The organism is Streptomyces sp. NPDC008092 (assembly GCF_042957285.1).
Lineage (GTDB): Bacteria > Actinomycetota > Actinomycetes > Streptomycetales > Streptomycetaceae > Streptomyces.
On record NZ_JBIBHY010000001.1, the window covers coordinates 386,101 to 443,771 of the forward strand.

Genomic DNA, 57,671 nt, shown 5'->3' on the forward strand with positions numbered 1-57,671 from the left:
GTACAGCAGGCCGCCAGGGGCCAGGACGCGGCTCAGTTCGGCGACAAGCGCCCGCTGGGCATCGCTGTCAGGGATGCACGTCAGGACGGCGAACAGCAGGACGACATCGAAGGCCGCCGGGGCACAGTCCAGGTCCGGCGGAGACTCCAGGACGCGGAAACGCAGGTCGGGCCTCAACTCACGGCCCCGCTCGACCAGCGTCGGAGACAGGTCCACGCCGGACACATCGGAGAAACCGTGATCGCTCAACTCCGCCATGACACGGCCGTATCCGCAGCCGTAGTCCAGAACCCGGGCGTTCGCACCCACCCCTGCCAGCCGGCGGAGATTCACCGGATGGGTGAAGGTCTTCGTCGCGCCGACGCCGTCCCAGTACGCGATCTGACTGCCGGGATCCTCCATACGAGAGCAGCATACGGCCCTCGCCGAAGCCGCCCCCGACACAGGCCCTCGGCAGTGGGCTGCCCAGAGCCGGTCCCTGCGCTCGACGATGAAGTACAGGCTGGACGGGAACAATTCAGTTCCGTCGATTCAGCAGTTCTTTCGCGCGGTGGGCGAAGAGGTGGGCTTCGCGTTCGGTGGACAGCGCCAGGGCTCGCTCGGCGGTGGCCCGGACGATGACGGCGGGTTCACCGCGGGCCTCTAGCACCCGCGCCCGGAGCAGGAGCAGCAGGCCCTCGGCGTAGCGCTGGCCGTGGGTGTCGAGGGCCGAGTCGGCCCGGTCGAGGGCTGCGGCGGCTTCGTCCAACTCGCCGGCCATCAGCCACATTTCGCCGAGGAGGCCGTACCAGGTGGCGAGGCCGGAGCGTGGCGGGTCGGCCAGCGCCGCGGTGATCAGTCGTTGCGCCTCCGCCGCGGCGCCGGCCGGGTCCTGGCCGGTCACGGCGTGCGCCCAGCACAGCGCCAGCCGCTGGTAGCTGCCGAGGAAGACGAACGAGAACTCGGGGTCCAGGGCGCTCCCTCGCTCGGCCGTGCGCCGTGCCTGCGCGGCGTCGCCGGCCAGCGCCGCGGCCGTGCAGGCGAACGCGGCCCAGACGGTGATCACGTAGGGGTCGTCGTCGGCGGTGGTCTCGATCGTGTCGAACAGCGCCTGTGCGGTGGGGAGGTCGCCGTGCAGCGCGGTCATCAGCGCGAGCATGGCGGGCCCGAGCAGCCGCAGGTCGCGCCGGAGCGGGTCCTCCCGGCCCTGCGTCAGGGCGTCGAGCATGGTCGAACTGGTCTGGCTCAGGTACCGGTACGCCTCGCCGATGTTGCCGACGTCCCACTGGTGGATGCCCCACGCGTACTGGCCGTACGTGCGGACGACCGGGTCGGCGGATGCCTCGCCCTGTTCCAGCAGCCGCCGTGCCAGTCGTCCGGCGCGGTCGAGCTGGATGCCCTGGGAGTGGGCGGCCCAGCGGGAGAAGAGGAAGTCGGCGGCCTCCCGCTCCCGGCCCAGGCCACGTGCCACATACTCGGCCCGCTCCAGCAGTTCGAGCGCCGAACCGACGTACCCCGCCCGCATCCCGTCCACCGCGGTGAAGAGCGAGAGGGCGGACAGTTCCAGCTCCGCCAGGCCCGCAGCGCGCGCCACCTGCGCGGCGGACTGCAGCTGTCGTGCGGCGGCATCGAGTGCTGACTTTCCCGCCGCGCAGCGGCCCGCGCGTATCAGTGCGGTGGCGGTGCGGGCCGGGTCCGCGAGCGGGCCGGCGGCCCACAGGTGATGGGCGAGGCGCTCGTCGTCCGTGGCCGTGTGGTGCTCCAGCGCGTCCGCGACGAGCAGGTGCAGCCGGATCGCCCGAGGTGGCGATGTGGCTTCGGCGACGGACTCGCGGACCAGGTCGTGTGCGAAGCGGAACGAATGCGGGTCTCCGGGGGAGGGTTCGAGGAGGCCGAGTTCCTGCAGGGGTTCAAGGCGGTCGAGGCAGGTCGCCATGTCGAGTCCGGCGGCGCGCGCGAGCAGCGCGAGGTCGACGTCCCGGCCGATCAGCGCGGCGATCCGCAACAGGTGTCCGGTGTCGGTGTCCAGTCCGGCCATCCGGTCGCGAACGACGTCCCGGACGGTGGCGGGCACTCCGGTGCGTGCGGTGGCGGCCTCGGTGAGGACGCTGCGGTCGGCGAGGAGGCGGGACAGTTCCCGGACGAAGAAGGGGTTGCCCGCGGTGCGGGCGTGGATGTCGCGGGTGGCGCCGGTTCCGGGGTCCTGGCCGGTCTCCTGGCGGACGAGTTCGGCCACTTCGGCCGGGCCGAGCGGGTCGAGCCGGATCCGGCGGTGGCGGGGCAGCCGGCTCGCCGCGGCGAGCAGCCGTTCCAGCTCCGTGCCGGGTGCGGGCGCACGGTCGCGGAGCGCCCCGATCACGGCCGTGCCAGGCGGCAGGTGAGCCGTCAGGTGGCCGAACAGGTCGAGTGAGGCGGCGTCGGCCCACTGGAGGTCGTCGACGACGAGCACCACCGGCCGGCCCGCCGACACCCGGCCCAGGAGCGCGACGGTCTGCTCGAACAGGCGGAACCGGGTGCCGCTGTCCGGCAGTACCGGCGTGGTGGGAACGCGCCCCTGCGGCCCCAGGAGGCGGCCGAGTTCGCCGACGTGCCACTCCCGGCGCGCTGTGGCGGGCAGACTGCCGAGGATCGCGCCGACGGCCTGCACCCAGGGCCACATCGAGGGCGTGCCGTCTCCCTCCATACAGCGGCCCCAGACGACGAGTGCGCCGCTCCGGTGGGCCTCGGCGTCGGCCTCCTCAAGCAGGCGGGTCTTGCCCACCCCGGGTTCTCCCTCGACCAGGACGAACCCGGTGCCTGCGGCCAGCGCCGACGCCACGGCCTGCCGCAGCACCGCGAGCTCCTGGCCCCGGCCCACCAGGCAGCCGCCGGGCGGGGTTTCGCCGGCAGCGGCCGGCGGCCGTTCGTACGGCGGTTCCTCGGCCGGTGCCGGTGCCGGTGTCGGTGCCGGTGTCGGTGTCTGTTCCAGTACGCGCTGTTGTGCGGTCACCAGCGCCGGGCCGGGATCGATGCCCAACTCCTCGGCCAGCTGGGCGCGAACGGTCCGGAACACCGCCAGCGCCTCCGCCTGTCGGCCGGCGGTGGCCAGGGCGGTGACGAGACTCGCCTGCACTGTTTCGTGCAGCGGCGCCATCCGGGCGGCGAGATACAGCGAGGGGAGTACGCGCCCGGGCTGACCCAGCGACACCGCGAGTTCGGCCGCCGCGACGCAGGCGTCGAGGAATTCGCCGTCCAGAGCGGTGAACACTGCCATCGCGGTCGATCCGTGGGCGATTCCGTCACCGGCCGGACCGTGCCAGAGCTTCAGCGCCTGCACGTAGGAGTCGAGTGCGCCATGCGGCTGCCGCTCCGTGACGCCGGTTCTGGCTGTCCGGACCAGTTCCCGGAAGGTGACGACGTCGAGCATGCCGGGGGCGGCGGCGAAGAGGTACCCGTTGCCGCGGCGCTGCAGATACGTGCCGGTTCCGCGTGGGGGCAGGGCGGGTTCCAGCAACCGCCGTAGCGCACCGACGTACTTCTGGAGGATGTTGACGGCCGAGGCCGGGACGTCCTCGGCCCAGATCAGGTCGACCAGCTCGCTCATGCTGACCGGCTTGCCCGCCCCGGCGAGCAGCACCGCCAGCAGACACGCCTGCTGCGGAGGCCCCGCATCCAGTTCGACACCGTCCCGCCAGATCCGCAACGGACCGAGAATCTGCAGACGCACAGGCGCGCCGGGGGCAACCATGCCTGTTCCTACTCCTCCTCATGCCCGCCGGTCGAACGCGACCGGCCGCCGGGCCACGTGCTCCAGGATGTAGTCGGCGGCCTACGGCCATCCCTGTCAAGAGGAGAGCGATTCTCGCGGGACGGACGCCTACCTCTCTCCCGCCTTCAGGCGCTGGGCCGCCGTGTCGCCGCGCCGGCCGACCGGTACGACGCCCGTCGCGGCGCCGAGGCCGTACGCGGGCATGTCGACGTACACCGATTCGTAGGAGCCCGCCGGGACGATGAACGTCTCGTGCCAGATGCCCACATGGCCCTTCCCGGCGCGTGCTCGTCGGTTGAACGCCGCCCAGGCGGGCCGGTGCACCTTGTCCTGCTGGTGGGCGTAGGCGAGGAGCCGTTCCTTGTCGGACCAGTACTGGACGACGTAGAAGTCCCGGAGGCCGCCGTAGAGCACCTTGTAGCCGAGGAGCCCGCTGCCCTTTTCCTGTGACAGCTCGCGCAGCATGCGCGGCATCGACATGAATGCCGGCAGCCAGCTGGAGAATGCCCGCAGCCGGTTGATCCGTAGCCCGATGTGGAAGACTACGACGTCACCTTCGGCGGCGGCGGTGTTGCGGCCCGGAACCATTTTCTCGGACATGATCCTCCTCTGGTCCTCGTTGCGACGGTTCAGGTCATGGACGGACGAGTGATCGGGACTTTGAGCGAATGGCCCAGAAGTGGCTCAGCAGCCCGATGCCCCAGCCCAGAATCGACCACAAGGGCCAGAAGAAGTGGTGGGGTGTGAAAATCGCCCACACCACCACCTGGGCCACATTGGCGATGACGTACCAGAAGAGATGGATCAGCAGGCCCCGCCTCATGGCCTTTTCGCTCTTGTGCATTTTCCCTCCCACGGATCATCGGATCATCGGATCGATGCGCTTGCGGTGACCGGCGGTGCTATCGCGGGAGCGTCTGTTCCTGCACGGCCGTCTCGATGAGGGCCACCGTCGCGCCCGGCCGGGAGACGAACACCATGTGCGAGGCACCCTCGACCACCTGGGTCTTCGCGCCGGAGCGCTCGGCCATGAACTCCTGTGCCGCCGGTGGGATGATCCTGTCGGCGCCGCTGATCAGGTTGTAGTTCGGGATCGTGTGCCACGCCTGCGGACCGGCGGCCGGCTCGCCCAGAGCGGCGCCGGTGGCCGGACGTTGCGTGATCGAGTAGAGGGCGGCTTCCTCCGCGGACACGTCGGCCGCGAAATGGGGGTGGAAGACCTTGGGTTCGATGTAGAGGTCCACCTGCCCGTCGGGCAGCGGCACGGGCTTCAGGGACTCGCCCACCGTGCTGCCCGGGAACCGCTCGACCAGTGCCTGCGCGCTCTCGCCCGTCTCCGGCACGAACGCCGCCAGATAGACCAGCGCCTTCACGTTCGCGTTTCCCGCGGCGGCGGTGGAGATGACCGCACCGCCGTACGAGTGCCCGACCAGCACGATCGGTCCCTCGATGCTGTCCAGCAGTGCCCTGACGTTGGCCGCGTCAAAGGTGAGCCCTCGCAGTGGATTCGGCGCGGCGACCACCGGATGACCGTCGGCGACAAGCCGCTTGGCGACGGCGTTGAAGCCGCTGCTGTCGGCGAAGGCTCCGTGCACGAGCACGATCGTCGGATTCCCGCTCACCATGGACCAGCCTCTCCTTGGGACGACGGTCGGCACCGGAGGTGCGACCGCGGTGACCGTGGCGGGTGTGCGGATGAATTCAGCGAAGAACGACACGGCTCCGCACCCTCACGCCCGGCGCAAAGCTATGAGGCCGCACTGGACGGGAATTGAATGAGTCCGGGACCTGGTTCCGGATGGCCTCCACTGATCATTCAGTCGCCGTCAAGCCGCTTCGGCCAGTCTGAGCCCGCGGGGGACGGATGACTGGGGGTGGCAGATGGTGTCGGACGAGGAAGCCGACGTGGTGGTGATCGGCTCGGGTATGGGCGGTCTCGCGGCGGCGCGCACGATCGCGCAGTTCGGCGGGAAGCGCGTTCTCGTCCTCGAACAGCACTACACGCTCGGCGGGATGACGCACGAGTTCTCCCGCGCCGGGCGGTACCGATTCGGCACCGGGCTGCATTACATGAGCGCGAACGCCGGCCCGTTCCTCGGGTTCATGACGGACGGGCGGGCGCAGCTCTCGCCGCTGCCGGACGAGTACGACGCACTGCACTTCCCGGAGTTCGACTTCGCCGTACCCAGCACGAAGGAACGGTTCCGTGCACGCCTGAAGGAACGGTTCCCCGCCGAGGCCGACGCCATCGACGGCTTCTTCCGCACCACTCGCCGGGCCATGGCCGGGCTCGCCGCGCGCAATGTCGTCGCATCGTTTCCCGCCGGGCTGCGAAGAACGGGTGCGCCCGTCGTCGAGCGGCTGTTCCCGTCGACGTTCCGGTCGTTGCGGGACCAGGTCGCCCGCAGTTTCCGCGATCCGCGGCTGCGGGCCGTTCTGGCCGCGCGGTGGGGGCTGTACGGCACTCAGCCGGCATCGAGCGCGTTCGGCTATCACGCGGCGGTCCCGCTGACCTTCTTCATGGAAGGAACCGCACATCCCGTGGGCGGCCCGCAGGAGCTCAACCGGGTCGTTCTGGAGATCCTGCGCCGGTACGACGTGGTGCTGCGCTCCCGGCAGCGGGTTCACGAGGTCGTCGTCGAGGGCGGCAAGGTGGCCGGTGTCGACGTCGAGGACACCGCCACCGGCCGCCGTTACCGGGTGCGGACGGACACCGTCGTCTCGGCGGCCGGAGTGCGCAACACGTACGCCCTGATCGGGAAGAGCCACGAACTGGCCGATCTGCCCGAGGAACGGTCGGCGGTCATGCTGTTCCTCGGACTGGACCGGTCGCCGGCCGAGTTCGGGCTGCGCGGCGAGAACCACTGGTTCATGCCGGATCTCGACGACCACGAGGGCGTTCGACGGCTGCCCGGGGAAGGCACGCTGTACGTGTCGTTCGCGTCGCTCAACAACCCGGCCGCCCGGTTCCACACGGTGGAGCTGCTGGAACTCGTCGATCCGAAGGTGGTCGACGAGTGGCGCGGGACGCCCGGGAACGAACGGCCGGAAAGCTACCGGAAGTTCAAGGACGAGCTGACCGGACGGCTGATCGCCCGCCTGGAGGAACGCTGGCCCGGCTTCCGGGAGACGATCGCGTTCGCCGAACTGGCGACGCCGCTGTCGTTCGAGACCTATCAGCACAGCGTGCGGGGATCCTTCTACGGACTCGCGGCGACTCCCGAGCGGCTGCGCTCGGCGCGGGCGGGCTGCCGTACTCCGGTCAAGGGCCTCTTCGTGGCCGGGCAGGACGCCTGGGGGTCCGGCGTGGTGGGCGCGCTGGCGGGCGGGCTGATGGCGGCGAACGCCGTCCTGAAACCACGGCAGCTCGGGACGATGTGGCAGGCCATCCGTTCCGGCGGGACGACCCGGGATCCGGCCACGCCCTGGGAGGGCTATCTGCGGGTGGCCGGCATCGAGGTGCTGACCCCGACGGTCCGGAGGATTCGCTTCGAACCCCTGGCCGGGGACACGATGCCGTTCTCGTTCGCCGCCGGGCAGTACGTGAAGGTCGACCTGCCCGTCGCCGTCGAGCCGATCGAACGGTCGTACTCGATCTGCAGCAGTCCCGGGGAGAGCGGCTTCGTCGAGATCGCCGTGAAGCACGAGCCGGACGGGCTGGGCTCGGGTTTCCTGCACGAGGAACTGGAGCCCGGGCTGGCATTGCGGGTGAGCGGCCCGCACGGCGGGTTCACCTGGGAGCCGGGCTCCGGGGAAGGCGCGGCGGACACGCTCCTGCTCATCGCCGGGGGCGTCGGGATCACCCCGCTGATGAGTGTCCTGCTCGCGGCCGCCGACGCCGGTCACACGGGGCGGATCGTCCTGCTGGCGAGCTACCGGACCGCGGACGAGGTGGTGTTCGGGCCGGAGATCGAGGCGCTGCGGTCCCGGCTGCCGGGGCTGGCGGTGTCGGTCTTCGCGACCGACCGGACAGGGCGGATCGGCCGCGAGGAGTTGCTGCCGCATGCCGGCCCGACGACCCGGGTGCACCTGTGCGGGCCGGCGCCCATGATGCAGGACCTGATCGGCTGCCTGACGGAACTGGGGGTGCCGCGAGAGGCCGTCCGCACCGAGGCGTTCGTGTCGGGCCGGAGCAGGGAGACCCGCCGGGAGAAGGCGCACGCCATCGCCGTCGCCGCCGCGGCGGCGGGGGTCACCGAGTTCGTGATCGGCACGGTGGGCGGCGCCCCGGCGTTCCCGTGCAGCCCCGGGCAGTCGGTCCTCGACGCCGCCAACGCCGTCGGTGTCGCCCTGCCCCAGTCGTGCGGCGAAGGCGCGTGCGGTACCTGTCGGGTGCGGGTGCTCTCCGGCGCCCACGAGACCGACGACCGGGGGATGTTCTCCGCCGACGAGCTGGCGGCGGGCTGGCGGCTGGCCTGCCAGACACTGCCCACCGAGGACCTGGTGATCGGTCAGTAGGACGGGCCGGCCGCGGTCGGCGTCCACGCCGTCCCGTCGACGGCACGACGGACGACGGCTGCTGCTTCCGGCCTGTCCGGTGCGGTGGCACTCGGCGCGTCGCCCGGCTGAAGAACCTGCAGCGCGACGTCGGTCGTCGCGGGCCATGGACGGCAGCGCGGGCGACCCGGTACTGGGAATGGAAAAGGAATGGCCTCCTCCGGCGCGTCCCTGCGTCTGCAGGTTCTCGGTCCGTTGCGGGTCTGGCGGGACGGTGTGGAACTGGACGCCGGTCCTCCGCAGCAGGCCCATCTGCTCGCCGTGCTCCTCGCCCGCGCGGGCGAGCCGGTCAGCATCAGCGAGTTGGTCGACCTGATCTGGGCCGAGGAGGTCCCGGCCTCGGCGGTCAACATTCTCCAGAAGTACGTCGGCGCGCTGCGGCGGCTGCTGGAGCCGGCGTTGCCCGCGCGTGAACCCGGCTCGTACCTGCAGCGTCGTGGCAGCGCGTACCTGTTCGCGGCCGCCCCCGGGACACTGGACGTCGTCAGGTTCCGTGAGCTGGTCGACGCGGCCGAGGACGCCATCGCGGAGCAGCGGCCCGTCGCGGCACTCGACGGCTACCTGGAAGCGGTGGGGCTCTGGCAGGGCTCGGCCGGCGACGGGGTCGCCTACGGCCCGACCGGTATGGCGATCTTCGCCGGGCTGGACGACGAGTTCCACCACGCCTGCGTGGCGGCGGCCGAGCTGGCGACAGGGCTCGGCCGGCCCGAGCAGGTGCTCCCGTCCTTGCACATGGCCGCCCGGATGGCGCCGTTGCACGAGAGAGTGCAGGCGAGTCTCATCGCCGCCCTGGCCGCCGCCGGCCGGCCGGCCGAGGCGCTGTCGGTGTTCCGGACCGTCCGCGCCCGGCTGGCCGAGGAACTGGGCGTCGACCCCGGCCCGGCCCTGGTGGCCGCTCACCTGCGTGTGCTGGAACGGGCACCGGCCGAGGAAAGGCCCTGTGAACCGTCGGCGGCACCCGTCACCGGGGCGCCGACCGCCGACGGCCCGGTCGGCCGGGACGACGAACTGGCCGTGGTGCGGCAAGCGGTGGAATCGGCACTCGCCCGGTCGACAGGGCTCGTGCTCGTCGAAGGAGAACCCGGAGTCGGCAAGACCCGCCTCCTTGAGGAGGCCGGCGCCGAGGCGAGCCGGCGTGGCGCGCTCGTCGTCTGGGGCCGTTGCCTGCCGGGGGACGGCACGCCGTCGATGTGGCCGTGGGCGCAGATCGTCGGCGCGCTCCTGGACGACGTGCCGGCCGCGGCCCGGGGCCACTGGCAGGCCGGCGAACTCGGTCGGCTCGTGACACCGCGCGGCAACGGCCACCCGCCGTCGGCCCTGCCCGACAGCGGCGTCCGGTTCCGCTTCTTCGAGCAGGCTGTCGCGCTCGTCCGTCAGGCGTCCGCGCGGCGACCTGCGGTGCTTGTCGTCGACGACCTCCAGTGGGCCGATGCCGCCTCGCTGGAGCTGCTCGGTCATCTGATGACCCGGCTGCCGGGCGGCACCGCCGTGATCGGGGCGCTCCGCGACCGTGCGCCCGCGCCGGGCCCGGAACTGGGGCGGATGCTCGCCGCGGCGAGCCGGCTGCCCGGTCATCGCCGGATCCCGCTCGGCCCGCTCGGCCCGGTCGAGGTGGCCGAACTCGTCCGCCGTGAGACGGGGCAGGACCCGGGCCCGGGTGCCACCCGCCTCATCCACTCCCGCACCGCGGGCAACCCCTTCTTCGTCCGCGAGCTGTCCCGGTTGCTCGCCGACGGCCATGTCCTCACGGAGGCCGCCGCGGCCCGGACCGCGGTACCGGCCACGGTCCGGGATGTCGTCCGGGACCGGACGGCCGGACTGGGAGCCGACGCCGGAGACCTGTTGCAGACGGCCGCGCTCATCGGCCGTACCGTCGACCTCGCTCTCCTCGCCCGCATCGCCGGCCTGGACCACCAGACGTGTCTGGACCGCCTGGAGCCGTGCGAAGGGCTCGGCCTGCTCCGGCCCACACCCGGGGACCCCTACTCGTTCGGCTTCCCGCACGACCTGGTCCGCGAATCGGTGGCCGAGGACATACCGCCCCCGCGCGCGGCCCGGCTGCACCTGCTGATCGCCGGCGCCCTGGAGCACAGGGCCGCGGACACCGAGCTGGTCGCCGAGCGCCTCGCCCACCACCTGTGGTCCGCCGGCCCCCTCGCGGATCCGGCCCGAACGGCGACCGCGCTCGTCCGCGCCGGCCGCTGCGCGGCGGCCAAACTGGCTCTGGAAGCAGCCGCGCGTCAGCTTCACTCGGCCGCGCAGGTGGCACGGACAGCGGGCCTGGCGGAGCTGGAGCTGGCCGCCCTGTCACTGTTCACCGCGGTGGACGGCATGCGGGCGGGATACGTGGGTTCAGCGGTCGACCAGCTGGAGCGGGCCGAACATCTCTCCCGCGCACTCGACCGGGAACGGGAGGCCGCCGACTTCCTCTACTCCCGCTGGGCCGCGTACGCCCAAGGCATGAGACTGGACCGCGCCGGCCGACTGGCCCGCCGGCTGCTGGAGCAGGGCGAGACGTCCGACGACCCGGTCGTGCGCGTCTACGGCTGGTACGCCTGGGGCATCCACCAGTGGGGTCTCGGCAACATCGGCGAGGCGTTCCGCTACCTGAGCCGGACCGACTGGACCCCGTCGGCCGACCCGGCCCGTCAGGGGGAAGACCCGCTCCGGCGCGATCTGCGGCTGATCGGGGGCGGGATGCTCGCGATGACGACCGCGCTGCACGGCGACACCGACGCGGCGCTGGCCCTGCTCGACACGATGGAGGCCGCCGCAGGAGACGACCCCTACGCGATCACGGTCTGGGCGACCTACTCCGCACGGGTCGCCGCGTTGATCGGCGACCCCGTGCGGGCACTGCGCGCGGCCGAGCGCGGGATCGCCGTGGACCCCGCGTTCTCGTTCGGCTTCCTCGGCAGCTACCAACGGCTGGCCCGGTGCTGGGCGCGTGCCGTGACCGGCGAGGACCCGGCCGGCGCGGCCGCGGAGGCGCAGGACCTGATCGTCGCGTCGCTCTCCGACCCGCCACGCTCGGGCCTGGCCACCTGGTACGGGCTCCTCGGCGAGATGTGGCTGGCGGCGGGAAAGCTGGACGAGGCCGACGCGGTGCTCGACCGGGCGGAGTCGGCCATCGCGACGTACGGCCAGCGCTACGCCGAAAGCCTGCTGCTCCTGCTCCGGGCACGGGTGCTGCGAGCACGCGGCGAGCCGGCCGCCGCTGCCCGGACCGTTGCCGAGCGGGCGCACGCGCTGTCCGTCGAGCGCGAGGCCCACCTGTTCGCCCGCCGCGCCGGGGAACTGCTGGCCGAGCTTGCGGACAACACAGCCCGCTGACATCCGCGTTCCCGACGTCCACACCTCTGCGCCCGGACCCCGAGCGATGTGCACCGACGATCCGCAATGCTGCGGTCGTCGGCAGGCACCTCGTGGCCGTCACGACGGGGCAGTCGACCGATCCTGACCGGGGACCGGCACGTCGAAGCAGTTCAGCACCATCGCGATGAGGCAGTAGCTGCCGACGAGGAAGACGAGTTCGCCGACCCCGTCGTGGCCCAGCAGCTGTGTGGCCCGGTCGTATGTCGAGTCCGGCAGTATGCGCCCGGCGGTCAGCGCCATCGCGACGTCGTGGGCGACGGCCTGTTCGTCACTCAGCCCGGAGGGCCGCCCGCCCGCCGCCAAGGTCGCGATCTGTGCTGCCGGAAGGCCGACCTGATCCGCCGTCTGCTCGTGTGCGTACAGCAGGTACCGGGCGCCGTAGGCGCCGCCGACGGTGAGGATCGCCACCTCGCGAACGACGGGATCGAGGCGGGCCTCGGCCGCGACCGCCCGCTGCAGAAACAGAGCCGGAACCCCGAACGTGGGGAAGTGCAGCATCGCCGCGAACGGCCCGACGAGCGCGCCGTCGTCGTCGAGGATGACGACGCGGTCCTGCTCCTCGGTGACGAGGCCGGCGATGCCGTCATGCACCTCGCGGAGTCGAGGGTCGAGCTCATCGGGTGGGATGGGTCGAATACGCATAGGACGCTTCTCCTCAGAGTCCGTCGGTGTACTGGCCGTCGATGAGTACGAAGGCGACCCGGCAGTTCGCGGCCGACCGGTTTGCCCATGCGTGGTTGGTGCCGCGCTGAATCACGATGTCCCCGGGGCGGACGACGGTCTCGTCGTCGTCGAGGACCAGCGTGAGTTCGCCCTCGACGACGATCCCGTAGTCGATCGTCTGCGTGCGGTGCATCAACGGATGCGGGGCGTCGGCAGCGGCCCGCGCGGCGTCGGCGCCGCCCATCTCGCCGAACTTCTCGGCCGCCTCGGCCCCCGTCAGGTTCCGGATCCGGTCGTCCTCCGGAGGGAAGTCGATCACCCGGATGCGGGTGCCGCGCTCGGGAGGTCCGAGCACCAGACCGTCCTCCGCGGGCTCCCCCGACTGCCGGTCGATGACGGCCGGCGTCTGGCGTGTGTTCCACACCTCGTAGAAGGTCGGGCCACCAGGGCCGCCGATCTCCACCACGCGAGTCGGCGGTGCGTCCTGCGTGATCACCGCACGGTCGGACGCGTCATGGCCGGTCACGATTCTCCGGAACGGTTTCAGTGGACTCATGAGGTAAGTCCCGCCCCTTTCGGCTTACTTGGGCATTCAAGGTCGTCACGTCGGTGCGGTGGGCAGCCCGGCAGGCAGTGGCGCCGCCGCACACCGCAAGCCTGGCGCCCTCGACTTGACACGGAGTGAATCGTCTGCGGACGGTGCTCCACCGCCCGTAAAGTCCGTCTCGCTACGCACGCTTGGCGGGAAGGGCGCAGACCGACGTCGCCCTCGCCCGCATGAGAAGTCGGCATGCGCGGGCGTGGTCGAGCCCTGCCGCACCCGGCGGTGGAATTCGGCCGGTCCACGTACACTCGCTCGAAACCGGCACTGGCGAAGACCGGGTCGTGTCCGTCCCGGGATCGAGGAGGATAGCGGTGCCAGTCCTTGCAGCCCGGTCCGGCGGGGCAGATCGGCCGGCCGGGAGCGGCTCGCCGTATCTGCAGATCCTGGGCCCGCTACGGATCTGGCGCGACGGTGTCGAACTGGGCGCCGGGCCACGCCAACAGGCATACCTCCTGGCTCTGCTGCTGGCCCGCACCGGCAGGCCGACCAGCACGACCGAGCTGATCGACCTGATCTGGGGCGAAAACGCCCCCTCCACCGCCTTGAACGTACTTCAGAAGTACACCGGCGCGTTGCGACGGCTGCTCGAACCTCCGCTGCCCGCCCGCGAAGCCGGCTCGTTCCTGCACCGTCGCGGCAGTTCCTACCTTTTCACCGCCGGCCCCGCCACGCTGGACCTCGTCGCCTTCCGGGAACTCGTCGACGCCGCCGGAGCCGCGCAGGCGCGGCACGATCGCGAAGCGGCCCTCGACCACTACGTCGGAGCGCTCGGGCTCTGGCACGGCCCGGCGGGCGGCGGCATCGCCGACGGGACCGTCGCCGCGACGGTCTTCGCCGCACTCGACAACGAGTTCTACGACGCGTGCACGGCGGCGGCGGAGCTCGCCGTGTCGACGGGCCGACCGGAGCGGGTGCTCGCGGCTCTGCAACTGGCCGCGAGAATGGCCCCGTTCAACGAACCCGTGCTGGCCGGTCTCGTCGGCGTTCTCGGTGCTGCCGGCCGCCAGGCGGAGGCGCTGTCGGTGTTTCGTCAGGTCCGCGACCGGCTCGCCGACGAGCTCGGCATCGACCCGGGGCCGGCGCTGGAGGACGCACAGCGGCGGATTCTCACCCAGCCCCCGGCGGCGCCGCCTGTGCGGGAGGCGGACGAGGGGGCCGGGCGGACCACGGCGGCCGCCTTGATCGGCCGGACCGAGGAACTCGCCACGCTGCGGCGCATGGTGGAGCGCGCACTCGCCGGCGACACCGCGATCGGCATCGTCGAAGGCGAACCGGGCGCAGGCAAGACCCGGCTGCTGGAGGAGGCCGCCGCCGTGGCGGACCGGCTGGGCGCACTCACCGTCTGGGGCTCCTGCCTGGAGGGCGACGGGACACCGTCGATGTGGCCATGGGAGCAGGCGCTGAGCCAGGTCGTGCACAGCCTGCCCGCTCCGGCGGGCGAGGAGTGGCTCACCGGCGGGCTGGGAAGCCTCCTCGCGCCGCGGGAGGACGCGACCCGGGAGGTTCCCGACGGCAACGCCCAGTTCCGGCTGTTCGAACAGGTCGTCGCCCTCGTCGGACAGGCCTCGGCGCGGCGGCCGACCCTTCTGGTACTCGACGATCTCCAATGGGCCGACGCCACCTCCCTGCGGTTGTTGCAGCACCTGGCGGGGCGGCTGCCCCACGGCACCGCGATCATCGGCGCGCTGCGTGACCGCGCACCCGCACCCGGCCCGGAACTCTCCCGGGTGCTGGCCGCGGTCAGCCGACGGCCCGGTCACCGGAGGTTCCGGCTCGCCCCGCTCGGCGCGGCCGACGTGGCCGAACTCATCCGCCACGAGGCCGGCCGGGATCCCGGCGACGCCGTGGTCCGCGCCATCCACGCCCGCACCTCCGGCAACCCGTTCTTCGTCCGTGAACTGTGCCGTTTCCTCAGCGGCGGCGGCGCCATCGGCGACGGCGGCACGTCCGCAGCGGCCGGCGTCCCCACCACGGTCCACGACGTCGTCCGCGACCGGATGGCCGGACTCGACGACCGCGCCCGCGACCTCCTGCGGGTGGCCGCACTCATCGGCCGCGACGTCGACCTCAGGCTGCTGTCCCGCGCCACCGGGGTAGCCGTCGCGGACTGTCTCCATCGCCTGGAACCGCTGTACACCCTCGGCCTGCTCGAACCCGGGCCGCAGGATCCGTCCGCACTCCGCTTCGCGCACGACCTGGTCCGCGAGTCGGTCTCCGGCACCGCGACCACACAGCAGGCCGCCCAGCTGCATCTGCGCATCGCGGACGCGCTCGAACAGACCCATGCCGACGACGAGGACGTCGCCGAGCAACTCGCCTACCACCTGTGGGCCGCAGGCCCCCTCGCCGACCCTGTTCGCGTCGCGGAGGCGCTGATCCGCGCCGGGCGCCGCGCGGCGGCCAGACTCGCCTTCGAGTCCGCCGGCCGACGGCTGCGCTCCGCCGCACAGGTCACCCGGGCTTCAGGACTCATGGAGCTGGAGTTCTCCGCCCTCACGCTGCTCGCCATCGTCGCCAGACGAGAGGCCGGGTACGGCGCCTCGACCTTCGATCTGCTGGAGCGGGCCGAATACCTGGCCCGCACCCTCGGCCGGGAGGCGGAGGCCGCCGACTTCCTCTTCATCCGTCTGATCGGCGCCCACACCTCCATCGAGAACGGCCGTGGGCAGCTGGCCCGCCGCATGCACGAACTCGGTCGGGCGTCCGCCGATCCGGTCGTCCGACGCTACGGCCGGCTGGCCTGGGGCCTGCATCAGTGGGACACCGGCAACATGGGCGAGGCGTACCGGGCCTTCACCGAGGCGGATGCCGCCGCGGCCGACGGCGCCGTCGCCCCGGTCGAAGAGACACCGCTCCGGCGGGACGGCAGCACCATCAGGGAAGGGCCCTTCATGCGGGCGGTCATGACCGCGCTGCGCGGAGACGTCGACGCGGCGCTGGCTTTCGTCGACCCCTGGGACTCCCCGGGGGACCCGTACGCGGTCTCGGTCCGGGTCTACTACACGACCATGATCGCTTCCATGGCCGGGGACGCCGAGACGGCACGGCGAACCGGCGAGCGGTGGGCCGCCGCCGGCCTCGCCCGTCTCCGCACCCAGCGGGACCACTACATCCGGCAGAACTGGTGCTGGGCACGCGCCCTCACCGGCGAGGACCCGGCCGGCGCCGCAGCCGAGGCCGAGGAACTCCTGGCCGCCCACCTGCTCCATCCGCCGCGGTGGGGCATCACCTACCACTACGCGCTGATCGCCGAGATGTGGCTGGCAGCCGGGTCGCCCGATCGGGCCGAGGCCGCTCTCGACCGAGCCGACCGGACCATGCGGGACTACGGCCAGCGTTACGCCGAAGGGCTGCTCCTGCTGCTGAGGGCGCGCCTGCTGCAGGCCCGCGGCGCACCCCGCACCGCTGTCCGGGCCGCCGCCGAACGGGCCTGCACGCAATCCACCGCGAGTGAGGCGCACCTGTTCGCGCGACGGGCCGAACGACTCCTCTCAGGACCTGACGGCGATGCGTGACCGCAGGCCCCTGAGGAACAGAGCGGGCTGACGGCCCCGGCCCAGCCGCGGCAGGGCCCCGACGCGGCCGACGCTCCGCTGCGGGCACAGGGCGTCTGCGCCGGGCAGCGGCAGCACCGGCCCGACATGCGCGAAAGCGGCTTCGCTCCGTGCCGGCTTCGTGTCCGCGGGCTGGTTCGGTGTGCTGGACAACAACGGAACTGATGGTGAAGCGGCCGCTGAAGGGCGCCCGGACTTCTGTTCAGTGCTCGTCAAGTGGCCGGTTCTACGTTGATCCGAGATCACCACTGAGAACACCGGACACCGAAGGGTGCACATCGATGACCACAACTCGCCGGGGACTGTTGGCCGGATCCGCCGCGGTGGTGGCGGGCGCCGCACTCGACGCGCCCGCCGCCCAGGCACACACCGGAAGCGGCAGTGGCAGCGGCCAGAAGCCCACCGTTGTACTCGTGCACGGCGCGTTCGCCGACGCCTCCGGCTGGAACGGGGTCGCCTCCAGGCTCGTCCGCGACGGCTATCCGGTCATCGCACCGCCCAACCCACTGCGCAGCGTGGCCTCCGACTCCGCCTACCTGGCCGGCATCCTCGCGACCCTCAGCGGCCCGCTCGTCCTCGTCGCGCACTCCTACGGCGGGATCGTCGTCACGAACGCCGCGGCCGGCAACCCGAACGTGAAGGCGCTGGTCTACGTCGCCGCGTTCGTGCCCGATCAGGGTGAGACGCTGCTGGGCCTGCAGACGAAGTACCCGGGAAGCAGGCTCAGCGAGGAGGCGCTGGACTTCCGCCCCTACGGTGAGGGCCTCGTCGACGGCTACATCAAGAAGGAGCTCTTCCACGACGTGTTCGCCGGGGACCTGCCGAAGACGACCGCCGAGCTGATGTGGGCCGGCCAGCGGCCGGCGGACGTGCGCACCCTCGGCGAGCCGTCCGGCGCCCCGGCCTGGAAGACCATTCCGTCCTGGTACCTCGTGGGCCGCGACGACCAGGTGCTGCCCCCGGCGGCGCAGCGGTTCATGGCGCGCCGGGCCGGCGCGCACACCTTCGAGGCCGACACCTCGCACGTTGCGATGATCGCGCGGCCCGCGGCGACGGCCGCCCTCGTCAAGCGCGCCGCGCGCTGACACCGGGAGGGGGCGGCGGTGTCGGTGTTCGAGAGGTGGGGGCGGACGACGGTCCGCCGACGGTGGTGGGTGATCGGCCTGGCCGCGGCCCTCCTGGCGTTCGGCGGCATCTGGGGCACGCGGGTCTTCGGCTCGCTGACCACCGGAGGGTTCGACGATCCGGCCGGCGAGAGTTCGCGCGCGGCCGCACGTGCCGAGGCGACGCTCGGCCGGACCGGAAACGACGCGGTGGTCCTGTACACCAGCCCCGGCACGACGGTCGACGACCCGGGGTTCCGGCGAGCCGTCACCCGGACGCTCCAGGCGCTTCCCCACGACGTGGTGACCCGGACCGTCACCTACTGGAGCACCGGCAGCCCCGCCCTGGTCAGCCACGACCGGCACGCCACCTACGCGGTGCTGACCCTGGCCGGCGACGACGAGGCGCAGCGCGGCGAAGCGCTGGACGGGATCGAGGACGAACTGGCCGCACCCGGCCTGCGGACCCGGGTCGGCGGCCCCACCACCGTCGACCGTGACATCCGCGAGCGGGTCGCGGCGGACATCGCCTTCGCCGAGACGATCTCCGTACCGGTGCTGCTCGTGCTCCTGGTCGTCGTCTTCGGCAGCGTGGCCGCGGCGAGCCTGCCGCTCGCGATCGGTGCTCTGGCCATCCTCGGAGCGTTCACCGCGCTGCGCGTGACGACCTACCTGACCGACGTCTCGGTCTTCTCGGTCAACGTGGTGACGATTCTCGGGCTGGGCCTGGCGATCGACTACGGCCTGTTCATGGTCGGGCGGTTCCGGGAGGAGATCGCCCGCGGGCTGGGTGTCGAGGACGCCGTCGCCCGCACGATGGCCACCGCCGGCCGTACGGTCGCGGTCTCCGGCGTCACCGTCGCCGTCTCGCTGGCCGGACTGCTGATCTTCCCGATGTCCTTCCTCCGCTCGATGGGCCTCGGCGGTCTGTCCGCGGTCGTGGTGGCGATGGTGGCGGCACTGACCGTGCTGCCCGCCCTGCTCGCCGCCCTCGGCCCCCGGGTCGAGGCGCTCTCGGTACGACGGCTGATCCGCCGCCCGCCGCCGGCTCACCCGCAGGACGAGGTCGCGCACGGGTTCTGGTACCGGCTCGCGCACAGCATCATGCGCCGCCCGGCCGTCTACGCGACCGCGGTGCTCGCGGTCCTGCTGCTGGCCGCCGCGCCGTTCCTGCGCGTCGAGTTCGGCGGTATCGACCCGAGGGTGCTGCCGACGGGCACCGAGAGCCGTGTGGTCTCGGAGACCCTCGACCGGGACTTCGTCCGGAACGGCCAGGTGCCCATCGAGGCGATCGTGACCTCGTCGGACCGGGCCGGTCTGGAACGCTACGTCGACGCCGTCCGGACGGTCGACGGGGTGTCCGGAGCCGAGGTCACAGGCAGGTCCGGCGACGTCGCCCGGGTCACGGTCAGGTACCAGGGCGACCCCATATCGCCCCGGTCGCGGGATCTCGTGAGCCGGATCCGGGCCGTACCGGCACCACCGGGTGGTGAGGCACTGGTGGGCGGCCAGACCGCGCAGCTGGCCGACCAACTCGACGCCGTGGGCCGTCTGCTGCCCTGGATGGCGCTGATCATCGGCGGCGCCGGCTTCGTCCTGCTGTTCCTCGCCTTCGGCTCCGTGGTGCTGCCGGTCAAGGCGATCGTCATGAACATCCTGTCGCTCGGCGCCTCGTTCGGCGCACTGGTCCTGATCTTCCAGGACGGCCACCTGTCCGGCCTGTTGCACTTCACCTCCACCGGGACGCTGGAGGCGACCCAGCCGATCCTGGTCCTCGCGGTCGTGTTCGGGCTGTCGATGGACTACGAGGTCTTCCTGATGTCCCGGATCCGCGAGGAGTACGACCGGACCGGCGACAACACCGCGGCGGTCGCGGTCGGGCTGCAGCGCAGCGGCCGGATCATCACCAGCGCCGCGCTGCTCATCCTCGTCGTGATCGGGCTGTTCTCCGTCTCCGGAATCACGTTCATCAAGCTGATCGGGGTGGCGATGCTCATCGCCGTCCTGGTGGACGCGACCATCGTCCGGGCCCTCCTGGTACCGGCCACGATGCGCCTGCTGGGAAACGCGAACTGGTGGGCACCGGCGCCCCTGCGGCGCTTCTACGCCCACCACGGCATCCGCGAAGACGACGGCCCGCCCCCCGCGCCCGACCCCCGTCCCGCACCGGCCCGTACACCGTCCGACTGACCCTCCCACCGAGGACGAGACGATGCATCAGCACGCATACGACCGTCAGTGCACTGCCGAGGAGAAGCGGCACACCACCGCGAAGTCGCCCGTCAGGAACCCGAAACTGACGTTGTTCGCACTGGCGTTGGGCACCTTCGCCATCGGCGCCGGCGAGTTCGGCAGCAACGGCATCATCCAGCTGTTCGCGTCCGATCTGAAGGTGTCCGTTCCGGTCGCCACCTACGCGATCACCGCGTACGCGTTCGGGGTGATGATCGGCTCCCCGGCGATCACCCTGCTCGCCGCCCGGGTCAACCGGCGCACTCTGCTGCTCGGCCTGATCGGGCTGTTCCTGGTCGGCAACGGGCTCTCCGCCCTGGCGCCGGACATCGTGCTGTTCGTCGTCTTCCGGTTCGTCGCGGGCAGCGTGCAGGGCGCGTTCTTCGGCGCCGGGGCCGTCGTCGCCGCGTACGTGTACGGGCCGGGCAGGGGCGGCAAGGCGTTCGCCACCGTGATGGGAGGACTCACCGTCGCCACCATCGCCGGGGCGCCGCTCGGCACCTTCATCGGCCAGCACGCCGGCTGGCGGGTCATGTACGGGACCGTGGTCGCCGTCGGCCTGCTCGCCGGAGCCGCCCTGCTGGCCTGGCTGCCGCGCACCGACGACCTGCGCGGCAGCTCCCTCACCGGCGAACTGGGCGCCCTCCGGCGGCGGGACGTCTGGCTGATGGTCACCGTCGCGGCGCTCGGCATCTCCAGCATCTTCGCCGTCTACACGTTCATCGGCCCGTTCGTCACCGACGCGGCACTGCGGGACGCCTCGCTCATCCCGGTCGCGCTCGCCGTCTTCGGCCTCGGCATGGCCGTCGGCAACCACGTCGGCGGACGTGTCGCCGACCGGTACGAGAACCGCGGTCTGATCGCAGGCTACGGCGGCGCTCTGCTGTTCCTGGTGGTGATCGGCGTGGCGGGCGACAACCTGGTGGTTCTGCTGCCCTGCCTGTTCGGCGTCGGCGCGACCATGATGTTCGCCATCCCCACGATCCAGGTCCGGCTGACCGGTTTCGCACCGGACGCCCCGACCCTGATGGGAACGCTCAACCTGGCCGCCCTCAACCTCGCCAACTGTCTCGGCGCGATCGGCGGCGCGGTCGCCCTCGACGCCGGCTGGGGGACCTTGTCCACCGTGTGGGCCGGCTTCGTCCTCACCACCGCGGGTCTGCTCCTGTACGTCATGACCGTCGCCCGGGTGAAGCCGGCGCCCGTTCCGGCACACGCCTGAACAGCTCGACTCGGAGGATTCACGTGAACGACGGCGCGGCACAGCGCGGTCCGGTCCTGGACGACGAACAGTTCCGCCGTCTCGCCGAATACGGCGAGGAGGAGCACGCCGAGCCCGGCCGGGACCTGTTCACGTCCGGCGACGACACCTACGACTTCTTCCTGCTCCGGTCGGCGACCGTGGACATCGTCCGGGACGCGACGGCGATCGAGCCGGAACGTCTGATCTACCGGGGCGGCCCCGGAGACTTCCTCGGCGAGCTCAACCTGCTGACCGGTCAGCACGTCTACCTGACCGCCCGGGTGGTGTCCGCCGGGACGGTCGTCCGGATCCGGGCGGCGATGCTGCGCCGGGCCCTCGCCGAGCAGGTCGACATCGCCGACACGCTGATCGAGGCGTTCCGGGAACGGCGCGACGTGATCCGCGGCGCGGCAGGCAACGCCCTGGAACTCGTCGGCCGGCCGTACGCCGCGGAGACCCTGGACCTGCGTACCTATGCGACGCAGATGCTCCTGCCGCATTCCTGGCTCGACGCGGCCTCGCACCCCGGACGCTCGCTGATGAGCGTGGCGGGGCTCGGCGAGGACGACCTCCCGGCCGCGATGGTCAACGGTTCGCCGCTGCGGCGGGCGACGCCCAGAACTCTGGCCGAGGTGCTCGGTCTCACCTATCGGGCCGACGGGCGTCCGGTCGATCTCGTCGTGGTGGGCGCCGGCCCGGCGGGTCTGGCCGCCGCCGTGTACGGGGCGTCCGAGGGGCTCGCCACCGTACTGCTGGACCGGGCCGGGCTCGGCGGCCAGGCCGCCAAGAGCGCCCGCATCGAGAACTACCTGGGCTTCCCGCACGGAGTCAGCGGCGAGGGCCTGACCCGTCTGGCGATGGTCCAGGCGCTCAAGTTCGGGGTACGGATCCACTCGCCCTGCGCGGTGGCCGGCCTGGACCTCTCCGAGGAGCGACGGCCGGCCGTCCTGCTGGAGGACGGCACACGCATCCGGTGCCGCGCGGTGATCGCCGCGACCGGGGCGCACTACCGGCATCTCGACCTGCCGCAGTGGACGACCTTCGAGAAGTCCGGTTGCGTCCGGTACGCCGCGACCGAACTGGACGTCCGAGGCTATGAGGACCAGCCGGTGACGGTCGTCGGCGGCGCCAACTCGGCGGGGCAGGCGGCCCTGTCCCTCGCCGCCCGTGGTGCGACGGTGGATCTGATCGTCCGCGGCGCCGATCTCGGAGCGCGGATGTCGTCGTACCTGACCGACCGGATCCGAGCGCATGCGCGGATCCAGGTCCGCACGAGCAGCACGATCCGCGAACTCGGCGGCGACGACACCCTCGCGTCGATCGTCGCCGAGAGGTCCGACGGTCGGCGGGACCGGCTGGCCTGCCGCGCGCTGTTCTGCTTCATCGGCGCCGACCCGGTGTCGGGCTGGCTGGACGGCGTGGCCAAGGACCACGACGGCTTCGTCCTCACGGACAGCCGCCTGCCCGCCCAGCCGTTCGGCACGGCCCTGCCGTTCCAGACCAGCGCACCCCGGGTCTTCGCGGCCGGCGACCTCCGTGCGGGCTCGACGAAAAGAGTGGCCACCGCCGTCGGCGACGGCGCCGCCGCGGTCTCCTCCGTCCACGAGGCACTCGCCGGCGACTGACCCGCCCCTCGCCCGCCGCCGATACCGAACGGCCGAGTCGCCAACCGGACGGACACCTCGTGCCGCGCTGCCGACCACGCGCGCGGCCGTCAGCCTCGCAGCCGGGCCGCCGAGAACCCCGGCCGACTACGTCTTCCCGATCGCCGAAAGCGAAGAACTCCGCCCCGGCTCTGTGTGACGTGTTTCCGATCACGCGTCACGCTGGGCGGGGGCTCATCCCTGAAGCCAGTCCCGCCGCTTGAAAATCACGTACAGACTGGCGCATACAACCCCCATCAAGCCGATCGAGAAGGGGTATCCGAACCCCCAGTGCAGCTCGGGCATCTCCCGGAAGTTCATGCCGTAAATGGTTCCGACGAGCGTCGGAGCAAACAGAATCGCGGCCCAGCTGGAGATCTTCTTGAAGTCGCCTACCTGGTGGCGCTGACCTGCGGCGTTGCTGCTGGGAACCTCTCTGGCCTGGGCTGATCCGTCTTTCCGGGCCTTTCACGCTTGTGCCCGGTTACGCAGCCGATTCTCCCCACGCGCTCCCCGGCGCCGCTCATGCTCCCCAGATTCTCCCCAGGGAATGGCCGCGAGCGGGGTCGGTGGGGCGTGCGGGCAGAGCTGCTCCGGTGAGTCCGATGATCACAGGCGGTTGCTGCCGAGGGTTGAGACGAAAGCCGTCGGCAGCCGCTGCCGCCTGGCACGGCGCCAGCCGGTTGCCCGAGCGGTGGCCGACGTCCAGGGCGCGGCGATGATGGAGTGGACGGGCGCGGTCGACGAGGTTCTGCTCGGGCTCGGCGACGGCGTGAACCGGGTTGAGCGCAAGAGCTACCGGGCCTGTCAGCGGCTGCGGAACTTCGCCTGCCTGTACCCGCCGCAGCGCACCAAGCTGCTGGTCCACCTGAAGGCCGACCCGAAGGACGTCGACCTCCCTCCGGGCTTCACCCGGGACGTGTCCGGTCTCGGTCACCGCGGGACGGGTGATCTGGAGGTGCAGATCCGTACGCCGAGGGACGTGGAGCGGGCGCAGGATCTGTTCCGGGCGAGCTGCGCCGATGGCGGTGTCCCAGCCGTAGCCGTAGCCGTAGCCGTAGCCGTAGCCGTAGCCGTAGCCGTAGCCGTAGCCGTAGCCGTAGCCGTCGGCGAGGTGGGTGAGTAGATCCTGCAGCACCGGGGCGGGGTGGAGCCGGTCGCGGTGCGGACCCACATGCGGTCGGAGACGGGTGTCTCGTAGGCGGCTACGGTCCAGGCGGTCTCGATGGCGGGGGCTTCGTGGACGCGTTCGATGCACAGGGTCTGCGACTCGTGGATGGCGTGGGCCGTGTCATCCGACATGGTCCGTTCCCTGTCAAGTTCCGCGTGTTGAGCTGCTGTTGGACTGCGCCGCCGGCCCATGGCTTTGGCAGCGGTTCGTGGCCCACCTGGCAATCCGGGCTGGATCCGACGGTGTTGACGGCAGGGGGTGTGCGGGAGTTTTGGCTCCGGCGTCGACTCTGCCACTCAATTCGGCCGTGCAGCAGAATCCGCCCGGGGAGACCGCAGTCATCGTCTCGTCAATGCGGGACACCAGGAAGAAGAACCGGAAGGAATACCGGAAGTTTTACCGGAACAAACCAAGAGCGCGGGCCCCATGCTCCTGGTCGCGCGCCACCGACCGCGATCAGACCGCGGGATCCTTGCGCATATTTCGGTCGGAACGCGCACACCAAAGGGTGACCACGGCTGAAGGACCGAAGTTGACGCCAGGATTCGGCGCAGGGTAAGACTCCTGACGATTCGAGGGATTGACGTTGAGGGGCAGTTATGTGGTTGATATTCGTGCTATTGCCGCTAGCCGGCCTGCTGGCCGTCGATATCGGCGCCTTCTTGTGGTGGGCACGCCGGAGTCAGCTGCTGAAGAGCGGCGTGCCCACGACCGGCGAGGTCGTGCGGATCAACATCACGGTGACCCAGCACGTCAACACGGCCACGCAGTTGGGCTCTTCCTCCACCACGATTCGCCCGGTGGTGCGCTTCACCACGCAGACCGGTGAGCTGATCACCGCCTCACCGATGCGCAGCGCGGTCGACAAACTCCTGATCCCCGGCGATCCGGTCAACATCCGCTACAGCGCGGGGAACCCGATGCGCTGCGTGGTGGACCAACGCGGCGCCAAGCAGGGCACCGTGCCCATGCTGGCGGGCCTGGTCTTCCTGAACATCTTCCTGATCGGCTTCGCCTCCGTGGGCGGGCGCATCGCCGGGGTGTTGCAGAGCGACGACCAGTCGCTTACACCACCGTCCATCGCCCAGGGGCTCGGCCAGTCGGCCGGTTCCGGGACCGGAAGCCGGACGACGTCCCCCACACCGCTCCCCGCCGCGACGGCCACCGGCGCGTGGTCCGCCGCCGACGGCGCCCTGACCATGACCGTCGTCAAGGTCGTCAACGCCGGCGGGAACGTCAGTCTGACGGTCAGCGCGCACGACGGCGCCGCCGCATCGGTGACCCTGCCGATCTTTTCCAACTTCACCGCGACCGATGGTCAAGGCAACTCCTACACGGCACACCCGCTCGCACCGATCACCGTGCCGGCCGGCGGCACCGTCTCCGACACGCTGACGCTGGATCAGACCGTCCCGACATCGGCGCGGAGCCTGAAGGTCGCGTGGACCCATGTCTTCTCCCAAGATCTGGCACTGAACGGCTCGCTCACCGTCACGGGAGTTCCGCTGCCACATCACTCAGGTTGAACGCACGTCCAGCAGTCCGAGGCACCGGGCGAGAGAGGAGGTCTGGTGCACCGGATGCCGGCTCGGCGCAGCCGGCCTGGGTACCGACGATCTCACCTGCTCTGTCCGGGGTGTGGATGGTCGGCGTCGTCACGGTTGATCTGGTCCCGCCCGCTCGTGTCGGTCACTCCGTACACGAGCGACCACGTCGTCTCGCAGCTGACAGGCGCGGCTCACAGTCCCACCCCAGGCCCACATGACAGTCGGCATCACCACCAACGGCCTTCGGCCGAATGGGCGACGGACGCCATCGGGCCGAACCACAAGATCGACAACAAGCGGCTTTTTGGGCCTACCACGAGCCCCCAAAGGGCCCTTGAGGTAATCGGGAGCGTGAGCCAGAAGCGCACACCTCCGGCGACGTCCGGTTCCAGGCTCCCCGGCGACCGTGACATCCAGGTCCTGGGCAAGCCGACTGGGGTGTGGCGGGAAGCCCGCTGTCGAGCCCCGCGGTACCTACCGGGCGTGGCCGGCTCCCGCCAGGCGCACCAGTTCCGACCGGTTGGTCACCCCCAGCTTGCGGCCCACTCGCTCCAGCATGCCGGTCACGTCCTGCGGAGTCAGCAGCAGTGCCTGGGCGACCTGACGGTCGCTGTAGTCGGCGCCTACCAGCTCCAGCACCCGGTGCTCGGTCAGCGACAGACTCGGGGCGACTGTCGGCGCGGCTCTCGGGCGCACCCCCAGTTCGGTCAGCGCCCGGCGGACCCGACCCGCCAGGAGGACACTGCCGCAGGCATCGGCGAGGTCCAGCGCCTGGGTGAGAACCTGGCCGCTCTGGTGGGTCTCTCCTCTGCGCGACAGCGCGACGCCCAGCTCGTACCGGGCGCGGGCCAGTTCCAGGCGGGCCGGGGACCGTTCCAGCAGGGCGACGGCCTCGCGCAGGAGGGCCTCCCCTTCGGGGCCGCCCGTGACGACCCCCAGGCAGCGCGACGCCAGGCCGATCACCCGCTCGGTGCCCCAGCGGTGGGCCAGCTCCAGTTCCTCGGTGGCCAGTTGAAGTGCGTCGGTCCGCTGTCCGAGCGCCAGGTGCAGCAGCGCCGCCTGCGACCGCCAGGGCGCTCCGGTCAGGTTCGTGACCCGCGTCCGCTTCTCCTGTGCACCGTACTCCAGCAGGACCGTGAGGGCGGCGGCCCGGTTGCCCCGCGCGGCGTATACGCGGCTGCGGGCGAGGAGCATCGGTCCCTGCCACACCCAGCCGCCCCGGTCGGTGTCGGCGTCCGGCACCAGCAGCCGTGCGGCCGAGGCCAGGTCGCCCCGCTCGATCAGCGATTCGCCCACCTGGGCCATCAGCCCCAGCCGTGCCCGCGGCTCCAGACCCTCGCCGTCCGTGACGGCGGGATGTCCGAAGTCCGCGGTGAGCGCGAGCTGTCGACCGCGGCGCGCGTGGACTCTGAGCTGCCAGATCATCGCCGACGACACCATGAGGAACACGCCCCACCGCGCACCGATGTCGGCGATCTGCTCGAACCGCGCGGCCGCGTCGTCGAGACGGTCCGTGGTCAGGAAGACCGTCCCGGCCAGACTCACGAGCAGCTGCGACTGGTCCATGGCCGCCAACCCGCCGCGCAGAGCCCGGTCCAGAAGGCTGTTGGCGACCTCGGCGCCGGCGTCCCCGGCGACGGCCGAGGCGGCCAACGCGGCCAGGACCGCGCACTCACCCGGGGTGTCACCGGCCAGCTTGTGACCCCACAGCCGGTCGGCGAGTTTCCGGGCCGCGGGGAGAGTGGACAGCTGGTCATAGCCGATCAGGAGCAGCTGGGCCTGCAGAAACCACGACACCTCACGGGCCGCCCCGGTGCCGTCGTCGGCCTGCCGCAGGTCCTCCACCGCGCGGGTGAGCACCTCGACGGCGTCCGCGTGCTCATGTTCGAGGAACAGCGCGTTGGCGAGCAGATAGGCCGCATGGGCGCGGGAGTACGGGTCCGTCAACACGGCGGAGGCCTGCGTCAGACGGTGCCGTGCGGCGCCGGCGTCGAGCTGCAACTCGTCCTCGCCCAGCTCCAGCAGCAGCGGACCGCGTTCCTTGCCGGACATCGGCTCCCGCAGCGCCCGGCGCAGATAGCCCGCGGTGATCTCCGGGGCGCCTCGGCCACGCGTGGCCCGCGCCGCCTGCCGCAGGGCCTCGACCCGCCAGGGCTCACCGCTCGGTTCGGCCAGCAGCAGGTGGGCTGCGACCAGGTCGCCGGCCGCTCCCTCGCGGCGCAGCAGTTCGGCCGCCCGCGCGTGTCCGGCGGCCAGCTCCACCGGTCCGACGACGGACTCGGCGATCGCGGCACGGACCAGGGGATGATCGAACCGCGCCGGCTCACCAGGTGCCAGCACACCGATCCGCCGCAGCCGGCGCCCGTGCTCACGAGCCTGCGCCTCGCCCAACTCCGACAGTTCGGCCGCCAGATGCCAGTCAGTTCCGTCCCCCAGCACCACCAGGGCCTCGACCAGCCGCCGGGTCGGCTCCGGCTGGCCGGTCAGCCGCTTGACCACGGTGTCCGCCAGGATCCGGCCGCGGAACTCCTCGACCAGATGGGCCTGGTCTCCCGCGGGCCTGACACCCTGGCCGGCAAGGGTGCGGAGCAACTCGCGCAGCAGCAGGGGGTTGCCCTGGGTCGCCTCGGCGCAGGCGGCGACGAACCGTGGTTCGGCGTCCTGGCCCAGACTCGCCCGCACCAGCCCCGCCACGCTGTCGACGCCCAGAGCCGGCAACCCGACCCGTACGCAGTGCGGCTGGGCGGCGATCCGCTCCAGCAGCGGCTCTGCCCCGGTCCCGCTGTCCGGCCGTGCCGTCAGCACCAGCAGCAACGGCAGACCGCGCAGACGTCGCGCCAGGTACTCCAGCCACCGTAGGGACGGGCCGTCGGCCCAGTGCGCGTCGTCGACCACCAGAGCGATCGGCCCGTCGTCCGTGACATGCACCATCAGCCAGTACAGGCTGTGCAGCAGGCCCTGAGACGCCTCCGACGACAGGCCTCCGGCGTCACCGAGTCCAGCCACCCGCAGGGCGTGCGACGCCGGCTCCGCCGGACCCGAGAGCAGCCGCTCCCGCCCGGCCCGACCGGCCCGGGCCAGCAGCGGCTCGGCCAACTGCCGCAGTACCGAGAAGGCGAAGTCCTGCTCCAGCTCCGCCCCGCTGCCCCGCACCACCGTGATCCCCCGCGACTGCTCGGCCTCCGCCCACGCGTTCACCAGGGAGGTCTTCCCCATCCCCGCGCCCGCCCGCACCAGCACCACCGCACCCCGACCGGCCCGCGCCTCACCGGCCACGCGGTCAAGTACCGCCAGCTGACGGCGACGATCGAGCAGACCTGATTCGGTGGCGCTGTCAGCGGCCGGCGGACCGCCCTGCCGACCGGAACGGTCCGCGGCAAGCAGCGCGTCGGCGTCGGTCAGTCCCAATGCCGTCACCAGCAGCTCCAGCGTGCGGCGCTGCGGCCGCTGCCGACGGCCCCGCTCCAGGTCCCTGATCGACCTGGCCGTCAGCCCGGCGGCCTGGGCGAGTTCCTCTTGTGTCAGCCCTGAAGCCCGGCGCAGATCCCGCAACTTCTCACCGAAGGTCATCACACGCCCCCACAGCCAGCCCAGAACGCCGACCACCGAGAAGACGTGACGGTATGTCGTCGTGCCAATACTGATCATCAACGTCTCGGTAGAACCCTACCGGGGACCACGAGGCCTGCGAGCACGACGTCCGGTGTCCAGGATCCACTGGAGGTGTTTGGTGAACTTTTGCTCCCTGTATGCCAGTTGCTCTCGCAGGTCAGGCCGGCCTCGGCCAAGGCGTCGATGATGCGGTGAGTGCAGGCCGCCTTGATGTCGTTCCCGGTTCCGGGCAGTTCGGCGTAGGCCCGCAACAGGCGGCCGAACGGGTCGGCGAGGGCTTGGACATGCATGCCGCGCTTGCGGTGCCTGCCCGAGTGGAAGGGCCGGTCGGTGGCGATCCGGTCACTGGGCAGCCGGGTGTCGTCCAGGATGACGAACGCCTCGGATGCCGAGTGATCGAGGGCCTGTTGAAGTGTGGGAACCAGCGTGGCCAGGAGGCCCACGGCCTCGCGGATGCAGCGGTGGACCGTGGCCGCACCCTTGCCGAAGGAGGCCGCGAGCCGGGTGCAGGTGTCCCCGGCTCGCCGGGGGACGACCTGCCTGAGACGTACGGTTCGTGGAAGGGCGTGGACAACCGGCTGCGGGCGTGGGCGATCGACGGCATCTGGAAGACGGTGTTCACCGCCCTGACGGAGCAGGCCGACGCGCGATCTCGACGTGTCTCCCTCAGCCGCCTCGGTCTTGGCGGAGTGTCTCCTTGAGTTCCCCGCCATCGAGGTGGAGCTCCCCTGGGACGGTCCGGAGGACGACCGGGAGGAAGAAGTTCCCGCTCTGTCTTCGGCGTTCCGGTCCCGAAGTGCGGTTGCCCTCCGTGATGCTCGGCGTCTGCCTTTGATGTTGATGCCCCAGGTTTCGGCAGGACCGTTGGCCCGTGGCGGGGAGAACCGGCCGACATGGAGTACATCCCGTTCTCACCGGATTCTCCCCAGCGGCCTTGGGCGGCCCTTCTGGCGACCGCCTCGGCTCCCTCGCGGCCCCGGCCTCGGTCCTCAGCAGCCGGTTGCTCAGAGCCAGTCCTTGCGCTTGAAGATGAAGTACAGACTGGTGCACACGACCGCCATCAGGACGATCGCGAAGGGGTATCCCCACACCCAGTGCAACTCCGGCATCTCCCGGAAGTTCATACCGTAGATGGTGCCGACGAGGGTCGGGGCGAAGAGGATGGCCGCCCAGCTGGAGATCTTCTTGATCTCCTCGTTCTGTTCGAACCCCGCCTCCGCCAACGCCCGCATCTCCGCGTTCTGTTGCTGGGTGACCAGGGTCGCGTTGACCGTGAGGATTTCCGTGAGGGCCTGGCGGAAGCCGTCCACGCGTTCGCTGATGTGGGTGACGTGGTCGGCCACGTCGCGTAGGTAGCGCTGGAGTTCCTCGTCGGTCTCGTACTTGGTGAAGCCGGCCATCAGGCCGTGCAGCATGCCGACGAGGGGGCGGGTCGCGCGCTGGAACTCGACCATCTCGCGGGAGAGTTCGTAGATACGGCGGGACACGGACGGGTCGCCGCGGAAGACTTCCGTCTCGATCTCGTCGATGTCGTTCTGGACGCCCTCGACGACCGGGGCGTAGCCGTCGACCACCGCGTCGAGTATCGCGTAGAGGACCGCCTCCGGGCCGAGCTTGAGGAGGTCGGGGGAGTCCTCCATACGGCGGCGGACCGCCGAGAGGTCCGGGGCCGCGCCGTGCCGGACCGTGATCACGAAGTCGGCGCCGACGAACACGTGCAGCTCGGCGAAGTCGACCTCCTCCGGCGCGTCCAGGTAGCGGGCGGCGCGCAGGACCACGAAGAGCGTGTCGCCGTACCGCTCCAGCTTCGGCCGCTGGTGGGCCTCCATCGCGTCCTCGACCGCGAGCGGGTGCAGGTCGAACTCGCTGGCCAGGGAGAGGAGTTCGTCGGAAGTGGGGCGGGCAAGGCCGATCCACGCCATGCCCGAGGGCGTGTCGCGCAGTTCGCGGTACGTCTCCGCGAGGGTCGCCGGCGTCGACACCCGCACCCCGTCGCTGTACAGCGCCGCCTCCACGATGCTCGGCGGCTCGGCGGACTCCCCGCCCGGCGCGGACCCGGGCGCCGGCGGCTCGGCCGTGCCGTCCTGCTCCTGCGGCAGGGCGCGGCGCCAGACGGACCTCCTGGTGCCCCGGCCGTTCCTGCCGTTCGCGGCGTTCTTCGAGACCGGGCTGGCGCGTCGCTCGGACATCGCGGCCGCCTCTCGCTGGTGCCTGTATCGGCGCGGGCTGTGTGATCCGCGTGGTCCGGGTGAGCACGCGTGATCGGTGAGTCTCGTCGCAGGATATACGGGGCATACGGACCCGGCGGAGGGAATCGAGGACGGGATTCGGTGAGAGACGCGACGGGCATCGCGGACAGGATCTGTCCGCATTCGGCGCTAGCGTGCCCGGTATGACGAAGCAGCCGTCCGGCCCGGTCCTCGGCACCCGTGCTCTCAACCGCGCCACCCTCGACCGTCAGCTCCTGCTGCGCCGCTCGCCGTGGCCGGCGAAGGAAGCCGTGGCGCACCTCGTCGGCCTCCAGGCGCAGAACGTCAAGCCGCCGTACTACGCCCTCGCCGCCCGCCTCGACGGCTTCGCCCCCGAGCAGCTCTCCGGGCTGATGGCCGACCGGGAGGTGGTCCGGATCGTCACCCTGCGGTCGACCATCCACACCCACACCGCCGCCGACGCGCTGACCCTGCGCCCGCTGGTCCAGCCCGCCCGGACCCGGGAACTGACGGCCTTCCGCAAGGGGCTCGCCGGTGTCGACCTCGACCGGCTCGCCGCGCTGGCCCGGGAGCTGGTCGAGGCCGAGCCGCGCACCATGGCCGGGCTGCGGGAGGCGCTGCGCGCCGAGTGGCCGGACGCCGACCCGCAGTCCCTCGCCGTCGCCGCCCGCTGCACCCTGCCCCTCGTCCAGGTCACCCCGCGCGGGCTGTGGGGGCGGTCCGGGCAGGTCGCCCTCACCACCGCGGAGCACTGGCTCGGCCGCCCCGCCGCGCCGGCGCCCACCGCGGCCGCCACGGACACCGCCGTCCTGCGCTATCTCGCCGCCTTCGGCCCGGCCTCCGTCAGGGACATGCAGACCTGGGCCGGACTGACCCGGCTCCGCCCGGCCTTCGAACGGCTGCGGCCCCGGCTCCTCACCTTCCGGGACGAGGGCGGTACCGAGCTCTTCGACCTGCCCGAGGCGCCCCGCCCCGACCCCGCGACCCCGGCACCGCCCCGCTTCCTCCCCGAGTTCGACAACCTGCTCCTGTCCCACGCCGACCGCACCCGCGTCGTCCCGCCCGAGCTGCGGGGCCGCGCCTGGCAGGGCAACCAGGCGTACCGCACCCTGCTCGTCGACGGTTTCCTCGCCGGTGTGTGGACGCTGACGGAGGACGCCCTGGTCATCGAGACCTTCGAGCAGCGGGAGCGGCAGCGGAGCCTCACGGCGGAGCGGGACGCGATCCTGGCGGAAGGCGAACGGATGCTGGCCGTCCTGCACCCGGGTGCGTCCTACGACATCCGCTTCGGAGCCGTCGTACCCCAGGCCGGCCGGTGAACGGATCCGGTACGTGAGCGCCCCGGCCGGTGAGCGATCAGTCCGCGCGGCCCGTCACCGCCACCGCCACACCCAGCCCGATCATCGTGACACCGCCCGCGCCGCCGATCAGGGACAGGCGGCGGTCGGACCGGGCGAACCAGGTGCGGGCCGCCGATGCGGTCAGACCCCACAGTGTGTCCGTGACCAGGCCGATGGAGATCGGGACCAGGCCGAGCAGCAGCATCTGCACGGGGACATGCCCCGCCGAGTGGTCGACGAACTGGGGGAGGACGGCGGCGAAGAAGACCACGCCCTTGGGGTTGGTGGCACCCACCAGCGCGCCGTCCAGGACCGTGCGCAGATCGCCGCGCGGCTCGCCGGCCGGGGCCCGCCGGACCGCGGTGGCCGTCAGCTCCTTGCGGTGCCGGAAGGCCTGGACGCCCAGGTACACCAGGTAGGCCGCGCCCAGCAGCTTGACCGTCAGGTACACCGTCACCGACCGCTCCACCAGCGAGCCGATACCGACCGCGACCGCCACCACCAGCAGGTACGAGCCGAGGACGTTGCCGAGCGCGGTGGCCACGGCGGTGCGGCGCCCGTGGGCGAGCGCCCGGCCGATCACGAACAGCACGCTCGGCCCGGGGATCGCGATGACCAGCAGTGACATCGCGGCGAACGCCAGGACCCGGTCCGTCGACACCATGTGCAGCACCTGCACCACCCCTCCCGCGACACCCGTACGGAGCCCATTGAAACAGCCTGTTCGGACCGGGCTCTACAGTCAGGGCCATGGAACTGCGGCAGCTCAGCTACTTCGTCGCCGTCGCCGAGGAGCTGCACTTCGGGCGGGCCGCCGAGCGGCTGCACATCGTGCAGTCGGCCGTCAGCCAGCAGATACAGCGCCTGGAACGGGAACTGGGCGCCGAGCTGTTCGACCGCTCGCCGCGCCGGGTCCGGCTCACCGGCGCGGGGGAGCGGCTGCTGCCCGAGGCACGGGCGGTGCTGGCGGCGGCCGAGCGGGCCCGGGCCGCGGTCGCCGGGCCGGCCGGGCTGCGGATCGGCACCAGTACGGGACTCGGCGCGCACCTGGACCGGGTGCTGGAGGCGTTCGTGCGCCGCGCGCCGGACGTGGTCGTCGAGCTGTACTCGCTGCCGGTCGCGGAACGCCTCGCCCGGGTCGCCGGCGGCCGCCTGGACGCCGCGTTCGTCCGGGCCGTCGAGCCCGTGCCCGGGGTACGGGTCCATCCGCTGTGGCCCGACCCCCTGGTGGCGGCCCTCCCCGCCACCCACCCCCTCGCCGGCCGCGCCGAGATCGGCGTCGAAGAACTGGCCGGCCTCCCCCTCGCGCTCACCGAGCGCCGCACCAACCCCGCCCTCGTCGACCTGGTCGTAGGCGCCTGCCGCGAGGCCGGCTTCGAGCCGCTGCCCGGACCGTCACCGGGCTCCCTCCAGGACACCCTCGCCAGCATCGGCACTCGCCCCCTGTGGACGGTCGTGTACGCGTCCCACGCGCGCGTGCTGCACAGCCCCCGGGTCGCCTTCGTGCCGTTCCGCGCACCGGGGCTGACCCTGCCGACGGGCCTCGCAGTGCCCGCCTCCGGCCCCACCCCCCACCTGGCCACCTTGCTGCTGGCCTGCGACGATCACGAAAGCTGATCGCTGCGGTCGGGATCTGCCTCTTGGTCGCGGACGCCGGGCGCGATGGACTGGACCCACCGAACAGGACACCCACACGAAGGAGTTCGGCGATGCCGATCGTCACCGTCCAGCAGGGCCCCCGCGACCCCGAGCTCAAGCGCGAGCTCGTCAGGCGTGTCACCGACGCGTTCGTCGACGCGTACAAGATCCCCGCCGAGACCGTGCAGGTCTGGATCCACGAGGTCCCGGCCGACAGCTGGGGCGCGGCGGGCACACTCACCGCCGACAAGTAGCCGGGCCGGGACGTGGATAGGGGGCGTTGCGGGCTGCTCGTGGTAGCCCGCAACGCCCCCCGGTCACTCACCCGAGGGATCCTCGGGAGGTCTTCTGGTTACGAGTTGACCTGCGCGGTCACCAGGTCCGAGAAGGTGGTCAGCCGGGTGTAGACACCCGGGTAACCCGCCTCCGCGCACCCCTCTCCCCAGGAAGTGATCCCTGCCAGGACGCCCCCGATGAGCAGGGGACCGCCGCTGTCGCCCTGGCAGGTGTCTGTGCCGCCGGACGTGTATCCGGCGCAAACCATGTCGGTCTGGACGAAGTCCGAACCGTAGGAGCTCTTGCAGCTGGAGTCGGACACGATCGGGACGGTCGCGGTCCGCAGCTGGTTGGAGGAGCTGCCGTTCTCCGAGGTGGTGCCCCAGCCGAGGATGCGGGCCGTGGTGCCGGCCGCGTACACGCTCGTCTGGGAGGACGTCACGTACGACGCCGGGGTGTACGACATCGCCGTCGACAACGTCAGGACGGAGACGTCGTCGCCGTTGGTGGCGTCCGTGTAGTTCGGGTTGATCCAGATCTTGCTGACCTTGCTGACCGTGCCGTTGGTGCCGTTGAGGTACGTGCGGCCCCCGACCACGCGGACGCTGCTCGTCGACTCGCCCTCCATACAGTGCGCGGCGGTCACCACCTTGGTGGCCGACACCAGGGTGCCGCCGCAGAACTGGCTGCCGGACGCGTCCGTGATCTGCATCATGAACGGGTACGCGGTCGTCGTGGTGGTCGTTCCGCCGACGATCGGCTGGGGGGCGGCTGACGCGGTGGGGGACGCGATCAGCGCGGTCGCCGCGGCGGCGGCGGTGGCCACCAGGACTGCGGCGGACCTTCTTGCGCGGTGGTGCCCGAACATGAGTCTCCTCAGTGGGGGTTGCCGGTGGGGGTCGCGCGGGTGTGGGGGGTGCAGCACGGGGGTCGCGGGACCGACCCCCGTATGCCCGGGCGAGCGGCACATCCATAAGCTAGGACCCGGAACCCCACCCTCCCAATGAGGGAACCCCCTAGGGGGATGGCGGAGGGAAAACCCTCGGTCCGCCTCAGTTAACCGGGAGCGCTCTCACTTCGCGCGCCGCCCCGCGGCCAAACGGACTATGTCCACGCGCGATCGGATGCCCAGCTTGCGGTAGACCCGGGTGAGCGTGGCCTCGACCGTCTTGACGCTGATGTACAGCCGGGCGGCGATCTCCCGGTTGGTGGCCCCCTCCATGACCAGCGCGGCGACCTGACGCTCCATCGCGGCAAGACCGTCCAGGGCGTCGAGGGCGGCGGGCGGCTCGACCGGCGGCTCCGGCGCCGAGACGGCCTCGTCCACCTGCCGCAGCCAGGGCAGCGCCCGGCACCGTCGGAACAGCCGGGTGGCCTCGTCGAAGGCCGTGGGGGAGCGCCGGTCGCGCAGCGCGGCCAGCGCGAACGCGGCCCGTGCCTCCTCCAGTCCGTAGCCCAGTTTGGCGAACCGGTCCTGAGCCGAGGTCAGCAGGGTCGCGGCCGCGTCGCGTTCCCCGTGCGCCGCCCGGACCATCGCCTCGGCCCGGTCGAGCGCGGCGAGGACACTCTCCCGGCCGAGCCTGAGCGCGTGCTCCCGGGTGACGTCGATGACGTCCTGCGCCTCGGCCGGTTCACCCACCCGGACGAGTGCCTCGGCGAGGTCGCCCTGCCAGCGGCCGCGGGCCGGGTCGGTGATGCCGAGGCTCTGCTCCAGCTCCCGCACCCGGCGCAGCGAGCGGACCGTGCCCGCCGGGTCGCCCGCCACCAACTGGGCGTACCCGAGGGCGCCCAGGGCCCGGGACAGGTACATCGTGTCGCCGTCCTGTTCGGCGTGCTCCACCGCCTCCCGGGCCAGCGCCAGGCCCCGGTCCACGTCGCCGCCGGACGCCTCGGCCAGCGACGTCAGCATCGCGGAGGCGGTCTCGCCGATCCCGGAGTCGTGGGCGAGGTGCAGGCCCTCCCGGGCCAGGTCCAGGGCCCGCCCGCAGTGCCCGGAGCGCAGCTCGGTCTCGGCGAGGCCGCGCAGGAAGTGCACCTCGCTCTCCACCTGCCCGCGCCGGCGCACCTCGCGCAGCAGCGCGGTGACGGTGGCCCGCGCCTCGGCCAGCTGGTCGCCCATCACCAGCCAGCGGAACCTGGCGCTGCCCGCCCCGTTGTGGTGGCAGGCCACGTTCGGGTCCTGGGGCTCCTTCAGGGCGCGCTTGATGGTGGCGGGTGCCGCCGGATGCCCCATCAGGGTCTCGACCTGGGCCTGGAGGGAGAGCGCGAGGAGTTCGGTGCGCCGGTCGCCGCCCTGGGCCGCGAGGTCCGCGGAGTGCGCCGCCGCCTGCCGGGCCTCGGTGAAGTCGCCGCCGACGATCAGCGCCCGCCAGGCCAGCTGGTAGTGGACCTTGCCGAGCAGCCGCGGGTCGTCGCCCGCGTCGGCGAGGGCGTGCGGGAAGGCCGCGTCGACCTCGGTCATGGTGTGGCCGGCGGAGTCGATCACCAGGATCCAGGCCCGCACCCGGTCCGCCGGACGGGTGGCGTGGGTGAGCACCTCGCGGGCGATGTCCTGGGCGAGGTCGATCTCGCCCGCGCTGGTGGCGTCCTCGGCCGCCTGGAGCCGGCGCTCGTCCGGGGTGGGCGTGTGGTCGCCGGGGGTGTGCCGGGCGGCCAGCAGCCCGATCTGCGCGGCCACCGAGGGCGCGCCCCGGTCCCGGGCCTCGGTCGCGGCCTCGGCGAGCCGGTCGGCGACCTCCGGGTCGGTGCCGGTGGTGGCCAGGGCCAGGTGCCGGGCCCGCTCGATCGGGTCGGAGGCGGCCGTGGACAGCGCCGCGTGCGCGGCCCGGCGCTCCTGGGCGGGCGCCTCGGCGTACAGCGCGGCGGAGATGAGGGGGTGCGCGAAGCGTACGGCGGGACCCTCCGGCTCGGTGGCCAGCAGACCGAGTTCGGCCGCCTGGGCGCACTCGGCCTCGGCGTTCTCCCGGCCGGCCGCGTGCAGCAGGGCCTGGGTGGGGCGGGCGCCGGCGCTGGCCACCAGCAGGGTGCGGCGGGCCTCGACGGAGAGCATGTCGAGGCGGCTGAGCACCAGGGCGCGCAGCGAGGTCGGCACCGGCAGCGGCTCGCCGGGGCGGGGCGGGGTCGGGTTCTCGGCGAGGGCGCGGCCGAGTTCGAGGGCGAACAGCGGGTTGCCGCCGCTCGTGCGGTGGATCTCGCGGACCGTGGACCGGCTCAGCCCGGTGTGGCCGCGGTGGTCGAGGAGTTCGGAGACCTGCCTGCGGTTGAGCGCGCCGAGGCGGACGGCGACGGTGTCCGGGGGCGACGCGCGTAGGTGACGGTCGTACTCCTGGCCCTCCGTGCGGACCGCGCTGAGCAGTTGGACCGGGGTGCCGCCGAGCCGGCGGGCGGCGAAGCCGAGGAGTTCGGCGCTGGCCGGATCCAGCCACTGCAGGTCGTCGGCGACGATCAGCACGGGTCCCTCGGCGGCCAGCACGCGCAGGGTGGAGAGCACGGCGAGGCGCAGGGCGAGGCCGTCGCGCTGGAGGGTGGACTCGCCGCGACCGGTGAGCGCCGACTCCAGGGCGGTGCGCTGGGCGCCGGGCAGGTGGGCGGAGACGTCGTCGAGGACCAGGCCGAAGAGGTCGGCGAGGGCGAGGAACGGAAGATGGGATTCGGACTCCGTGGCCGAGCAGCGCAGCACCGTGCGCGCGGTGCCGGAGTATTCCGTGTCGAGCGCCCGCAGGACGGTCGATTTTCCTATTCCGGCGGGCCCGTGCAGGAGAACGCTGCCCCCCGAGGAGAGCTGCTCCCGGGCGGCCGCGAACAGCTCCGCCCGGCCGATGACCAGGTCGGGGCGGCATCTGGCAGGCTCCTGGAAGTCCCGTCGCACGGTCACCGCTCCCCTCGTGTGTCGTGTCCGGGCCAAATTCTAGGCAACGAACCCTGAAATTCGGCCGAACGGCGTCGTGAGGGAAATAACAGGGGCTTCGCAGATGGCAATTCACAGCGTGCCCGCATGAATGGAATGCCTCCCCTCCGGTTACGGCAACACCCCCGTCCGACGAGCCGCCGACACCGCCTCCCCCCGGGTGTGTGCGCCCAGCTTCCGCATCGCCGAGCGCAGGTAGCCCTTGACCGTCTCGGGCCGCAGCCCCAGTCGCTCGGCCACCGCCGCGTTGGTCGCCCCGGCCGCCACACACGCCAGTACGTCCAGTTCCCGGGGCGCCAGCACCGCCTCGGCCGCCGGGACCGGCGCCGGCGTGGTCAGCAGCCCGCAGGCGGCGAGCAGTTCGGCGCGCAGCCGCGGGTCGGTGATCCGCGGTGCCAGCGCCCGCAGCGCGGCATGCGCCTCCCGTACCTGCTCCCAGGCGGCCCCTGGGTCCGGTACGGCGGCCGGTTCCGGCCGCGCCGCCGCCAGCAGCCCCCTGGCCTCGTCCTGCACGACCAGCGCCTGCTCCACGTCCCGGGCCGCCGCCACCGCCGCGCCCAGCGTGCGGTCGCCCAGCGGCTGGGCGGTGCGCAGCGCGCCGTACAGCACGCCCCGCACCCGGCGCCGCACCACCACCGGCACCGCGAGCACCGAGCGCAGGCCCTCGGCCGCCACCGGGATGTCGTACTCGTGGCTGATCTGCCGGGAGGCCGAGTAGTCGACGACCGCGCAGGGGCGGGCCAGGGCGACCGCCCTGCCGCCCAGCCCGTTCCCGGAGGTGACCGCGAGCGAGCGCAGCGACGCCGTGTTGGTGCCGGTCAGCTCGCTGATCCGGACCAGCGTCCGGCCCGTCTCGACCAGCCCGCCGAAGGCGATCGGAAGCCCGGTGGTGCGCCGGAGTCTGGACAGCGCACCACGTATCTCCACCGCCCCCGCGACCTCTGCTGCCACCTGTCCTGCCCCTTCGACCCCGGTCTCGTGCTGTCCACACCCCCGTTCGGGGGTAGTGAGACCTGCATCACGGATTACACGATGCCAGAGAGCCGCCCGGCAATGGTCCGGTACTGAAGGAGACGCGTATGACGAGTGCGACGGAGGACTTCCGCAGGGCACGGGACTTCCTGCTGGAACACCGTACGGACTACGCCACCGCCTACGGGGGTTTCGTGTGGCCGCGTCCCGGCCACTTCAACTGGGCGCTCGACTGGTTCGACGTCATCGCCGCGGGCAACGACCGCACCGCCCTGCACATCGTCGAGGAGGACGGCGGCGAGACGAAGCTGTCCTTCGCCGAGCTGTCCGAGCGTTCCGACCGGGTCGCGAACCACCTGCGCGCGCGGGGCGTCGAGCCGGAGGACCGCATCCTCGTCATGCTCGGCAACCAGGCCGAGCTGTGGGAGACCGCGCTGGCCGCGATGAAGCTGCGGGCCGTGGTCATCCCGGCCACCCCGCTGCTCGGCCCGGCCGACCTGCGCGACCGCGTCGACCGGGGCCGGGTGAGGCACGTGATCGTGCGGGCGGAGGACGCCGTCAAGTTCGCCGAGGTGCCGGGCACGTACACCCGGATCGCGGTCGGCGGCCTGCCGCCCGCGGCGGCGGGCGGCTGGGAGCCGTACGAGGACGCCTACACCGCTTCCGCCGGCTTCGAGCCCGACGGGCCCACCCTCGCCGACGACCCGCTGATGCTCTACTTCACCTCGGGCACCACCGCCCGCCCCAAGCTCGTCGAGCACACCCACACCTCGTACCCCATCGGGCACCTGGCCACCATGTACTGGATCGGCCTCAAGCCCGGTGACGTGCACCTGAACATCTCGTCGCCGGGCTGGGCCAAGCACGCCTGGTCGAACCTGTTCGCGCCCTGGAACGCCGAGGCGACCGTCTTCATCCACAACTACGGCCGCTTCGACGCGGGCCGGCTGATGGCCGAGATGGACCGGCACGGCGTGACGTCCTTCTGTGCCCCGCCGACGGTGTGGCGCATGCTCATCCAGGCGGATCTGAGCCAGCTGGCGACCCCGCCCCGCGAGGTGGTGGCGGCGGGCGAGCCGCTCAACCCCGAGGTGATCGAGCAGGTCCGGCGGGCCTGGCACGTCACCATCCGGGACGGGTTCGGGCAGACCGAGACCGCCGTGCAGGTCTCCAACAGCCCCGGCCAGCAGCTGAAGACCGGGTCGATGGGCCGGCCCAGCCCGGGGTACCGGGTGGAGCTCCTGGACCCGGTCAGCGGCGCTCCCGGTGCGGTGGAGGGCGAGATCGCGCTCGACCTGTCGGCGCGCCCGGTGGGCCTGATGACCGGCTACCACGGGGACGCCGACCGCACGGCGGAGGCGATGGCCGGCGGCTACTACCGCACCGGGGACATCGGCTCCCGGGACGAGGACGGCTACATCACCTACGTGGGACGTGCCGACGACGTGTTCAAGGCGTCCGACTACAAGATCAGCCCGTTCGAGCTGGAGAGCGCGCTGCTGGAGCACGAGGCGGTGGCCGAGGCGGCCGTCGTGCCCGCGCCGGACGAGCTGCGGCTCGCCGTGCCGAAGGCGTACATCGTCCTCGCGGCGGGCTGGGAGCCGGGCCCGGACACCGCGAAGGTGCTCTTCGAGCACTCGCGGCAGGTCCTGGCGCCGTACAAGCGGGTCCGGCGGCTGGAGTTCGCCCCGCTGCCGAAGACCGTGTCCGGGAAGATCCGCCGGATCGAGCTGCGCGAGGCCACGGCCGCCGGCTCGGCCGACGAGTACCGCGAGGAGGACTTCCGGTGAGCTCGTCGTACACGCACGGCACGAGCGGCACCGCGCTGCTCGGCGACACCATCGGGGCCAGCCTGGACCGGGCGGTCGCGGCCTGGCCGGACCGCGAGGCGCTGGTGGACGTGCCGACCGGCAGGCGCTGGACGTACGCCCGGTTCTCCGCCGACGTCGACCGGCTGGCCCTCGCGCTGCTCGCGAGCGGGGTCGCCAAGGGCGACCGGGTGGGCATCTGGGCCGTCAACTGCGCCGAGTGGGTGCTGGTGCAGTACGCCACCGCCCGGATCGGCGCGATCATGGTCAACATCAACCCGGCCTACCGCACCCACGAGGTCGAGTACGTCCTCAACCAGGCCGGGATCTCCCTGCTGTTCGCCTCGCTGCGGCACAGGACCAGCGACTACCGGGCGATGGTGGAGGAAGTGCGGGGCAGGTGCCCGCAGTTGCGGGAGACGGTCTACATCGGGGACCCGAGCTGGGAGGCGCTGGCCGCGCGCGGCCCGGCCGAGCCGAGCGCCGAACTGGCCGCCCGCGCCGCCGGGTTGTCCTGCGACGACCCCATCAACATCCAGTACACCTCGGGCACCACCGGCTTCCCGAAGGGGGCCACGCTCTCCCACCACAACATCCTCAACAACGGGTACTTCGTGGGTGAGTCGATCGCCTACACCGAGCAGGACCGGATCTGCATCCCGGTGCCCTTCTACCACTGCTTCGGCATGGTGATGGGCAACCTGGCCGCCACCTCGCACGGCGCCTGCATGGTGATCCCGGCCCCGTCCTTCGACCCGGAGGCCACCCTGGAGGCGGTCCAGCAGGAGCGCTGCACCTCGCTGTACGGCGTCCCGACCATGTTCATCGCGGAGCTGAACCTCCCCGGCTTCGCGTCGTACGACCTCTCGTCCCTGCGCACCGGCATCATGGCGGGCTCGCCCTGCCCGGTCGAGGTGATGAAGCGGGTGGTCGCCGAGATGCACATGGCGGAGGTCTCCATCTGCTACGGCATGACGGAGACGTCCCCGGTCTCGCTGCAGACCCGGATCGAGGACGACCTGGAACACCGCACCGGCACGGTCGGCCGGGTGCTGCCGCACCTGGAGGCCAAGGTCGTCGACCCGGCCACCGGGGTCACACAACCCCGGGGCGTGTCGGGCGAGTTGTGCACCCGTGGCTACAGCGTGATGCTCGGCTACTGGAACGAGCCTGAGAAGACGGCCGAGGCCATCGACCCCGGGCGCTGGATGCACACCGGCGACCTGGCGATGATGCGGGAGGACGGGTACGTCGAGATCGTCGGCCGCATCAAGGACATGATCATCCGGGGCGGCGAGAACATCTACCCGCGCGAGATCGAGGAGTTCCTCTACGCCCACCCCAAGATCCGGGACGTCCAGGTGGTCGGGGTGCCGCACGAGAGGTACGGCGAGGAGGTCCTCGCCTGCGTCATCCCGCACGACCCGGCCGCCCCGCCGACCCTGGACGAACTCCGCGCCTTCTGCGAGGGCCGCCTGGCCCACTACAAGGTGCCGAGCCGCATCCAGATCCTGGCCGACTTCCCCATGACGGTCTCGGGAAAGGTCCGCAAGATCGAACTGAGGGAGACATACGCCACCGATTGAAGCGCCCCGTCAGGACAGCGCCCCGTAAGGGGCGCTGGGGGTACCCCCGGCCGAAGGCTGGGGGAGGAACTGCGCGACCAGCCCCGACCGGCCCGCAGCCGCATCACGCACCTGAACCGCGCAGTTCATCGGCGCACCCGTTCACCGGCTGAGGCGTCCCCGTGAAGTCCAGCACGAACAACGGCACCCCCAGCGCGTCGGCCCGCTCACGCGCCTCCTCGGCGTACCCCGCGAGGGAGAAGTACACGCACCCCGAATCCTCCGTCATCGCCGTCAGCCACAGGCACTCCACGTCCCGCAGCGAGGCCGGCTGCACGGTCGGGTCCACCTGGGCCACCAGCCCCCTGGCGGCCAGCCCGATGCCGGACGGCGGCCGCTGGTCGGCCCGCCGTATGTCCCGGTAACCGAGCCAGCGCAGGTAGAGCGCGGCCGCGGTGACCGCGTCCCGGGCGGTGCGGATCGTCACGGGCTGGAAGGCGGCCCGGGGCTCGGCCCCGGCCTCCGGCGGCGGCGCCGACACGGCGCCGGCGACCGCGATCCGCAGCACCGCCCCGCACGGGCAGCCCAGCTCCGGCTGCGGCCACTGGTCCCGGCGGCCGCAGGAGCCGCAGCTCACCGTCACCCAGTCCGCGTCCCAGGCGCGGTGCGCCACCGGCGTCGGCCGGGCCGCGCCGTCGAGGCTCGGGGTGACCGGCGCACCGCACGCGCAGGGGTACGACGGCGCGGTGTAGACGTGCTCGCGCCGACAGGCCGGACAGCGCACCGGCACGCTCTCGGACATGGCCCCACCTCAGGCGTCGCGTCGGTTCAGCCGTCCCATGGTGCTCCCGCCGGGCCCCGGTTGTCCGTCCCTTGACGACGTTCGTCACCGCACCTACATTGATTTCAGATAGTAGAAGTTAGTTTCCGTAATACGGAAAACTTGAGGCGATGCTCACCGCGGGGCGCGACGGGAGCAGGCATCCGACAGCCGAAAGCAGGAGTTCTCGATGGCTCGTATGACCGCTGCCCGCGCGGCAGTTGAGATCCTCAAGCGCGAGGGCGTCACCGATGCGTTCGGTGTGCCCGGCGCGGCGATCAACCCCTTCTACGCGGCGCTCCAGGCCTCCGGCGGCATCCACCACACCCTCGCCCGCCATGTCGAGGGCGCCTCGCACATGGCCGAGGGCTACACCCGTACGCACCCCGGCAACATCGGCGTCTGCATCGGCACCTCGGGACCGGCCGGCACCGACATGATCACCGGCCTCTACTCGGCCACCGGTGACTCCATCCCCATCCTCTGCATCACCGGGCAGGCCCCGACCGCGGTGATCCACAAGGAGGACTTCCAGGCCGTCGACATCGCCTCGATCGCCAAGCCGGTCACGAAGATGGCGGTCACCGTGCTGGAGGCCGCCCAGGTCCCGGGCGTCGTCCAGCAGGCCTTCCACCTGATGCGCTCCGGCCGCCCGGGCCCGGTCCTGATCGACCTGCCGGTCGACGTGCAGCTCACCGAGATCGAGTTCGACCCGGAGACGTACGAGCCGCTGCCGGTCTACAGGCCGGCCGCCACCCGCGCCCAGATCGAGAAGGCGATCGGGATGCTGAACGCCGCGGAGCGGCCGCTGATCGTGGCGGGCGGCGGGGTCATCAACGCGGATGCCGCCGAACTCCTCGTCGAGTTCGCCGAGCTGACGGGCACTCCGGTCGTCCCGACCCTGATGGGCTGGGGCGTCCTCCCCGACGACCACGAGCTGAACGCCGGCATGGTGGGCTTGCAGACCTCGCACCGCTACGGCAACGCGACCTTCCTGGAGTCCGACTTCGTCCTCGGCATCGGCAACCGCTGGGCCAACCGCCACACCGGGAAGCTGGACGTCTACACGGCCGGCCGCACCTTCGTCCACGTGGACATCGAGCCCACCCAGATCGGCAGGATCTTCGCCCCCGACTACGGCATCGCGTCCGACGCGAAGGCCGCCCTGGAGCTCTTCGTCGAGGTGGCACAGGAGTTGAAGGCGGCGGGCGGCCTCCCCGACCGCTCGCGGTGGGCGGCCGCGGCGCAGGAGAAGCGGGCGACCCTCCAGCGCCGTACCCACTTCGACGACATCCCGATCAAGCCGCAGCGCGTCTACGAGGAGATGAACAAGGCCTTCGGCCCGGAGACCCGGTACGTCTCCACGATCGGCCTCTCGCAGATCGCCGGCGCCCAGATGCTGCACGTCTTCAGGCCCCGGCACTGGATCAACTGCGGGCAGGCGGGCCCGCTCGGCTGGACGGTCCCGGCCGCGCTGGGCGTGGCCAAGGCCGACCCGGAGGCGTCCGTCGTCGCCCTCTCCGGCGACTACGACTTCCAGTTCATGCTGGAGGAACTGGCGGTCGGCGCGCAGCACAAGATCCCCTACGTCCACGTCCTCGTCAACAACTCCTACCTGGGCCTGATCCGGCAGGCGCAGCGGGCGTTCGACATCGACTTCCAGGTCAAGCTGGAGTTCGAGAACATCAACTCGCCCGAGCTGGGCGTCTACGGCGTCGACCACGTCAAGGTCGCCGAGGGCCTGGGCTGCAAGGCGATCCGGGTGACGGACCCGGCGGAGCTGGGGGCGGCCTTCGAGCAGGCCAAGAAGCTGGCCGCCGAGCACCGGGTGCCGGTCGTCGTGGAGGCGATCCTGGAGCGCGTCACCAACATCTCCATGTCGACCACCAACGACATCTCCCGCGTCGTCGAGTTCGAGGAGATCGCCACCGAGCCCGGCCATGCGCCGACGTCCATCAGGACGCTGAAGGTCTGAGCCGGCGCGGACGAGAGCGGGCGGCCCATCCCCGGGATGGGCCGCCCGCTCCGCGTTGCAGACGACTCGGTGCCCGCCGCCCCCGTGCCGGCGGGCACCGTGTGACGTGAATATGCCCTGTGACTGGGGCGGTTGAAGCATCCTGAACAAAGTTCAGAGGTTTATTTGAGGATCGGCGGGACCGTTCGCCCCGGTAGGTCAGCTTTCGGGGTGCTCGGTCAGTCCCGGCCAGTCGTCCGGGCCGCCGCCCTGCCACTCGATGAGGTCGCTCTCCTCGACCTCGATCCGGTCCAGGTCGGCCATCCGCAGGATCTCCACCACGTCGTCGAGATGGGAGGCGATCCCCAGGGTCACGTCGCCCTCGGTGACCCGCCGGGAGCCGTCCAGGGCCGGGGCGTGCACGACGATGTGCGGGAACTCGATCGGTGGATGTGCAGTCATGCCACCAGGCTCCTGCGGCGGGGGCGGAAACGCACGCCGGAGCGCCGGACGCGGGCGGTTCCGCATCCGGCGCTCGGTGAGCCCGTGGGGCTCTCCTCGGTGGTGGCCGTCCGACGGCGCGAGGCTGGGCGCGACAGGACGTTCGCGCCGCCGGACGGGGTCCAGGGGTGTGGCTGGGACCGCGGCGGGTGCGACGGAGCCGGGGGTGCCCTTCCCTCTGGTCGGGAGGAGCGCCCGGTTCCTTCACCACCGCACTGGCTCGCACGCCGCCGCGGTCCTCGCCCCGCCCGCGCGCCGACACCGACCGGCCACCCCTCATCCGGGCCGGTCGGCCGCCGCGGGCCGTTCGTGGGGTCAGTCCGCGCGCGGGGCGCGGACCGCCTCCGCCGTGCACCTGCCGGCGAGGGGCGGGCCGCCGGCGGAGTTCTGGTCGTCGGTGACCGGGGCGCCGGACTCGGTGGTGAGCGCGCGCTTCGACATCGGGGGCCTTTCGTGGCGTTTCAGCGGAAATTTGTTTCCGCTTCGTGGAGCCTTCGTCGAGCCCAGGGCCGGTTCGGGCGGGGCGTCAACGGTTTGTTGAAGTGGTTTCCGGGCGGCGCCGGCGCCTGGGCGCGACAGGACAGTTGTCGGCGCCGGCGCCGCCCGGAAGTCATGGGGTCCGGCTCAGACCCGGGCGCCGGACAGGCGCTCCACCGAGCGCAGCAGTGCCGAGTGGTCGAGGCCGCCGTCGCCCTGCGCGCGCAGGGACGCGACCAGTTGGGCCACCACGGCGCCGACCGGCAGGGCGGCGCCGACGTTGCGGGCCGCGTCCGTGACGATGCCCATGTCCTTGTGGTGCAGGTCGATCCGGAAGCCCGGCCTGAAGTCGCGGTTCAGGAAGTTGTCCTTCTTCCGCGTCAGCACGGTCGAGCCGGCCAGGCCGCCGTTCAGCACGTCCAGCGCGGCCGCCAGGTCCACGCCGGACTTCTCCAGGAAGACCACCGCCTCGGCGCACGCCTGGATGTTCACGGCGACGATCAGCTGGTTGGCGGCCTTCACGGTCTGGCCCGAGCCGTGCGGGCCGCACAGCACGATGGTCCTGCCCAGCGCCTCGAAGACCGGCTTCGCGGCGTCGAAGTCGGCCTGCTCGCCGCCGACCATGATGGAGAGCACGGCCTCGACGGCCCCGGCCTCGCCGCCGGACACGGGCGCGTCGAGCACGCGGATGCCCCTGTCCTGCGCCGCCCTCGCCAGGTCGACGGAGGTCTGCGGGGTGATGGACGACATGTCGATCAGGAGCGCGCCGGACCGCGCGTTCTCCAGGATGCCGTCCGGGCCGTACGCGATGGCCTCGACCTGCGGCGACGCGGGGACCATGGTGACGACCACGTCCGCGTCCCGCACCGCCTCGGCGATCGAGGCGGCCGCGGTGCCGCCGGCGGCGGCCAGCCGGTCCAGCTTGTCCTGCTCCAGCGTGAAGCCGGTGACGTCGTACCCCGCCTTGATCAGGTTCTCGGACATCGGGGAGCCCATGATGCCGAGGCCTATCCAGGCGATCTTGGGGAGTGTGCTGCTCATAGGGGGTGCCTCTCTGGATACGTCGATCACGCGACCCGTCCGGGGGCCCCTCCGGGGAGCTTGCGGACGAGGCCGTTCAGGCCGAAGCGGGGATCAGGGGGCGGCGGCCCCCGGTGGCGGTCACGTCAACGGGCGGCGCGCTGTTCCACCGGCAGCCAGCCGAAGGCGTCCGCGCTCGGGCGGTCGCCCGGCTTGTACTCCAGGCCCACCCAGCCGTCGTAACCGGCCTTCCGCAGCTGGTCGAGGAGGTCGCCGAGGGGGAGCGAGCCGGTGCCCGGGGCGCCGCGGCCCGGGTTGTCGGCGATCTGGACGTGGCCGGTCTTCGAGGCGTACCGCTCGATCACCGACGGCAGGTCCTCGCCGTTCATGGACAGGTGGTAGAGGTCCATGAGGAAGCGCGCGTTGCCCAGTCCGGTGGCCTCGTTGACCCGGTCGACGACCTCGACGGCGGCCGGTGCCGACACCAGCGGGTACCGCGGCGACTCGGGCTTGTTCAGCGCCTCGACCAGCAGCACCGCGCCGATCCGGTCGGCCGCGCGCGCCGCGAGCGCCAGGTTCTCCAGCGCCAGCGCGTCCTGCTCGGCGGGGTCCACGCCGTCGACGCGGTTGCCGTACAGCGCGTTGAGGGCCGTGCAGCCGAGCGACTGGGCGAAGCCGGCCGCGACGTCGATGTTGGCGCGGAACCTCTCCGACTCCGCGCCGGGGAGCGACAGGGCGCCCCGGTCCGGGCCGGGGAGCTGTCCGGCGTAGAAGTTCAGGCCCGTCAGCCGGACGCCCGCGTCCTCGATCGCCTTCTTCAGCGCGTCGAGCTCGGAGCGCTCGGGGACGGGGGAGCCGACCCAGGGCCACCACAGCTCGACCGCCGAGAACCCGGCCGCGGCGGCGGCCGCCGGGCGCTCCAGGAGCGGGAGTTCCGTGAAGAGGATCGACAGGTTGACGTTGAAGCGCTGCTCTGCGGCTGTGCTCGATCCGAAACCTGGCATGGGGGCCGGCGCTCCCTTCCGTTGGCTCTATTTCCGTATTGCGGAAGTTGATTTCTGCTTAATGGAAGACTGCCTGTGACCGGGGAGGGCTGTCAAGAGCGCCCGCGCAAATCCGGCGCCCTACCCTGAAGGCATGGCTCGGTCCAACGACGAGGTGGCGGCCCTGCTCCAGGAGTACGCGGACCTGATCTCGATCACCGGCGGGGACGCGTTCAGGGCACGGGTCTACGAGAAGGCCGCCCGGTCCGTCGGCGGCCACCACGCCGACGTGTCCACCCTCGGCCTCAAGGGCCTGCAGGAGATCCCGAACGTCGGGAAGTCGATCGCCCAGAAGGTCCGCGAGTACTTCGACAGCGGCACGGTGGCCGCCGTGGAGGAGCTGCGGGCGAAGATCCCGGACGGGGTCCGGCGGCTGACGGCCATCCCCACCCTCGGCCCGAAGAAGGCCATGGCGGTCTACGAGGAACTGGGCGTCTCGTCGGTGGACGAACTCGCCGCCGCCATCCGCGACGAACGGCTCCGCGACCTCAAGGGCTTCGGCCCGAAGACCGAGGAGAACATCCTGCACGGCATCGAACTGCTCCGGTCCGCCGGCGGGCGGGTGCAGATCGACGTGGCGATGGAACTGGCCGAGGACATCGTCGGCGCGCTCTCCGCGGTGACCGGCTGCGAGCGGTGCACGTACGCCGGCTCACTGCGCCGGATGCGCGAGACCATCGGCGACATCGACATCCTCGCCGCGGCGGCGGACTCCGCGCCGCTCATGCGGGCGTTCACCGCGCTTCCGTACGTCACCGAGGTCATCGGGCAGGGCGGCACCAAGACGTCCGTGCGCACCGGCAGGGGCCTCGACGTCGACCTGCGCGTCGTACCGCCGGACTCCTGGGGCGCGGCCCTCCAGTACTTCACCGGCTCGAAGGCGCACAACATCCGCACCCGGGAGATCGCGGTCCACCAGAAGCTCAAGCTCTCCGAGTACGGCCTCTTCGACGTCGAGAGCGGCGAGAAGATCGTCTCCGGGACCGAGGAGGAGGTGTACGCCCGGCTCGGCCTGCCGTGGATCCCGCCGACGCTGCGCGAGGACCGCGGGGAGATCGAGGCCGGGCTGCGCGACGAACTGCCCGAACCGGTCACCGAGGCCGACCTCCGCGGCGACCTGCACACCCACACCGACCTCACCGACGGGCTCGCCCCGCTGGAGGAGATGGCCGAGGCGGCCGCCGCGCGCGGCTACGCGTACTACGCGATCACCGACCACGCGCCCGACCTGGCCATGCAGCGCATGACCGACGAGCGGATGCTGGCCCAGCGCGAGCGGGTGCGCGAGCTGGACGGCACGTACCCCACCAAGGGGCGGCGCGGCGGGCTGCGGCTGCTGCACGGCACCGAGCTGAACATCGGCCCCGAGGGCGAGGTGGACTGGCCGGACGACTTCCTCGCCGGGTTCGACCTGTGCGTGGCCTCCGTGCACTCGCACTTCAAGCAGAGCCGCGAACAGCTGACCCGGCGGCTCGTGCGGGCCTGCGAGAACCCCTACGTCAACATCATCGGCCACCCCACCACCCGCCTCATCGGCAAGCGGCCCGGCATCGACGCCGACCTCGACGCGGTCTTCGAGGCATGCGCCCGCACCGGTACCGCCCTGGAGATCAACGCTCACCCGCACCGCCTCGACCTGCGTGACGAGGACATCCTGCGGGCCCGCCGGCACGGCGTGAGGTTCGCCGTGAACAGCGACGCCCACGCCGTCCCGCACCTCGCCAACATGCGCTACGGCATCGGCACCGCCCAGCGCGGCTGGCTCACCGCGGACGACGTGATCAACACCTGGCCGGAGCGGCGGCTGCGGAGCTTCCTGCGCAAGGGCCGGTGAGCCGGGAGGGTGCCCGTCAGTGCTGGGTGTTGGTGGCCCAGACCGGGGTCGATCCGGCGTAGATCACCACGTTGCCGTCGCCCTGGACCCTGAGGACGGCGCCATTGTGGCCGGGAGTCTGGCTGGCCCAGACCGGACGGCTGTCGGAGGTGTAGACGACGAGGTTGCCGTCCGCCTGGAAGACCGCCTGGTAGTTCGAACCGAAGGTCATGGTGGCCCAACGGGCCTTGTTGTGCTCGTCGTACACCACGAGGTTGCCGTCGCTCTGCATGCGCAGCCGGGCCTTCTTCGCCTCGATGGACTGGCCGGCCCTGAGCACCCGGGTGGCCGTGACGAGGACGTCCGACGGAAGGGTCGACTTCGGGGTCGACTTCGTCCCGGACCTGCTCGTCGGCGTGGGCGTCTTCGTCTTCGTCTTCGCCGGCGCGGCGGACTTCTTCGTCGCGGCCGTCGTCGGCTTCGGCGCCGGATGCGCCGCGACCGTCTTCGCGGGGGAGGGGCGGTGCGTGGCCGGCTTCGGCGTGGCGGAGGGGGCGGGAGTGGAGGGAGCGGAGGAGGCGTACCCCGCTCCTGGCCCCTGCGTCGCGTCGCCGCCGAGGACGGTGCCCGCCTGGTCGGCGACGACCCGGTCGTGGCCCTCCGGCGCCCGGTCCCGGCTCGTCAGCAGCACCGGTACGGTGATCAGCAGCGCGCCGAGCACCGCCGCCCCGGCCAGCAACGGGCGGCCGGGGCGCCCTACGGAAACGGCCGCCGCACCGTCGCCGGGGGCGGACCCGTCCCCCTCGGGGACGCTCGCCGCGAGCGCCTGGGCGGGGGCCTCGGGCTCCGCGCCTTCCGCGCGCCCGGACGGGGACTCCCCGCCGCCGGGCCCCGCGAGGGCGGCCTCCGCCGCCACGGCCTCCGCCGTCGGGGCCGCCGCGGGGCTCGGCTCCTCCTCCGCCACGGACTCCGCGGAGACGGCCCCCGGCGTCCCCGGCGTCCTCGGCGCCTCTGACCGGGATCCGGGCTCCCGGCCGGGCGTGCTCTCCTTCGCCGGATCCGGCGCCGCAGGGCTCGCCGCCGCCGCTCCCGTGGCCACCGGGGCCGTTTCGGCCGGGCTCGCCGCCGTCGCCTCCGCCGTCGCCTCCGCGGCCGCGGCGCCGGCCGTCGCGGGCTCCGCCGCCGGGGTGTTGGCCGCCTTCGTCCTCGCGGTGGGTCCGGTCCCGTCTGTCATCCGCCCTGACCGCCTCATCCGTCCAGTAGTCCGTCGTACACCAGAGTGGGCAATCCTATTCACGCACGGATGCCAACGGCGGTTCGTTCCCCGGGCGTTAACAATCGTCACGGGTAACTCGTCGTGCTGGTACGGGTGTTGCGCAACGGCCCATAATTCGCAGTACGGCTTCCCGTGCCGTACCGGGCGCCCGGCCCCTCCGCGGCCGTTCCGCAGGCCGGACCGGAGTGGGAACGCGCGTACGGAGACGGCATGATGGGGTGGCCGCCCGACGGGTGCCGACACGAGGAGGTCAGCTGAGTGCGCCAGGTACTGACGGTCTGTCCGGAGGGCACCGGGGACGCCCGGACGATCGGAGAGGCCCTGGCCAGGGCGCGCGGCGGGGCGGTGCTGAGTGTGCGCCCGGGGACGTACGAGGAGAACCTCGTCGTCACCACCCGGGTGACCATCGTCGCCGAACAGTCGCGCGGCACCGTCCGGTTGGCCCCCCGCAAGGGCACCGTCATCTCGCTGAGGGCGGACGCGGTGATGCTGACCGACCTGGTGGTACAGGGGCACGACGAGGAGCTGCCGGCCGTCGACGCCTCGCACGGACAGGCCGCGATGCAGGGCTGTGACCTGTCCGGCGCCTCGTGGGCGACGGTACTGGCGCGCAGCTCCGGCTCGCTGGCCATGCGGGAGTGCCGGATATCCAACCGCACCGGCGCGGGTGTCGTGGTGACCTCGCCGACGGAGAGCTCGCTGGAGTCCTGCACCCTCGAACACCTCGGCACCAGCGGCGTGGTGATCGGCGAGCGGGGCCGGGCGGCGCTGCGCGGCTGCACGGTGCGGGACGCGCGCGGCAACGGCGTCCTCGCCAACGGGGACGCCCAGGGCTCGGTCGAGGACTGCGACCTGGCCTCCACCGACAAGCCGTCGCTGGCCCTGGAGGAGCGCAGCGCCGTACGGGTGCTGCGGACCGTGGTCCGCGACACCTCGATCGGCGTGCACGTGACCAGTGCGGCCCGCTGCGAGCTGGAAGAGGTGCGGGTCACCGGCAGCAGCGGGCCCGGCATCATCGTCTCGCACGGCGCCGACCCGGTGCTGCGCCGCTGCCGCACCGCCCGCACCACGGGCAACGGCCTGCTGGTGACGGACCGTTCGCGCGGCACCTACGAGGACTGCTGGCTGACCGGCGCCCGGATGCCGGCGCTGCGGGTGGCCGGGGCCTCCTCGCCCACGCTGACCTCGCTGACCGTCCGGGACGGCGAGGCCGACGGCGTGCTCCTGGAGGAGGACGCGGCGGCCGAACTGGAGCGGGTCGAGATCGTCGACGTCAAGGGCGCCGGTGTGGTGATCCAGGGAGGCGCCAACCCGCTGGTGCGGCGCGCCCGGATCACCGGCGCGGGCGGGGCCGGCGTGTCGGTGCGCGACGGCGGTCGCGGCCGGGTGGAGGACTGCACGGTGGAGGCGCCGGGCGGTGCGGGCGCGGTCGTCGCGACCGGCGGCAACGTCTATCTCGCGGGATTCCGGGTGAACAACCCGGGCGGCACCGGTCTGGAGATCGGCGGCGAGGGCACGGCGGCGATCCGCGACGGCGAGCTGGTCTCGGCCGGCGGCTGCGGTGTACTCGTCGACACCGGCGGCGAGCTGACGGCGAACCGGGTGCGGGTCGCGGCCGCCGCCGAGCACGGCTTCCTGGTCCGCGACGGCGGCCGGGCCTCGCTGAACGGCTGCGAGGCGGCCGGAAGCGAACGCGACGGCATCCGGGTCGAGTCCGAGGCACCGGTGTCCGTGGTGGGCTGCACGGTGCGCGACAACCGGGGCGGCGGCCTGGTGCAGGCCAAGGCGGGCGGCCGGCTGGCGGTGGAGAACCTCACCAGCACCGGCAACGAGGCCCGGGACGCCTGGGGCTTCGGCGAGGCCGAGGGCACCGACCCGGCGGGTACCGTGCCCGCCTCCGAGGGCCCCGGACGGCCGGACGGGCCGATGGCCGCGCTGGAGGGCCTGATCGGCCTCGACAACGTGAAGGAACAGGTCCGCACCCTGGTCAACCTCACCCAGCTGGCCCGGCGCCGCGCCCAACTCGGCATGTCCGCGCCCCCGATGAGCCGGCACCTGGTCTTCGCCGGACCGCCCGGCACCGGCAAGACCACCGTGGCCCGCCTCTACGGCACGATCCTCGCCGAGCTGGGGGCGCTGCGCTCCGGGCACCTGGTCGAGGTCTCCCGCGCCGACCTGGTCGCCCAGGTCATCGGCGGCACCGCCATCAAGACCACGGAGGCCTTCGAACGGGCCCTGGGCGGCGTCCTGTTCGTCGACGAGGCGTACACCCTCACCTCCGACTCCCGCGGTTCCGGCGCCGACTTCGGCCGGGAGGCGGTCGACACGCTGCTGAAGCTGATGGAGGACCACCGCGACGACGTGGTGGTCGTGGTGGCGGGCTACTCCGACGAGATGCGCAGCTTCCTCGGCTCCAACCCCGGCCTCGCGTCCCGTTTCTCACGGACCGTCGAGTTCGAGAACTACTCGGTGCCCGAGCTGGTGGAGATCATGGAGAGCATGTGCGTACGCCACCAGTACGTGCTCGACGAGGAGACCCGCCGGGCGCTCGCGGTGCACTTCGAACGGATGCCGAAGGACGCCGGGTTCGGCAACGGCCGTGCGGCGCGGCAGGTGTTCGAGGAGATGGTGGACCGGCAGGCGGTGCGGCTGGCCGCGCTGACCGACGTGACCGAGCAGGACCTCTCCCTGCTGCTGCCGCAGGACATCAGCGAGGAGGCGGCACGGCAGGCCGCCGAGGGGCCGAACGCCGCCGACGCCGGCGACGACGCGCTGAGCAGGCTGGACGCGCTGGTCGGGCTCTCCGCGGTGAAGCGGGACGTCACCGACCTGGTCAACCTGGTGTCGACGGCCCGGCAGCGCGAGGCCGCCGGACTCCCGGTGCCCCGGCTCAGCCACCACCTGGTCTTCACCGGCCCGCCCGGCACCGGCAAGACCACCGTGGCCCGCCTCTACGGCGAACTCCTCGTCTCCCTGGGCGTGCTGCCGCGCGGCCAGCTGGTCGAGGTGTCCCGCGCCGACCTGGTCGGCCGCTACGTCGGCCACACCGCCCAGCTGACCCGGGAGGTCTTCGAACGCGCCCTGGGCGGCGTGCTGTTCGTCGACGAGGCGTACACCCTCACCCCGCGCGAGGCGTCCGGCGCCGACTTCGGCCGGGAGGCCGTGGACACCCTGCTGAAGCTGATGGAGGACCACCGCGACCAGGTGGTCGTCATCGCCGCCGGCTACACCCAGGAGATGGAGACGTTCCTCGCCTCCAACCCCGGCCTGTCGTCCCGGTTCTCGCGCCGGGTGGAGTTCGCCGACTACTCCTCCGACGAACTGGTCACCATCGTCCGCCAGCACGCGGTGCAGCTGGGGTACGAGTGCGCCGCCGGGCTCGGACCGGTGCTGCGGCAGCACTTCGACACGCTGCCCCGCGACCGCTCGTTCGGCAACGCGCGCACCGCCCGCCAGGTGCTGGAGCGGATGATGACCCGCCAGGCGGGCCGGCTCAGCCGCCTGGCCGTCCCCAGCCTCGACGACCTGCGACTGCTGCTCCCGGAGGACCTCGCCGACCCCGCCGACCCGGCCTCCGCGTCCTCCACCGGGGCGGCCCGGGCATGACGACGACATACGCGGGCCGGGCGGACGCGGCACGCGAGGCGGGGGCAGCGCCGACGGGCACGGCCGCCGGCATGGCCCGGCGGGGCACCGTCCGTCGCGTGCGTCCCTTCGCCGCCGCGCTGGCGCTGGTGCTGACCGGCGCCCTGAGCGCCGCCGGCACCGGGGCCGCGACGGCGGCCGGGAGCACGGTCCGGCTGCCGGTGCTGCCCGCACGGGTGGACGCCGGCAAGCCGTGCACGGCGGGCTCGGAGCAGCGGGCCGCCGACGTGCCCTGGGAACAGGTCTCGCTCCAGCTCGGCCGGACCTGGCAGGTCGCGTCGGGCACCGGGGTGACCGTCGGCGTGGTCGACACCGGGGTCGCCGCCACCGCTCCCGCGCTGAAGGGCCGCGTGAGCGCGGTCGGTGACGCCGGGACCGACTGCGTGGGACACGGCACCTTCGTCGCCGGTCTGGTGGCCGCCTCCGTACGGGACGGGGTGCGGTTCGCGGGGGTGGCGCAGCAGGCCCGCATCCTCGCGGTGCGCGGCAGCGACGCCCGGGGGGCGGTCACCGCCGAGCGGGTCGCGGCCGGCATCCGGGCCGCCGTCGAGGGCGGTGCGAAGGTGGTGACGGTGTCGGCGGCGTTCGGCAGCGACACCGCGGGGCTGCGGTCGGCCGTGGCGCTGGCCGCGAAGAAGGACGTCCTGGTGGTCGCCGCGGCCGTGCCGGACGAGCCGTCGACGGCGGCCGCGCAGAGCCCGCCCGCCCGCGACTACTACCCGGCCGCCGACGACGGTGTGCTCTCCGTCCTCGACGTGGACGTCGACGGCAAACGGCCGACCGGCGCGTACACCACCGACAGCGCGCAACTCGCCGCGCCGGGCGACGGCGTGGTCGGCATCGGCCCGGCGAAGGACGGCCACTACATCGGCTCCGGGGCGTCCCTGGCCGCCGGGTTCGCGGCGGGGGCGGCGGCGCTGGTGCGCTCCGTCCACCCGGAGCTGACGGCCGCGGAGACGGCTCGCCTGCTGAGGTCGGCCGCGTACCCGGCCGACGTGCCGCGCCTCGACCCGTACGCGGCGGTCACGTCGGTCCTCACCGCGACCGGCACCGCCGCGGACCGGGGCGACGCCGCCCCCGGCTCCCCAGTGCGGATGCCGGCCGACCAGGCGGCCGGACCGCTCCGCCGCGCACTGTGGCCCGCGTCGGCGGGCCTCGCCGTGATCGTCGCGGTCGTCTGGGCGGGCCTGGTCGTCCCCCACGGCCGCCGGCTGGGCTGGCGCCCGTCCGGCCGGTCGACGGGGGCGGGGAGTGGGGTCGCCGCGGAACCTGCGGTTCCGGCGGGTGCGGGTGCGGATCCGGAAGGCTGAGCGCATTTCGGCGGTGCCGGCGCCTTCGGCGGCGGCACCGAGTCGGTCGGCGGGTACCTGCGGGCCGGTGGGGGCTGGTCGCGCAGTTCCCCGCGCCCCTGGGGCGGCTGGCGCCGCTTTGGGGTGGGGCGGTTGGTGGGTGGCTGCGGGTTGGTGGGGGTTGGTCGCGCAGTTCCCCGCGCCCCTGGGGCGGCTGGCGCCGCTTTGGGGTGGGGCGGTTGGTGGGTGGCTGCGGGTTGGTGGGGGTTGGTCGCGCAGTTCCCCGCGCCCCTGGGGCGGCTGGCGCCGCCTTGGGGGCGAGCTGGTCGGTGGGCACTTGCGGGCCGGTGGGGGCTGGTCGCGCAGTTCCTCGCGCCCCTGGGGCGGCTGGGAGTCCGGGCAACAGCCAGGCGCCGTTCGGTTCCTGTCCGGATCGTGTCCGGTCGGTTCTTGATCGGGTGATCTGTGCGTGCAGAGCCGTGCCTTTCGGGCGCAGGCGTCGTGCACGTCGGACGGCACGGCCCGGGAGTGACGCCGCCGGGCCGTGCCGTGCCCGGTTTCCTCAGTTTTCCGTTCCTGCCGCCAGGGCCGTCTGGATGAGTACCGGCTTGCGGCGGACGATGTGGAGGGCGCGGCCCGGGGGGAGGACGCGGGGTTTGACGTTGCCGAAGACGTAGCCCTCGGACGGGGGGCAGGACATCAGGACGCCGGGGGTGTTGACCTCGTCGAGGCGGCGCAGGAGCTGGTCGTTGAGGCCGCGTCCGGCGCCGGTGGCGGAGCGGGCGACGACGATGTGCAGGCCGAGTTCGTGGCCGAGGGCGAGGTGTTCGAAGAGCGGGGCGAAGGGGTGGTCCATGACCGTGCCGCCGCCGACCATGTCGTAGTCGTCGACCAGGACGAACAGGCGGGGGCCGGACCACCAGTCGGCGAGCCGCATCCGGGCCGGGGTGATCTCCGGGCCGGGCAGCCGGGTGCGCAGTGCCTTCGCCGAGCCGCCGACCAGCTGCTTGAGGGCGTCCAGGGCCACGGCGTGGCCGAGCCGGTACTCCTCGGGCACCGCGTCGACCAGGCCGCGGCGGTAGTCCACCACGAGGATGCGGGCCTCGTTCGGGGCGTAGCGGGCGACGACCGCGTCCGCGACCAGCC

Annotated in this window: 38 protein-coding genes and 2 pseudogenes (2 of these 40 only partly in view); 19 read left to right on the top strand and 21 right to left on the bottom strand. The window is 72.3% G+C overall.

Annotated elements, in window-relative coordinates:
* The 5 genes from ACFZB3_RS01680 to ACFZB3_RS01700 all read right to left on the bottom strand — a co-directional run.
* Positions 1-402 carry the 5' portion of a methyltransferase domain-containing protein gene (locus tag ACFZB3_RS01680; RefSeq protein WP_391367997.1) on the bottom strand. 246 nt of this gene lie to the left of the window's left edge, so only the first 402 of its 648 coding nucleotides appear in the window; its start codon is at positions 400-402; its stop codon lies off the left edge, out of view.
* Positions 403-517: 115 nt separating this feature from the next.
* Positions 518-3,706 (bottom strand): BTAD domain-containing putative transcriptional regulator, encoded by a 3,189-nt coding sequence (locus ACFZB3_RS01685; protein WP_391368000.1) that lies wholly within the window; start codon positions 3,704-3,706, stop codon positions 518-520.
* Positions 3,707-3,835: 129 nt separating this feature from the next.
* Positions 3,836-4,327 (bottom strand): monooxygenase family protein, encoded by a 492-nt coding sequence (locus tag ACFZB3_RS01690; RefSeq protein WP_391368003.1) that lies wholly within the window; start codon positions 4,325-4,327, stop codon positions 3,836-3,838.
* 34 nt (positions 4,328-4,361) lie between these two features.
* On the bottom strand, positions 4,362-4,571 hold the full coding sequence (locus ACFZB3_RS01695) for a 2TM domain-containing protein (RefSeq protein WP_391368006.1): 210 nt from the start codon (positions 4,569-4,571) through the stop codon (positions 4,362-4,364).
* 58 nt (positions 4,572-4,629) lie between these two features.
* Positions 4,630-5,352, bottom strand: a complete 723-nt coding sequence (locus ACFZB3_RS01700) for an alpha/beta fold hydrolase (protein WP_391368009.1) — start codon at positions 5,350-5,352, stop codon at positions 4,630-4,632.
* Positions 5,353-5,608: 256 nt separating this feature from the next.
* On the opposite strand from ACFZB3_RS01700, the gene ACFZB3_RS01705 reads away from it, so the two are divergent.
* Together ACFZB3_RS01705 and ACFZB3_RS01710 are read left to right on the top strand one after the other, a co-directional pair.
* The gene (locus ACFZB3_RS01705) at positions 5,609-8,185 is read left to right on the top strand and encodes an FAD-dependent oxidoreductase (RefSeq protein WP_391368012.1); all 2,577 of its coding nucleotides are present in this window, start codon (positions 5,609-5,611) and stop codon (positions 8,183-8,185) included.
* 189 nt (positions 8,186-8,374) lie between these two features.
* Positions 8,375-11,557: a BTAD domain-containing putative transcriptional regulator gene (locus ACFZB3_RS01710; protein WP_391368015.1), complete on the top strand. Its 3,183-nt coding sequence runs from the start codon at positions 8,375-8,377 to the stop codon at positions 11,555-11,557.
* Positions 11,558-11,656: 99 nt separating this feature from the next.
* Here the strand turns inward: ACFZB3_RS01710 and ACFZB3_RS01715 are convergent, their stop codons facing one another.
* On the bottom strand, positions 11,657-12,190 hold the full coding sequence (locus tag ACFZB3_RS01715; RefSeq protein ID WP_391368017.1) for a carboxymuconolactone decarboxylase family protein: 534 nt from the start codon (positions 12,188-12,190) through the stop codon (positions 11,657-11,659).
* Between the two features lie 64 nt (positions 12,191-12,254).
* The gene (locus tag ACFZB3_RS01720; RefSeq protein ID WP_391368019.1) at positions 12,255-12,788 is read right to left on the bottom strand and encodes a cupin domain-containing protein; all 534 of its coding nucleotides are present in this window, start codon (positions 12,786-12,788) and stop codon (positions 12,255-12,257) included.
* A gap of 389 nt (positions 12,789-13,177) precedes the next feature.
* Here ACFZB3_RS01720 and ACFZB3_RS01725 point away from each other — a divergent pair, with 389 nt between their 5' ends.
* The 5 genes from ACFZB3_RS01725 (at position 13,178) to ACFZB3_RS01745 (ending at position 22,623) form a co-directional block, all read left to right on the top strand.
* A complete protein-coding gene (locus ACFZB3_RS01725; RefSeq protein ID WP_391368022.1) occupies positions 13,178-16,381 on the top strand; it encodes a BTAD domain-containing putative transcriptional regulator in 3,204 nt (1,067 codons plus the stop codon).
* Positions 16,382-16,701: 320 nt separating this feature from the next.
* A complete protein-coding gene (locus tag ACFZB3_RS01730) occupies positions 16,702-17,505 on the top strand; it encodes an alpha/beta fold hydrolase (RefSeq protein ID WP_391368025.1) in 804 nt (267 codons plus the stop codon).
* Positions 17,506-17,523: 18 nt separating this feature from the next.
* Positions 17,524-19,713, top strand: a complete 2,190-nt coding sequence (locus tag ACFZB3_RS01735; RefSeq protein ID WP_391368028.1) for an MMPL family transporter — start codon at positions 17,524-17,526, stop codon at positions 19,711-19,713.
* 22 nt (positions 19,714-19,735) lie between these two features.
* The gene (locus tag ACFZB3_RS01740) at positions 19,736-20,977 is read left to right on the top strand and encodes an MFS transporter (protein WP_391368031.1); all 1,242 of its coding nucleotides are present in this window, start codon (positions 19,736-19,738) and stop codon (positions 20,975-20,977) included.
* Between the two features lie 23 nt (positions 20,978-21,000).
* On the top strand, positions 21,001-22,623 hold the full coding sequence (locus ACFZB3_RS01745; RefSeq protein ID WP_391368034.1) for an FAD-dependent oxidoreductase: 1,623 nt from the start codon (positions 21,001-21,003) through the stop codon (positions 22,621-22,623).
* Positions 22,624-22,836: 213 nt separating this feature from the next.
* On the opposite strand, the pseudogene ACFZB3_RS01750 reads toward ACFZB3_RS01745, so the two are convergent.
* Positions 22,837-23,031 (bottom strand): annotated as a pseudogene (locus ACFZB3_RS01750) (CorA family divalent cation transporter); the annotation flags it as partial.
* Between the two features lie 271 nt (positions 23,032-23,302).
* Between ACFZB3_RS01750 and ACFZB3_RS01755 the strand changes: the two are divergent.
* Positions 23,303-23,662, top strand: a pseudogene (locus ACFZB3_RS01755) (DUF5655 domain-containing protein); the annotation flags it as partial.
* A gap of 749 nt (positions 23,663-24,411) precedes the next feature.
* Complete coding sequence (locus tag ACFZB3_RS01760; RefSeq protein WP_391368037.1) at positions 24,412-25,338, top strand: DUF3592 domain-containing protein; 927 nt, start codon at positions 24,412-24,414, stop codon at positions 25,336-25,338.
* Positions 25,339-25,833: 495 nt separating this feature from the next.
* On the opposite strand, the gene ACFZB3_RS01765 is transcribed toward ACFZB3_RS01760, so the two are convergent.
* Positions 25,834-29,007: an AAA family ATPase gene (locus ACFZB3_RS01765; protein ID WP_391368040.1), complete on the bottom strand. Its 3,174-nt coding sequence runs from the start codon at positions 29,005-29,007 to the stop codon at positions 25,834-25,836.
* A gap of 101 nt (positions 29,008-29,108) precedes the next feature.
* Between ACFZB3_RS01765 and ACFZB3_RS01770 the strand changes: the two genes are divergently transcribed.
* A complete protein-coding gene (locus ACFZB3_RS01770) occupies positions 29,109-29,672 on the top strand; it encodes a hypothetical protein (RefSeq protein ID WP_391368043.1) in 564 nt (187 codons plus the stop codon).
* 303 nt (positions 29,673-29,975) lie between these two features.
* Here ACFZB3_RS01770 and ACFZB3_RS01775 read toward each other — a convergent pair whose 3' ends face one another.
* Complete coding sequence (locus ACFZB3_RS01775) at positions 29,976-31,160, bottom strand: CorA family divalent cation transporter (protein WP_391368045.1); 1,185 nt, start codon at positions 31,158-31,160, stop codon at positions 29,976-29,978.
* A 203-nt stretch (positions 31,161-31,363) separates the two neighbouring features.
* Here ACFZB3_RS01775 and ACFZB3_RS01780 point away from each other — a divergent pair, with 203 nt between their 5' ends.
* Positions 31,364-32,500 carry a DNA glycosylase AlkZ-like family protein gene (locus ACFZB3_RS01780; protein ID WP_391368047.1) on the top strand — a complete coding sequence of 379 codons (1,137 nt, stop codon included), beginning with the start codon at positions 31,364-31,366 and terminating at the stop codon, positions 32,498-32,500.
* A 37-nt stretch (positions 32,501-32,537) separates the two neighbouring features.
* Here ACFZB3_RS01780 and ACFZB3_RS01785 read toward each other — a convergent pair whose 3' ends face one another.
* Positions 32,538-33,185 carry a LysE family transporter gene (locus ACFZB3_RS01785; RefSeq protein ID WP_391368050.1) on the bottom strand — a complete coding sequence of 216 codons (648 nt, stop codon included), beginning with the start codon at positions 33,183-33,185 and terminating at the stop codon, positions 32,538-32,540.
* Positions 33,186-33,271: 86 nt separating this feature from the next.
* Here ACFZB3_RS01785 and ACFZB3_RS01790 point away from each other — a divergent pair, with 86 nt between their 5' ends.
* Both ACFZB3_RS01790 and dmpI read left to right on the top strand, forming a co-directional pair.
* Positions 33,272-34,138, top strand: a complete 867-nt coding sequence (locus tag ACFZB3_RS01790; protein ID WP_391368053.1) for a LysR substrate-binding domain-containing protein — start codon at positions 33,272-33,274, stop codon at positions 34,136-34,138.
* Positions 34,139-34,230: 92 nt separating this feature from the next.
* Positions 34,231-34,413, top strand: coding sequence for a 4-oxalocrotonate tautomerase DmpI (dmpI, locus tag ACFZB3_RS01795; RefSeq protein ID WP_391368056.1), 183 nt, complete (start codon positions 34,231-34,233; stop codon positions 34,411-34,413).
* Between the two features lie 98 nt (positions 34,414-34,511).
* Here dmpI and ACFZB3_RS01800 read toward each other — a convergent pair whose 3' ends face one another.
* The 3 genes from ACFZB3_RS01800 to ACFZB3_RS01810 form a co-directional block, all read right to left on the bottom strand.
* A complete protein-coding gene (locus tag ACFZB3_RS01800; protein ID WP_391368059.1) occupies positions 34,512-35,303 on the bottom strand; it encodes a trypsin-like serine protease in 792 nt (263 codons plus the stop codon).
* Between the two features lie 204 nt (positions 35,304-35,507).
* On the bottom strand, positions 35,508-38,309 hold the full coding sequence (locus ACFZB3_RS01805) for an AAA family ATPase (protein ID WP_391368061.1): 2,802 nt from the start codon (positions 38,307-38,309) through the stop codon (positions 35,508-35,510).
* A 144-nt stretch (positions 38,310-38,453) separates the two neighbouring features.
* Complete coding sequence (locus tag ACFZB3_RS01810) at positions 38,454-39,293, bottom strand: LuxR C-terminal-related transcriptional regulator (RefSeq protein WP_391368064.1); 840 nt, start codon at positions 39,291-39,293, stop codon at positions 38,454-38,456.
* A 128-nt stretch (positions 39,294-39,421) separates the two neighbouring features.
* Here ACFZB3_RS01810 and ACFZB3_RS01815 point away from each other — a divergent pair, with 128 nt between their 5' ends.
* Positions 39,422-41,104: an AMP-binding protein gene (locus ACFZB3_RS01815; protein ID WP_391368067.1), complete on the top strand. Its 1,683-nt coding sequence runs from the start codon at positions 39,422-39,424 to the stop codon at positions 41,102-41,104.
* On the top strand, positions 41,101-42,708 hold the full coding sequence (locus tag ACFZB3_RS01820) for an AMP-binding protein (RefSeq protein WP_391368070.1): 1,608 nt from the start codon (positions 41,101-41,103) through the stop codon (positions 42,706-42,708). The genes ACFZB3_RS01815 and ACFZB3_RS01820 overlap by 4 nt, the downstream gene beginning before the upstream one ends.
* Before the next feature lie 103 nt (positions 42,709-42,811).
* On the opposite strand, the gene ACFZB3_RS01825 is transcribed toward ACFZB3_RS01820, so the two are convergent.
* Entirely contained in the window at positions 42,812-43,489 is a 678-nt protein-coding gene (locus ACFZB3_RS01825; protein ID WP_391368073.1) for a hypothetical protein, read from the bottom strand.
* A 208-nt stretch (positions 43,490-43,697) separates the two neighbouring features.
* Here ACFZB3_RS01825 and gcl point away from each other — a divergent pair, with 208 nt between their 5' ends.
* Complete coding sequence (gcl, locus tag ACFZB3_RS01830; RefSeq protein WP_391368076.1) at positions 43,698-45,482, top strand: glyoxylate carboligase; 1,785 nt, start codon at positions 43,698-43,700, stop codon at positions 45,480-45,482.
* A 198-nt stretch (positions 45,483-45,680) separates the two neighbouring features.
* On the opposite strand, the gene ACFZB3_RS01835 is transcribed toward gcl, so the two are convergent.
* The 4 genes from ACFZB3_RS01835 to ACFZB3_RS01850 all read right to left on the bottom strand — a co-directional run bounded on the left by ACFZB3_RS01835 (position 45,681) and on the right by ACFZB3_RS01850 (position 48,463).
* Positions 45,681-45,923 carry a hypothetical protein gene (locus ACFZB3_RS01835; RefSeq protein ID WP_391368079.1) on the bottom strand — a complete coding sequence of 81 codons (243 nt, stop codon included), beginning with the start codon at positions 45,921-45,923 and terminating at the stop codon, positions 45,681-45,683.
* 354 nt (positions 45,924-46,277) lie between these two features.
* A complete protein-coding gene (locus ACFZB3_RS01840; RefSeq protein WP_391369795.1) occupies positions 46,278-46,403 on the bottom strand; it encodes a hypothetical protein in 126 nt (41 codons plus the stop codon).
* A gap of 183 nt (positions 46,404-46,586) precedes the next feature.
* Complete coding sequence (locus tag ACFZB3_RS01845; RefSeq protein WP_391368082.1) at positions 46,587-47,480, bottom strand: 2-hydroxy-3-oxopropionate reductase; 894 nt, start codon at positions 47,478-47,480, stop codon at positions 46,587-46,589.
* A gap of 125 nt (positions 47,481-47,605) precedes the next feature.
* On the bottom strand, positions 47,606-48,463 hold the full coding sequence (locus tag ACFZB3_RS01850; protein WP_391368084.1) for a TIM barrel protein: 858 nt from the start codon (positions 48,461-48,463) through the stop codon (positions 47,606-47,608).
* Between the two features lie 133 nt (positions 48,464-48,596).
* Between ACFZB3_RS01850 and polX the strand changes: the two genes are divergently transcribed.
* On the top strand, positions 48,597-50,336 hold the full coding sequence (gene polX, locus ACFZB3_RS01855; RefSeq protein ID WP_391368087.1) for a DNA polymerase/3'-5' exonuclease PolX: 1,740 nt from the start codon (positions 48,597-48,599) through the stop codon (positions 50,334-50,336).
* A 16-nt stretch (positions 50,337-50,352) separates the two neighbouring features.
* Here the strand turns inward: polX and ACFZB3_RS01860 are convergent, their stop codons facing one another.
* A complete protein-coding gene (locus ACFZB3_RS01860) occupies positions 50,353-51,549 on the bottom strand; it encodes a hypothetical protein (RefSeq protein ID WP_391368089.1) in 1,197 nt (398 codons plus the stop codon).
* A gap of 300 nt (positions 51,550-51,849) precedes the next feature.
* Here ACFZB3_RS01860 and ACFZB3_RS01865 point away from each other — a divergent pair, with 300 nt between their 5' ends.
* A complete protein-coding gene (locus tag ACFZB3_RS01865; protein ID WP_391368092.1) occupies positions 51,850-55,197 on the top strand; it encodes a right-handed parallel beta-helix repeat-containing protein in 3,348 nt (1,115 codons plus the stop codon).
* A gap of 71 nt (positions 55,198-55,268) precedes the next feature.
* Complete coding sequence (locus ACFZB3_RS01870) at positions 55,269-56,546, top strand: S8 family serine peptidase (protein ID WP_391369697.1); 1,278 nt, start codon at positions 55,269-55,271, stop codon at positions 56,544-56,546.
* Positions 56,547-57,087: 541 nt separating this feature from the next.
* On the opposite strand, the gene eccCa is transcribed toward ACFZB3_RS01870, so the two are convergent.
* A protein-coding gene (gene eccCa / locus ACFZB3_RS01875; RefSeq protein WP_391369700.1) for a type VII secretion protein EccCa crosses the window boundary here: on the bottom strand, positions 57,088-57,671 show its 3' end. Its footprint extends 3,343 nt past the window's final position; the window shows 584 of its 3,927 coding nt (coding positions 3,344-3,927); its start codon lies off the right edge, out of view — the gene reads right to left on this strand; its stop codon occupies positions 57,088-57,090.

Coding starts and splice junctions, on each gene's coding strand:
- ACFZB3_RS01845 (WP_391368082.1), bottom strand. CDS start 47,480: ATGAGCAGCACACTCCCCAAGATCGCCTGGATAGGCCTCGGCATCATG.
- polX (WP_391368087.1), top strand. CDS start 48,597: ATGGCTCGGTCCAACGACGAGGTGGCGGCCCTGCTCCAGGAGTACGCG.
- ACFZB3_RS01815 (WP_391368067.1), top strand. CDS start 39,422: ATGACGAGTGCGACGGAGGACTTCCGCAGGGCACGGGACTTCCTGCTG.
- ACFZB3_RS01840 (WP_391369795.1), bottom strand. CDS start 46,403: ATGTCGAAGCGCGCGCTCACCACCGAGTCCGGCGCCCCGGTCACCGAC.
- ACFZB3_RS01695 (WP_391368006.1), bottom strand. CDS start 4,571: ATGCACAAGAGCGAAAAGGCCATGAGGCGGGGCCTGCTGATCCATCTC.
- ACFZB3_RS01800 (WP_391368059.1), bottom strand. CDS start 35,303: ATGTTCGGGCACCACCGCGCAAGAAGGTCCGCCGCAGTCCTGGTGGCC.
- ACFZB3_RS01780 (WP_391368047.1), top strand. CDS start 31,364: ATGACGAAGCAGCCGTCCGGCCCGGTCCTCGGCACCCGTGCTCTCAAC.
- ACFZB3_RS01775 (WP_391368045.1), bottom strand. CDS start 31,160: ATGTCCGAGCGACGCGCCAGCCCGGTCTCGAAGAACGCCGCGAACGGC.
- dmpI (WP_391368056.1), top strand. CDS start 34,231: ATGCCGATCGTCACCGTCCAGCAGGGCCCCCGCGACCCCGAGCTCAAG.
- ACFZB3_RS01765 (WP_391368040.1), bottom strand. CDS start 29,007: ATGATCAGTATTGGCACGACGACATACCGTCACGTCTTCTCGGTGGTC.
- ACFZB3_RS01705 (WP_391368012.1), top strand. CDS start 5,609: ATGGTGTCGGACGAGGAAGCCGACGTGGTGGTGATCGGCTCGGGTATG.
- ACFZB3_RS01825 (WP_391368073.1), bottom strand. CDS start 43,489: ATGTCCGAGAGCGTGCCGGTGCGCTGTCCGGCCTGTCGGCGCGAGCAC.
- ACFZB3_RS01700 (WP_391368009.1), bottom strand. CDS start 5,352: ATGGTGAGCGGGAATCCGACGATCGTGCTCGTGCACGGAGCCTTCGCC.
- ACFZB3_RS01760 (WP_391368037.1), top strand. CDS start 24,412: ATGTGGTTGATATTCGTGCTATTGCCGCTAGCCGGCCTGCTGGCCGTC.
- gcl (WP_391368076.1), top strand. CDS start 43,698: ATGGCTCGTATGACCGCTGCCCGCGCGGCAGTTGAGATCCTCAAGCGC.
- ACFZB3_RS01710 (WP_391368015.1), top strand. CDS start 8,375: ATGGCCTCCTCCGGCGCGTCCCTGCGTCTGCAGGTTCTCGGTCCGTTG.
- ACFZB3_RS01730 (WP_391368025.1), top strand. CDS start 16,702: ATGACCACAACTCGCCGGGGACTGTTGGCCGGATCCGCCGCGGTGGTG.
- ACFZB3_RS01790 (WP_391368053.1), top strand. CDS start 33,272: ATGGAACTGCGGCAGCTCAGCTACTTCGTCGCCGTCGCCGAGGAGCTG.
- ACFZB3_RS01835 (WP_391368079.1), bottom strand. CDS start 45,923: ATGACTGCACATCCACCGATCGAGTTCCCGCACATCGTCGTGCACGCC.
- ACFZB3_RS01740 (WP_391368031.1), top strand. CDS start 19,736: ATGCATCAGCACGCATACGACCGTCAGTGCACTGCCGAGGAGAAGCGG.
- ACFZB3_RS01685 (WP_391368000.1), bottom strand. CDS start 3,706: ATGGTTGCCCCCGGCGCGCCTGTGCGTCTGCAGATTCTCGGTCCGTTG.
- ACFZB3_RS01690 (WP_391368003.1), bottom strand. CDS start 4,327: ATGTCCGAGAAAATGGTTCCGGGCCGCAACACCGCCGCCGCCGAAGGT.
- ACFZB3_RS01860 (WP_391368089.1), bottom strand. CDS start 51,549: ATGACAGACGGGACCGGACCCACCGCGAGGACGAAGGCGGCCAACACC.
- ACFZB3_RS01770 (WP_391368043.1), top strand. CDS start 29,109: ATGCCAGTTGCTCTCGCAGGTCAGGCCGGCCTCGGCCAAGGCGTCGAT.
- ACFZB3_RS01785 (WP_391368050.1), bottom strand. CDS start 33,185: ATGGTGTCGACGGACCGGGTCCTGGCGTTCGCCGCGATGTCACTGCTG.
- ACFZB3_RS01850 (WP_391368084.1), bottom strand. CDS start 48,463: ATGCCAGGTTTCGGATCGAGCACAGCCGCAGAGCAGCGCTTCAACGTC.
- ACFZB3_RS01870 (WP_391369697.1), top strand. CDS start 55,269: ATGGCCCGGCGGGGCACCGTCCGTCGCGTGCGTCCCTTCGCCGCCGCG.